The following is a 57,671-nucleotide window of genomic DNA, read 5'->3' on the forward strand; positions in this document are numbered from 1 at the left end:
AGTAAAAAATGCAGTAATTGTACCTTCAGGAGCAAAAGGTGGTTTTGTCTTAAAAAAACCATTGATGTTACTTGACCGCGAACAAATAAAACACGAAGTAATTTATTGTTATCAATCTTTTATTCGAGGTTTACTTGATCTTACCGACAATCTTATTGACGATCGTGTTGTCCCTCCCCCAAATACCGTCTGTTATGATGATGCAGATCCTTATCTTGTAGTTGCTGCAGATAAGGGAACTGCAACATTTTCTGACATTGCCAATGGAATTGCCAAAGAGTACGACTTCTGGCTTGGGGACGCTTTTGCCTCCGGAGGATCTGCAGGATATGATCATAAAAAAATAGGTATTACTGCTCGTGGTGCATGGGAATCAATCAAACGACATTTTCGTGAATTGGATATCAACATCCAACAACAAGATTTTACTGTGGTAGGTGTTGGGGATATGAGTGGCGATGTATTTGGTAATGGGCTAACGTATACCAATCATTGTCTTTTAATTGCGGCCTTTGATCATCGTCATATTTTTCTTGACCCTACTCCAAATGCACTTCAATCCTTTGAAGAGCGTTTGCGTTTGTTTCAATTACCGACTTCTTCATGGGAAGATTACAATCCAAAGCTTCTTTCAAAAGGTGGTGGTATTTACAAACGAACCGTCAAATCGATAGCGATTACTCCTGAAGTAAAAAAAGCTCTTGCAATTACAGATGATTCACTCACGCCTAATGAATTGATTCGAGCCATATTAAAAGCACCGGTTGATTTATTATTCAATGGCGGTATTGGTACTTATGTTAAAGCATCAAGCGAATCGCATGCTGATGTAGGAGATAAAACCAATGAATTTTGTCGCGTTAATGGAAATGAATTACGTTGCAAAATTGCAGGTGAAGGAGGAAACCTTGGTTTTACTCAACTAGGAAGAGTGGAGTTTGCTCTTAATGGCGGCTTAATTAATACTGATTCCATCGATAATTCAGCGGGAGTCAGCTGTTCTGACCATGAGGTCAATATTAAAATTCTACTCAATAAAGAGATGAATCAAGGGAAACTCACCGAAAAAAAACGCAATCAACTTCTTACTAAAATGACTGAAGAAGTCGCTCAGCTCGTTTTGCAGGACAATTATAATCAAGCACTGGTCTTAAGTTTTTCCGCAATAAATACCGTATCTTATAGTGGTTTATATCAAACATACCTTAAAGAACTAGAAGGAGTAGTGAATTTAGATAGAAATGTTGAGTTTCTTCCTGATGATAAACGACTGTTAGAACGTAAAGCATCTGGACAAGGATTAACACGCCCAGAACTATCTATTATTATGGCGTATACAAAAATTTATATTACAAGTGAATTATTAAAATCTAATTTACCTGATGATCCCTATTTTACGACTATCCTTGAAACTGGATTTCCTTCATTACTTAAAAAAAATTATGCAGAACCAATGGCAAAACACCGATTACGCCGCGAAATTATTGCAACACAACTAAGCAATCAAATTGTAAATACTGTAGGCATCACATTTATGTACCGTTTACACATCGAAACAGGTCAATCAATAGCAGATATTGCTCGTGCTTATACTATTGCCGCCAAAGCCTATCAAGTCGATCATTTACATCGCTTAGTGGATTCACTTAATTACAAGTTACCCGTACAAACCCAATATGAATTGCTTCACCATGTCAGACAGTTAATGAATTTAGCCACTCGCTGGTTCTTACATCATAGACGTCTTGAAGGTGAAATAGCTCGCAATATAGACCACTACAGTCAATCAATAAGTCAACTTGAACGATTAATCCCTGATCTAATGGCTGGAGTTACTCGAGAATATCTCGATAAAATGGTAACTCAATTTTTAGGTATCGGTTTACCAGAAGAAGCAGCGCGAAAAATTGCTACCACTCGTGCAATGTATACATTGCTCAACGTTACAGAGGTTGCGACACAAAATAAATTCAATTTAAGAAAAACTGCAGAAGTTTACTTTGAAATTGGCAGTAAATTTAGTTTAGTTTGGTTTCGTGATCAAATAGGAAATGACTCTCGTGAAGGTCATTGGAATAATCTTGCGCGTTTATCCTTGCGTGATGAATTAGATAACCTCCAACGTCGATTAACCATTGTCATTTTAATGCATGATCAAAAGAAACTTAATGCTGAAGAATTGATTTCCTACTGGTTTACCAAAAACAGTTTCATTCGACAACGCTGGGAACAATTATTGGAAATGCTATTAGACAGTCCTAGCATTGACTATACTATATTCTTCATAGCCTTGCGCGAATTAACTACATTAATTAGTGCAGAGAAATAAATAACTGTCTTTTTGAATCAAGTCATAAAACAAGCAATAGAGCATTGTTTTTTTTTTGGCGTATATGTTACTTTATTCTCTCGAATAAATAGTTAATGGCTCAAGGAGTTTATGATGGATGAAGAAAAGAGAAAAAGTGCCAAGCAAAAAATCGCCAATGCTAAAAATCTAGAACGATATTTTTCCCAAAAAGAAGCAATTGTCGAGTACCAAAATGGAATTAATTTATTTTTACAAATTTCCAATAAAAGCGTTGCAGATATTAAAGCCATTGTTAGTGCTTACCATGATCTAGCCACTATTTATTTTAATTCAAAAGATTATGCAAATGCGGGTGAGTGTTATGTAGCAGCAATCAACCAACTCGTACAAACTTCATTAGATGATGATTCTTATCGAAACTTAACTGAATTATATATTGATTTAGCTGATGCTTGTTATGAAATGATGAATCAAGTTGCTGGAGATGAGGCAATGACTAATGCAATAAAAGCATTTGGATTAATTCAGTATAAAACAGTTGAAGAACACAGAATTGGTGATCCGGTGACTCATTTCAAAGAGTTTCATGCTTATTATGAAAAAAAATTATCCACAAAATCATACTTAAAATCTGCTAAATTTATGAATCATGAACATTTGCTGGGTGAAAGACAAGTTGCAAGGCATGAAGAACAAACTCTTTTCAATCAATTTGAAAGCATATCTCTTAGTGAAATACAGCAATTTGATCGCAGTCTTGAAAATATGTTATCTCAATTGTCTTTGTCCGCAGAACAACCAACTTTTAGTCCGATTTCATTAAATGAAACTCCCAGTGATAGCGCTTATCGCGGAATGGCAATGCAGTTTTTAAATTTAGCCAAATCCCAGATTCAAAATAAACAAATTTCGAATGCGATTACCGCCTATCAACAGGCAATTAAAACTCTTAATGCAATCAAATTACCCAAAGAAAGCGACCTGCAAATTATTCAAAGCCTGGCGCAACAAATAGAATACTTACAAAATAAGCCTAGCTCTTCACACACTCATTCGTTCACATCCACATATCAAACCGAACAACCATCCGTATCGGCAACTACTCAAAGAATGGGATTTTTTGATCATAGCTTTAGAGAAAGCACTTATGAACCTATGTCACAGTTTGGTTTTTTTAATGAAACAAACGAGGAAGAAGAGAATGAGAATAGTATGTCTCTATAGAACCTAAGTCATACCCCGGTCTGGTAAGCCGGGGATTATAATAAACATTCATATTATTAAGACTCCCTCACTAATGATTTAATTTCAGGGATTCTACCTCAATGATCAATGTCTTTATTAATTCACTCGCACGGAGCTTTCTGCATAATGGTGCTGATTGCCCAGACCACATGGACATAAAATCAATGTTTTGTTCTTCCTTTGCTTTTTTTCGCATCGTTGTCGTTAGGGCATTTTGAATAGGATAGTTAAGAATATTCGTTTTCTTTTCATCCATGCGTTCAATAAATTTATTACGTATTCCTCGCGCTAATTTCCCCGAAAAAGCACGGGTTAATACTGTATTGTCTTGACACTGGTTTAATAGAGTATTTTTATATCCCTCAGGTATTCCGGCTTCAGAGCATGTAAGAAATGCCGTGCCCATTTGTACTCCTTCCGCACCTAAGTCTGTAGCAGCAATAATTCCCCTGCCATCCATAATGCCGCCCGCCGCAATAATAGGAATTTTTAGTTTATCCACTAATTGAGGCAATAAACTGAATAAACCAATTAATGAATCTTCTGCCTTACCTAAAAAAGTACCTCGATGTCCACCAGCTTCACTTCCTTGGGCAACAAGGGCGTCAATGCCACTTCGTTGAAGCTCATAAGCTTCTTTGACATTCGTAGCAGTACCCATTAAAAATGTATGGTTCTTTTTAAATTGTGAAATCCATCCTAAATCCAATAAACCGAAGGCATAACTAAAAACAGGAATCTTTTCTTCGATAAGCACTTTTATTTGTTCTGAAAAAGATGGGGCATAGGGCTCTGCAACTGATTTAATTTCCACATCGAGCTCGATACACGATTGTTGAATATCACGACATGCCCTCTGCATTTGATTGGAGGTGGTTTGGGTGTATTCCGGAATAAACAGATTCACTGCGAAAGGTTTATCCGTTAGTTCACGAATTTTTTTTATCGCTGATCTAATCTCCGTCGGCGACATATATCCTGCTCCCAACGAACCTAAACCACCGCCATTACTCACTTCGGCAACTAGCTCTGGGGTAGTCGCACCACCGGCCATGGGGGCTTGGATAATTGGAAATTTTATACCTATTTTCTCAGCTAATTTCATACGCCACATTGTTCTTCCTTAATTCGAGGCCTATAAAACATTTTACTCTATAAAGAAACAAGTGATAATCTTTAACTCTACTGGAATTTATTCAATGAATTTTTTAAAATGCTTCGATGTCTTGTACATTGAGTAAGGAGAACACTATGAAAGCACAAGCGATATCATCCTTTGGTGATTATTCCGTTTTTGAAACAATTGAACTTCCCAAACCGACAATTAAACCAGGATATGTTTTAATTCGTATTGAAGCAACTAGTGTTAATCCTGTTGATTGCAAGGTACGTTCTGGAAAATATAATCAAATCGCTCCACCATTTCCTGCGATTTTGCATAGTGATGTAGCTGGAATTATTGAAGAAGTTGGAGCTAACGTCACCGAATTTTCAGTAGGTGATGAAGTTTATGGATGCGCCGGAGGATTTAAAGAAGAAAGCGGTGCATTAGCTGAATACATGCTTGCAGATGCACGATTAATTGCGAAAAAGCCTAAGACACTGAGCATGGTAGAAGCCGCTGCATTACCCCTAGTGACTATTACCGCCTGGGAAGCATTGTTTGAAAAAATAAACATAAAACCAGGACAAAAAGTATTAATCCATGCTGGGATTGGTGGTGTGGGTCACATTGCAATTCAATTAGCAAAATGGGCTGGTGCTGAAGTATACACCACTGTATCCTCTCAAGATAAAGCAGAAATTGCGAAATCACTTGGAGCAAAAGAAGCAATTAATTACCGAGATGAATCAGTCCATGACTATGTAGCTCGATTAACGCATGGGGCAGGCTTTGATGTGGTATTTGATACTGTGGGGGGAGATAATCTTAACCAATCATTAGCTGCAGTTTCTCTATATGGCCATGTTATCAGCATTCAAGCTGCTGCCACCTATGATCTTTCACCCTTGCATGCAAAATCCGCCAGCCTCCATGCTGTTTTTATGTTATTACCTTTACTTTGTAATCTACAACGGGAACGTCATGGAATGATATTAAAACAAGCTGCCAGCCTTGTAGATGATGGTTATTTGAAACCACTTATCGATCCACATCTTTTTTATTTTGAAAATGTTGATAAAGCTCATGCTTTACTAGAGTCAGGAAAGGCAATGGGAAAAGTTGTTGTCCAAGCGTACTAAATGAGGTGAGTTCGATATAAAAAAACGCTAATTGTTTTATATCGAACTGCCCTAAGAACTGGAGCTTGTCTCAATGCTCCTAATTTTAAGAGATAAGGTCCGTGTTTCACAGTAAAGAATAGTACTTGCAATTACTGCAGCAGGCATGACTAGAATGTTAATGACGGGTATAAGACTAGCCAGATTAATAGAACTTCCTAGTCCTAATGAACGCATTTTATTAAGAGCAACCTCCTGCCGCATTTCTTTAAAACCCACTAAATTATTATCCATCGCAAAATCCTGGTATTGAATACTCAACATCCAAGCATTAAAAATAAACCATACCAATGGATAAATCGGCTGTAATAAAGGAATAAAAAATAAAATACCGACTCCCAAAAATCGAGGAAGAAAGTAGCGAAGAAATTCCATTTGGCGTTGTAAGCTGCGAAGAACCATTTTATAAAAGGGTATACTTGGAATAGAACTTTCATAAAGGAGTTTTTGTGTTTTCTCAGCCAATAAGCCGTTTAAAGGAGCTGCTATTACATTAAACCCCACCGTAAACAGAGATAGAAACATTAAGAAAAAACCAAGGATAAAAATTATAAAAAATAAAGTACTTAGAAAACTTAGCCAAGATGGCAATTGATTCAGATAATGATAGGAGTATGGAAGTAAATAATGAGAGATTAAATAAAATAATCCAGCAAACATTAAAAAATTTAATATTAAAGGTAATATAATAAAACGTTTTAATCCTTTGGTAAAAAGATGACGCATACCTCGTAACAAATAAAATGTGCCCTGCCAGAAACTCTTCATTTTTACCCTTATTCTTCCCATGTACATTTAAAATAACTTATTTCAATAAACCTGGACTTCAAACTTACTTTGTAACATCCTTGTTACAATTTAAAAGCACCTTGTTATAATTCTGTTACATTCATTATTTAGACTGGCCATCGGATAACAATCTAAGAGGTATAAGAAATGATTATAAAAAGAATATTGCTGCTGGGAATCATAAGCGCTGCGGCGTTTTTTTCCACTTCAGCGCTTGCTGATCATCATTTTCATCGCCATCATCCACGATTTAAATTTTTCTCTCATCATCACCGTCACCACTCAAACCCCAGGAGAAACGTTCACCGCTGGTCACCCCCTGGAAATTATATTGTAGTGCCAAACAGAACTCCATATTCACAATATCATCATCATTACTAATTAATGAGTGGTGTAGACAATTCATCCTCCTCGCCTACGTGCCGCGACTTTTTCGCGGCATCCAGGAAATGGATCATGCTAAAGTAGATCCAGATCTCCTTGAAAAACTCCCTAAAGCTCATTATACCCTTGCAGATAAAGGCTATGTGAGGAAATTCGAAAACAGATTGTATAAAAATCATGTACTTCCTCGCAAAAAGAACTCTAAAACAGGTAATACTCGTCATCTGGCTGAAAACGTATTTGTGCGTCTTAAACATTTTCGAGCTATTGCCATAAGATACGATAAGTATGCATCAATGCTTGCAAGGGCCTGTTCCTATATTTGGCCACCCATGTAATTAGTGCAATTTAGGTGATATCATGGTCTTGAGTCCAATGCTCTGCGCAAAACAAGGAAGAAAAATGAAGTCATTTTATGTCTATTATAGCAAGCAAGCGAAATGGTACACTATACACTAGTTCAACATCAGATTTAATTAAATGAGTCTGGGAGCATAAAAATAACCTATTTCGAGGATTTACAGCTAAGTACACTGTGAATACTATGTAGAAGCTGCCCGATATGAAAAACGTTTCAAAAACTGGTGCCGACAGTGGAAGTTAAATTTGATAAAGGGTCTAAATCCAGAATGGTATGAGCTATATGAAGAAATTTGCCCCTGATTAAGACCTTCTGAATGCCGCAAACAAGTCTCGGCACGTAGGCGGGGAGGATGAATTGTCTACACACCCTCGGATATGTTAGTTATTCTCAGTTGCTTGCTTCTTAGCCTGGATGTATAGGCCAATAGCTCCTATTATAATAAATTATTAGAGATCTTGATGAAAAATTTTATGCAAGTATGTATTTTTTTTCTTATTCTATCTGCGGGTATTTATTTTTCTCTAGCCTTATATATTATAAGAAACGCGGAAAAAGACGAAAAAAAGTATGCAGATGTCATTTTGGTTCTTGGTACAAAAACTTATCAAGGCGATAAATACAATCCTTGTCTTGTAGCTCGGGTGCAACATGCCGTTGATTTATATAAAACAAACTATGCTCCTAAACTTCTTTTTTCAGGAGGGGAAACCAAAAATGGAACGAATGAAGCACAAATAATGAAAGAAATTGCCCTTTATTTAGGCGTTTTAGAAGAAGACATTCTGCTTGAATCTGCATCGACGTCTACGTACGAAAACCTTTTATTTTCTAAAAAAATAATAACAGCAAAACAATTTAATACCGTTCTTTTGGTTACTGAACCTTTTCATTTACCTAGAGCAATTCTTGTAGCGCAAAAAATAGGGCTTCAGTTTTCTAGTTCTCCAGCGATACAAAGTATTTGTTGGCAAAAAAACGGGTATTTTTCCCGACACTTTCTTAGAGAACCACTCGCTATTATTTACTATAAAATGAAAAACCAACTATAAACAGATCAATTAACAAACAATAAAATAATTAAAAACTCAAAATGATTTTTTTATTGACCTTAAATTGGTGCATAGGTATAGTTCAAGAACACTTAGCCAGTCATATTGGTTATAAATGCCATCATTTTCTGCTCCTAAAAAAACCACCAAAAATTCGCATCAATGGACTTATCTTTATGCTCTGTATCTTGGCATAGATAATGGCAAACTTTCTATGAGTATGATCAAATACAGTTTTGACATAGTTCTAGCCAATAATGATTTAGCCACCAAGGCAATGCAAGAATGGATAAAGTCACCAATAGGCGCATCAACAGCTACTCTCATTATTTTTAGCGCAATTAGCGCCTCTTTAATCACACACTATGCCATTGCAGAAGATAAAAAGCCTTTTAGAATAGTCATTATACTTTGGCCTTACGTCCGCGACTCGCTGAAAAGCTTACGTAACGCGTTACGTGGAACAAGCAGTACTCTAAACTTAATTTATATTCTTGAGTTTCAAGACATAAGACACTTAATTATCCCAATTGGGCTTTTTATAGGTGGTTTATCTGTATTAAATCGTATTTGGATACGTTACAAATCGGATCAGTATCATGAGATGTTAGAAGTAAATGCACAATTGCTTGCAGATCTTAAAAAATTAAACACCTTATCGCCACAGCAAATTGATAGCCTGCGTAGAAAAATAGCAAAGCAATCTAATGCATTTAAAGCATGCTCTTTATTAGCGTCGATTTTATCGGGTCTGATTGATGGAATAAACCCTTATATAGGATCACTCGTTTTAGTGACATGCTCACCTTCCATGCTCCTATTAATTACAAGTTTTTGTGGTGTTTATTTTTTCGCAACCTTAGCAATGCGTATTGATGAAGAAATGAACTTACAACAAGATTTATTAATTACTCAAAAAAAAGTTGAATTAACTTTATTGGAAAAAGAAATCGTTCTTCTGACTCATTCAATCACTCAGTTAAGTGAATACTTGGTTCTTTATTCATGTCATAAAGAGTCATTTTTAGATGAATACACTACTCTCTCAATTTATCTTAACTCTAAGCTTGAAGAACAAGAAAAGGAAAGGACCGCATTATCACAAATAACTCGCAGAACACCAAAATGTTTACAAGGAGCTCAACTTGGATTAAATGCCTATAAGTATGTGATGCTTCTCTTTAGCACGTGCATTTTTTTGTCCCCGATTAAACTTCCTTCACTTCCTTCTGAACATCGTGCTCTATTGGGAATGAGCTCACTAAGCGCTGGAATTATTTACGTTTTTTCCTCATCTTTTTTACGACAATGGCTAGAAACCATGAAGTCTTATTTTAAACCAAATAATTCACAAAAGAATCACGATTTAGCGCTTAGCACTAAAATAACCTCATCATTTCAAAATTCAAATAGTTTTTTTTCATATTCAAAACAACAAGAACCCTCCTACTTAATTTCTAAAGTATGCAGAATAAACTACTAAAGCATTTATTATGAAGTTCCTACTTAGAAACAGAGCAAGAGCCCAAATTATGGACTCTTGATGAACCTCTTTGGGCTAAAAACATTACTTCTTAAGTTATTTATTTGCTCTTAGTACAGGTTTCGGAGCCGAGCTTGTTGTCTGATTGTAATGTCCAATTACCTTGCAATGAACCATCTGACTTTAACTCAAACACTTCGATTCCAATTGCATCAGGTTTTTTAGGATCCCAAAATGCGACTGAAATAGCGTTAGGTAAACTTCCTACCATAACTCCTGTACCATAAAGAATAGGATCCCCCTTACTATCATCCCATTCAAAAGTATATGTGTCATTTCCTTTCGTTACTGAGAGCGTAGAAGTGCTGGTGTTATTGGAAGGATCTGCTCGCTGACATTGATAATCCCCTTCAGCATTAGGAGCTGCGGTATTACTTGTATTTGTTGGAGAGCTACCACTATTGGTTGATGTATTAGTATTAGCCGGAGTGCTTGTTGTAGTATCTGCATAGGTTGTTAGGGTGGATAGCGATAATGCGGTAACTAAATAAACACTCTTCATTACAGTTTTCATAATAAATTCCTTTTTTCATATCTTATCTATATGAGCATCTTCATTACTTGGCTTTAGTGCACGTCTCGGTGCCCCCTTTATCTTTGTTACTTTCTGAAAAATAACCATCTAAAGTGCCATCAGGTTTAATATTAAAAATTTGAACTGTAGTAACAGTTGGGGATTTAGGTTGCCAGAATATATATCCAATAGCATTGTTTACATTTTTATTGATTACTCCCTTGCCAATATAATATGGAAATACGTTACCCGTGGGAATTCCTGAAATTTTGTATACATCTCCATTTTTTTTGAAAACTATAGTTTCTGTTCCATCATTAGGGGTAGAAAACGGATCATGATAGGTACATTGGTATGATCCTGAAATGTCAGGTGCATCAGAATATACACTCGTTGAGACTGCCAAGATCCCCACTAAACTTGCAAGCGAAATCTTACTAATAACTCTCATAAGAACTCCTTTTTCGTATCGTCATTCAAATCCATAAGGCTATAGTAAATATATGTTACGCTATAAAGAAAAGCAAATTTATCCCCCTCAATACTATTTAAAATCTGATGAACTCCTTAATCCCATCTTTTGTTCATCTAATGATTCAATGAGTTCTTTCAAGCGTCCTTGGTTTAAAGCCATCTTTTCAAAAAAACCTATACGCACAGGCATACCACGAATAGAGTTTTTCCATTTTTCTGCTGCCTGACATTTTGTCTTCCCAGAAAGGGACAAAAAAGAATGTTTGAAACGAGTATCCTCTTGCCGCTGCTTTATATATTTCTCTAAAGAAAATAGAGTAATCGCCGTATGAACCAGTTTTGCTTCTCTGCTGGTTAGACTACGCATCTGTTTTTGAGCTGCCGCGGTAAAGTCTAAAGCGGCTGTGTAAGATTTATCCTTTTGGGTATCAAAATCAAGCTCTAACAACCGAAGTGTCTCATCCACTAAAACATCATCACTCTTAATTGAATCTATTCTACTTTTCTGAATAAAAGGATAAATCCATCGGCACTCGTGAGTCATCTGCAAAAAATCCGCACGACGATTGGGAATTAAATGAGCAACCTGCGATAAAGCATCAACCATTTTTAAGGATCGAGTATCTACATAATCTTCTTGATCATGAAAAAAATTAAGACAATCTGTTATTTTTTCAGTGAGCGTTTTAAAAATTGCGAGCTCAGAACGTCGCTCCTCGTCAGTAGTGTACTGACGAAAATGAATCAGATAAGGAACTAAATGGAGTTGTGCCACGGTACAATATTTATAAAGCAAATAAAAACTGGCTTGCAGTAAAAAGAGTATGTCTTTTAATTTTTGAGTTTCTTGTGTCCGTTTTGCAGAAAAACTCTCATTCAAACGTAACAATGGATAATTATTATCAAGCTCATCCAGCCGTGCATAACCTGACATACGGCTCGCAGAAGTCAACAAAGCGAGAAGCTCAGTACTTTTTAATTCATTATCTGGCGCGCTGTCATAGCGATTTTTTAATTCTTGAAATAAAAGAGGATGATGACAATCTCTCTCTAACAAACCTGCTTTAACCAATTGCTTTTGAAACGCAAGCCAAGGAGTAACAAGAACATCATTCTGCCATTGCTCATGAGATAAATAATGAGCACTCCGACTCCAAAATTCATGAATAATTTTTTGCACAGAAACCATCATCTCAGATGAAACATCCTTTTCCTCATCATATATTTCAACGATTTCTTTGAGACGGGCGACAAATTTAATGAATTTATCCGCGTTTTTTTCCAGTAGAATTTTTTTTTCTAATTCATCAATTAGCCTTTTAAATTCACCGACCTTCATCCTTTTACTCCATGTCTGATAAGATAGTTAGCATCTAGTATTATTTGTTCAACAAAAAACCCAATTAATTAACATTCTATCCAAACATATAACAGAATATTTATTTTAAATCTAGAGCATGTCCCTATATCATGACACATTAAACCTAATAAAAGACAATTAGAGCTTTTTCACCACAATAAAATTTTACTTAAAAAGTATAACCACTCATTTTAGGGTGTCTAAGATGATTAAACGACGATATTGAGAAGTATATAAACAGGAAATCCCTCATCAATAACAAAAAAATGTAGGGAAAATCACTCTGGACGAAGCGTATTTCACCAACTATTATGGCAATATCACTCTCTTTTTATAAATGATTATTTATTCGTTTAGAAGGATATTTACGCCAATGTTTGATTTTACTGGAAGTTATACTGATCAATATCAACTCACTATGGCCCAAGTTTATTTTTTAAAAGGCCGTGAAAACTCTACTGCAATTTTTGATTATTTTTTCAGAAAACTTCCATTCGGCTCTGGATATGCCATTTTTGCCGGCCTTACTGACTTACTCAATATATTAGAAAATTATCATTTTAATGAGCAAGATATTCATTTTTTAAAAAGCACAGGGATACATCCTAAGTTTCTTGATTATTTAAAGAACTTTCGTTTTCGAGGAACTGTTTATGCTTCATATGAAGGCGATTTAGTTTTCCCTACTTGTCCTGTAGTTTCTATAGAAGCCAATATTATTGAAGCCCAACTCATTGAAACAATTTTATTAAATTTATTAAATTTTCAAACTCTTATCGCAACAAAAGCCAGCCGGATCCGACAAGTAGCAGGTCAATGTAAGTTAATTGATTTTGGTTTGCGCAGAGCCCAGGGCCCAGGAGGATATTATGCGAGTCGGGCAGCAATCATTGGTGGCTTTGATTCTACGAGCAATGTGTGTGTAGGACGTGACTATAATATTCCTATTTCAGGGACTATGGCACATTCATACATACAAAGTTATGACACTGAACTGTCTGCATTTCGTGATTTTGCAGAGATCTGGCCTGATAATTGCTCGTTACTTGTTGATACCTATAGCACGTTAGAAAGTGGTGTTCCCAATGCGATTCGTATAGGTAAAGAAATGGAGCAACGTGGACACCGTTTACAAGGAATACGATTAGATAGTGGTGACTTAGGAGACTTAGCTAAAAAATCACGCCAAATGCTTGATGAGGCAGGACTACATTATGTAAAAATTATCGCATCCAATCAGCTTGATGAAAAAAGAATAAAAGAGCTGCGTGACCAAAATGCACCTATCGATGCTTTTGGTGTTGGAACAAATTTGGTTATTGGGGCCCCCGATGCCGCCTTAGATGGAGTATACAAATTAGCTTTTATGGATGAAAAACCAAGAATTAAGCTGTCAGAGACCATAGGTAAAATTACTTTACCTTATAAAAAACAAGTGTATAGACTATTAAATGATGATACTTTCCTAGGAGGAGATGTTGTTGCGCTTAGGAATGAAACTGATTTTGGGAGCATTCATTCTCCCTTTGAACGCGGAAAGTTATTCGCTTTTAAACATTATAAACAAGAGCCTTTACTTCATAAAGTCATGGAAAAAGGTAAGTGCACCTTTTCCTTACAAACACTCCAACAAATCGCACAATACAGCAAAAAACGTTTACAAAAACTTCCTGAAGAATTTAAACGATTTGAGAAACCCAGTATCTATCAAGTAGGCTTAAGCAATCAACTCCACGAAAAACGAAATCAATTAATTAAAGAATATCAAAAATATTCCAATGAAAAAAATAAATAAGACCTTAATCATTATTGATGTACAAAATGATTTTATGCCTGGTGGCTCACTTGCAGTATCTCATGGGGATACCATTATTCCAATTATTAATCAGTTACTTCCTAAATTTGATTTAATTGTAGCTACTCAAGATTGGCATCCTCAAAACCACACCAGTTTTGCATCTAACTATCCAGGTAAAAAACCTCTCGATAAAATAATAGTACACGGAATAGAACAAATACTATGGCCTAATCACTGTATTCAAGGAACTTTTGGTGCAGAATTTCATCCCCTGCTTGAAATAAAACCTATAGAAGCTATTTTTCGCAAAGGTATGAATCCTGAAATAGATAGTTATAGTGGTTTTTACGATAACCAACACCAAATAAACACAGGATTAGCAGGTTATCTCCATGGAAAAGGTGCTAAGAAACTTTATTTTTGTGGTTTATGTGCTGATATTTGTGTGTATTTTTCAATAAAAGATGCACTTAATGAAGGGTTCAAATGTTATCTCATTGAAGATGCTACTATGCCCCTTCACCAAGAACGGTTTAAAAAAATCAAAGCAAAACTTATTCATAGTGATGTCACATTATTAAAGAGCAATGACATTTGATAACTGATTAGCGATGCATTGCTAACAATTAGTTTATCCTATAACCCTACCCACTAAGTTTTATACATCGTTGCAAGCTCGTTTGGCTCAATCATGTATTTGAACCTCACTTTACTTGTGCCTTATCTAGGCTTAGTAGATGAGACGCTATACCATTTTTGCATAGATCATATGATGGTTATAACCTAAATCAGCCAAGATAGGATTTCTGTCAACTAAAGTGATATAACCTTGTTTTTGCAAATAAGAATTAAGCTTTTCAACGCGATTTTCTATATTATGAACCTCAATGCTTATCTGGTTAATTATAGAAAACTGCTTCGGTTTAATACTCTTTATAACATCTATTTCAGCACCTTCAACATCTACCTTTAAAAAATCAATATGCCTGATTTGATGTTGTTCGATAAAGTGTCCTAATGAGGTCAACTTACATGTAATTTGAGTTATTCGTGTTTGCTTTTTATAATTTTTTTTAATGAAATAATTCCGAAAAAAGGGTAACCATTTTAATTGATAATAAAGAAATTTATTTTGCCAAGGGAGTAGCTTCAAGAGCGTATTATAATCTAATAAAGGTTGAAAATTTGAAATCAACTTATCTTGGGGCCTATAAGTTGCAGTACCTACACTTTCTCCAAATAGAGTAAATGCAGCCTCACAATCTTGGGCCACATCACTGATGCCCGTATTGTATAAATGCACCTTATTTTTAAAGCATTCTAAATTTTTTTGCAAGCAAGAAAAAGTCGTTGGAATCGGTTCAAAACCGTAGATCTCAGCATTATAATTACAATGTTGCAGAGCAAATAATGAAAAAATGCCAATATTTGCTCCTACATCAACAATGATCGCCCCAGGATTTAAACTAAGAAAATCGAGTAAATAAGTTTTTTGTGAAAAAATTTCATAGATTAATCCTTGAGTTTCAAGTTCATTTATAAAATAGAGCTCACCAATTGCAAATTTTTTTTGTGAGATCTCAGGAAACATAACTATCCTCCTTAGTATAAGGATATTTGGTCATTCCTGCTAAAATTAATCTGTCTCCAGTATGTGGTGTTTTTCCATGCAGGCAAGAATAATTATCGATAATCAAAAGATCCCCTGGTTGCCAGGAGATTAAAAATGTATTTTTTTGCACTGCTTCGCTGATCAATAAAGATTCTTGTTTTGAAAAAGACGTACCATCCCCATAAAAAGCCAAATAAGGATGCATGCTGTTTTGCAATAAAATAAAAGAAACAATAGGGTTTTTAACCATTGAATTAATATAATCACTAATACCATTGCAATGACGAGAAAGCTGATTACATTGATTGAACCATCCTAATTTACCCGTTATAGGATGTTTTCTGCTGGCAGGGAGAAAGACCTCCGTCACTAAATCATTTCCTCTCCATTTAAATTGTTGTTTGGTTTGATGAAGTATGTTTTCAACCTGTTTTTTTTCATAAGTATTAAATTCCTCCATCCAAGTCTTAAATACAGGGGCAATCCCCATTAATTGAATGATTTTATATTTTATTCCATAACTGTAATAATGTCGGCGATATAAAACACCTTTTAACTGTAATTTTTGTTGTAAGGACTCTGGAAGAGAGAGCCAAATTTGATGGCCATTAGCAAGCGAAGTACAGCCACCTTGTTCCGCGGCTTGAATACAGTTAAAAAAGATATGTGTTGGAAATTCAGAGCTGTAGGATTTTTCATTATGTAACGCAATAGGATAACTCGCAGGATAATTGGATGAAGTAAATACACCCTCTTGAATTTTTGTTCTTGGAACAGGGCAAAAATCATAATTATAATTTGCGCCTAAATCACTAGCTTGAATTACTTTTCTCAATTGATCAGGAGTGGTCACGTTAAATCCACGAAAGAGAATGGCATGATAATGGAGCAAATGCTCTTTAAATAAAGTATTTTCCTCTTTAAGAAACCGCACTAAATCGTTAATATCTGCGCATCTTGTTGCTGGAGGTTGTATCAGCAATGGTAATTGTTGCTTATTTAAAAAAGCATAATGGAGTTGCTTATGTATCATAAAATCTCCTAATTACTTCTTTATATTATGGAGCTAAAACTTTGCCTGCAACTAACCTAATTTCCGATTTTGATGTGACGGATACACGCTCGCCAGGCAATAGAATTCCAATTAAATTTAATGGATCCATCGATGAAATAATTCGAGGTATATTATCTATTTCTTCATTCCGTACCGCTCGCAAAGAATCAACTGCATAAGGAAGAGCAAATTGCTCACCTAAAAATCCATCGACGAACCGTCCTCCACGTACCTCGCCGCGTAATTCAAGACGTCGCAAAAAAATGAGTAAATCTCGCCAGCGGGGAATATTTTTTTCACGTACAAGCAAATCACGAAAGATTACTCCATAACGCTCTAAAAGCATCCAACATGCTGCTTCTACGCGTTTTTCATGATCTTCTTGTGCATGAACATGTAATAAAGACCAACGTCCCGTACTGAATGGAAACATAGGGTTACGTCTATGCCGTCTACTTTGTTTACGTTTCGTACTCATCAAAGTCCGCACATTATCAAAACTATCTGCGGTTACCATTCCTGCTGCAACTAATTCCCATAAGCCATTTTCTACTTCAATTTTCAAATTTCCTGTCCCACGTACAATATCTGCATAAAATGAAGCACCATATTTTTGCAAAAATCTATAAATATTGCGGGCTGGATAACTAAGACTCGTTACTTCGTCAACATTATCTATAGATACATGGGGTGGAATCCAATCCACCTCTTCTCGAACAAAAAAAGTAATCGGGGCATTTCGAGTTGGTAATAAGCGTCGAGATTTTTTTGTTTCTTCATCTGAAAGCACTACAGAAGGATGTGGTGATACCCTCCCCCATCCTACTATGCCACTCATACATAACTTATCGAGCATCAACGCGTCATAATCATGTACGCGCACAGGGAAGATATCGGTTTCCCATGCGCTTGCAGCCAGTTCAAAACCTTGTAATTGTCTGATTACTGCAAGCAGTCCTCTTTCACCCTTCATCTGATGGCCCTTTCCTATGTGATGCCATTTCAACAACCATGCCATAAATTGAGCTTGACTAACAGGTTTGATTTGTTGACGTAAAGATTCTGTTGTAGCGCGATGAATACGAGCAAGTAATCGACGTTCACACCATTCTCGTTCACCGGCATACGGTGCACGAAAATGTCCACGTAGCACATACCCACTTGCTTCTAATTTCAATAAAGCATGCGCTACATCTAATGGAGCAAGACGGAAACAATCGCTCAATTTTTCTTGGGTAATTGGGCCTGTATGCAATAACCAACCTTGTAACGTTTTGAGTAGAGCGTCTTCGTATGTGATTGGTTCTTCTTTGATATCTACTACCTTATGAGTAAATAAGGCATGCGGAAAAATACAATGAAAAGTCTTCTTTTTTTCAGTAGACACATAATAATTTTTACCCGCAACAACAGCCAATACAGCCCGTCCTTCCCGTTGTAACTCAATAAAATAGTGTTTCCACTGTGGCAAAGTGGATTGTAATTCGGTCATTTGAATGAGTTCTGGAAAAACAATAACTGTTTGCAGCACATCATGTAATTCATCTGCAGAACGAATGTCTGGCCACACCTGTTCCTGAACCCCAGACACAGCCTTAGGATCGAGTTGCCCCACTTCTTCTAACATTGATTCTGGTAATACACGACGCATTTCAACCGCGCGTGAACGCCTCTCTTCTAAAGGAGCATCATCTAAAAATGCATAAGGGTTAGCATTTAAAATTTCATGAGAAAATACTGAGGGAACTGGAGTATCTACAGCAAGGCAAGTAATATGCTGAGTTTCAATATCATGGATTACTTTTGTTACTCCATCAATATCCAAAGCATCCATTAAGATATCTTTCATAGTCTCCTCAATAAGCGGATGCTCAGGCAACGCTACATCTTGCCCCCCTAAATTATCCTGACAAGCAGCTGCATCTGGAAACACAGCAGCTAATAAATCATCAGCAAGCATTCGTTGAATATTAGGGGGAATTTTTTTACCACCCCGAAAACGTAATAATGATAATGAGCGCGAAGCTACCGCACGAAAGCGCATACCCAATAAGGGTGATTGTAATACTGCTTGGGTGACTACCTCTTTTAATGTGTTTGTATGCAAAAAATGAAACACATCCGATAAAGGGAAACTATGTTGTTCCGTTAAGGAAATATTTAAACCATTATCTGTAGCAGCAGCCTGTAATTCAAAATTAAAAGATCGGCAAAATTTCTTTCGTAAAGCTAATCCCCAAGCTTTGTTAATCCGTGCACCAAATGGCGCATGGACAATCAGTTGCATGCCACCACTTTCATCAAAAAATCGTTCAGCTATTATTGTTTTCTGAGTGGGGACTGCACCTAAAACTTGTCGACCTAAACGTACATACTCAAGTAACTGTTCTGAAGCAGAAGCATCAAGGCCACAATATTTCATTAACCATTGAATGGCTTTTTGTATCTGCGGGATATGCCTTGCATCAACAACTTGGGGTATTTTTTCGGGTAACAAAACATTAATTTTTTCCCGAAGTTGAGATACTTGTAATGATAACTCGATGCTGCGTGCAGGGGCTTCTCCTAACCAAAAAGGAACACTGGGTGGTGCACCATATGCATCTTCTACTAACACCCGACCATTTTCAATACGCAGCACCTTCCAAGAATTTGTCCCTAGCAAAAAAATGTCCCCACGATTGCTCTCTACAGCAAAATCTTCATCTAAAGTACCAACCATGGCATTATCTGGCGTCGCAATCACTGAAAACAAACCATTGTCGGGAATTGCACCACCACTGGTGATTGCTGCCAAACGACTCCCTCGTCGTCCTTTAAGGATATGATTCACTCGATCTCTATGGATATAAGCACCGTAACGCCCACGTGATCCGGCAATTCCTTCTGAGAGCATAGTCAGAATTTCATCGAATTTTTCTGCTGTCAAATTACGGTAAGGATAAGCATTTTTAAAATAACGAAAAAGTACATCCTCTTCCCAATCCTGAGTGGCACAGGCAGCCACAATTTGTTGAGCTAAAATATCTAAAGGTTCCTCTGGGATAATTAACTGATCTAAATCTCCTTGGCGGATGGCATAAACTAATGCCGCACACTCTAACAATTCATCCCGCGTAGTTGCAAAAATGCGTCCTGTAGAGATCGATGCATGCCAATGCCCTGCTCTACCAATACGTTGTAATGCGGTAGCAATAGCTCGTGGAGAACCGATTTGGCACACTAAGTCAATATGACCAATATCAATTCCTAATTCTAATGACGCTGTAGCAACCAGAACTTTCAGCGTGCCATTTTTAAGTTGAGCTTCTGCTTCAAGACGTAATTTACGGGATAAACTACCATGATGCGCTAATACCTTATTTTCACCTAAACGTTGTTCCAAATGATGAGCAACACGTTCCGCTAATTTTCGTGTATTAACAAATACTAATGTAGCCCGATTTTCTTGGGCTAAACCTGCGATCTTTTCATAAATCTCATCCCACATTTCATTAGAAGCAACGGCAGCTAATTCACTTTCTGGTATTACAACTTGCAAATCTAATTGCCGAGTGTGACCAATATTGACCAATTTCACTTGAGTCTTTTTAGAACCGACTAGAAAGTTTGCCACTTTTTCTAAAGGTTTTTGGGTCGCAGAAAGACCAATACGAATAAATGATTTTACAGTAAGTGCTTCTAAACGCTCTAAAGACAAGGCCAGGTGAGTTCCTCGCTTGTTATTCACTAAAGCATGAATTTCATCGATAATAACCGTATGAATACCTGACATATTCATTCGACTTTTTTCAGCAGTTAACAGAATGTAAAAAGACTCTGGTGTAGTAATCAAAATATGGGGCGGTTTCTTGAGCATTTTTTGGCGCTCGTTTGTTGTTGTATCCCCAGTTCGCACTGCAACGCGAATTTCAGGTAAATCAATACCTCGCTCTTTGGCTAACTCACTAATTTCTTGTAAGGGTAACAACAAATTCTTTTGTACGTCATTACTTAATGCCTTAAGTGGTGAAACATATAATACTTCAGTGATGTCTGGTAAATTTCCTGTTGCTGCTTTATGTACTAAACCATTTAAACAGGCTAAAAATGCAGCTAAAGTTTTACCCGATCCCGTAGGCGAAGAAATGAGTGTATCAAGGCCGGCCAAAATAAATGGCCATCCTTGCTCTTGTGGTTCGGTAGGTTTACCTATTTTTTGGACAAACCAATCTTGCACCAACTGATGGGCCCAAGAAATGCTTTGATAATTTGATGAGTTCATGAGATTAATGATAAATAAGCAAGTTACACTACATAGTATAGGCAACCTCGCTAAGGTGTCTGCCTCTATTATGCTTATTTTTAAATGTACTACTTATTGCTCAGTATCATTATATAAACTTATTTTTAAATTTTTATCCTGGATAATCAATGCTAATATTTATCTTATAAATAATAAAATCAAAAAAGGAATTGTTTTATGAGTCGCATGCTTCTCTTTACTTCAGGACTCATTGTAATATGGATTACTGGTTATTTCCTTATTGTGGGAAGTCATGTATTAATTCCTTTAGTTATCGCCATTTTTATTTGGCATCTTCTTAATACCATTAGTAATATTATTCAAGGAATACCAATGGTAGGTACCCGGCTACCTGGCTGGTTAAGGATGATTTTTGCTTTTGTCATTGTTGCTGTTTTCATTTTTATCTTCATAAACATTATTACGAATAACGTCAATAATGTCATAGCTGCATCAAATCGCTACCAAGAAAATTTATTAGCCATTTTTAGCAATATTGACAAAACACTACATATTGAAATTTTATCGAGTCTGAATCAAATGATAAAATCGCTCAATTTACAAACGATTTTAGTCAATGCCTATGGAGTATTCTCAACTCTTGCGAGTTCCACTGTACTCATTCTGCTGTACATTGCATTTTTATTTGCAGAACAATATTTTTTTCTCAATAAAATTGATGCTCTTTTTCCTACTTTAGAAAATCGTATTCTCGTAAATAATATTTTGAATCATATTGTAGTGAATACTCAAACGTATCTAGGCTTAAAATCCATTTTGAGTATTATTACTGCTATTTCCAGTTGGATTATTATGAAATGGGTAAAACTCGATTTTGCAGAGTTTTGGGCTCTTCTTATTTTTTTTCTCAACTTTATACCCAATATAGGTGCAATCATTGCGATTGCTTTTCCGGCTTCGTTAGCAATAGTACAATTTACCAGCTGGATTCCTTTCACAAAAATCATCTTTGGTTTAGGAACAGTACAATTTATTGTGGGAAATATAATTGAACCTCGTTACTTGAGTAATTCACTCAATTTAAGTCCGCTCGTGATCTTATTTGCCTTGGCAGTCTGGGGAGATATATGGGGACTACTTGGCATGTTTTTGGCTGTACCAATCACTGTAATGATGATGATTATCTTTGCTCATTTTGAAAAGACAAGACCAATCGCAATTCTTTTATCTCGAGATGGAAATGTTTTTAGAACCTATGAATTATTGCCTGTAGAAAACTCCCCTGATCAAAACTGGTCTCAATATTAGGCGTTACTTATTTATTTCATGTGAGTTCGATATAAAAATAAACGTCATTTTTATATCGAACTGATAAATGCGACGCATTTTATGGGATAATGTTCATTTAGCGACATAAGGCAGGGAAATGCCTTTACGTTGAACTCCCGTTATTTAGATTCCCAGAATGCAATAGGTGCACCACCGGGATCTTTGATGATTGCAAAAAGTCCCATGTCCCCTACATGAGTAACGCCTTTTAGTTCCTGAGCCCCATGCTGTTTTGCCTTTTCTAAGGTTTCTGCAACATTATTTACCAAAATATAAGCCATCCAATGAGGGGGAATGATGTTTTGTTGATCGGTAGGAATTTGCCATATACCCGCAATTTCTTGATCGCCTGATTGGATAATAGTATACGTCATTTCATCAGAATGAATTTCTTTATAGTGCCAACCTAACAATTTACTGTAGAATTCTTTAGATTTTTTTACATCAGCAGTAGCTAATTCATTCCAACAAAATTGACCTGTTGCTTGTTGCGACATAATTAATTTCCTTATCTTATTAAAACGTGAGTTTAGCACTTGGAATAATAGCTCATAATTTTAAAATTGGTTAAAAAAATTAATTATTATTAGCCACTCTATAAACTTAAAAATATCTTAGTGAAAAATCGAATTAAAATGATGAATAAGAAATTGTAAAATAATAAGAACAATAATCACTATAGGAATCATTAAAGGAAACGTACCCTTGTTAATAGGTTTGCTTCCACTGTTGACATTTACATTCATACTATTGAAATTTGTTGAATCATAAAATGTATCTTTATCAACAATTATTGCTTGAGGTGGTAATTGTTCTGATTCAGTTTTTATACGATTGTTTTTCTTTACGGCCGTGCCTATAGCTAAAAACTCGATTAAGCCATTACCTAATTGATAAACATACGTTTTAACCCCTACTACATCGTCAGCACCTAAGGCTTGAGCTTCATCATTGATTATGGCCAAGGCATTTTCCCGAGCATGATAAATCATTCGGGTTAGTTCATTAATTTCTCCACGTACAAATGCTTTAATTGTTGAAGTAATTCCACCGATTAATCCCAAAGAATAAACCGAAGTTCCTAACAATAACTTCATGGGAGTATACCCCATACGCGCCATATTCCACATTTCAATATTAGTCATATCACTTGTTACTATCTCGTTCCCCACATCTCCCATTAATTGAGGGTTATAAGAAGCTGTTCCTATCATAAGCATTTCATTAACGCCACCAAAAGGTAAAACCGTTGTTTTAATACCAAGAACAGCATTGGCTTTATACTGTCTGGCATGTGCAGTGATACGAGTTAAAGCTAGGTGTCTGGTTTTATTAAAAATGTCAGAGTATTCCTTAATTTCGCCACGTCCTAAGGTTTTCAAACTTCCAATAATACCTCGCCCCAACCCCATAGAATAAGCAACATTACCAAAAGAAAAACAAATCGGTTGGTAGCCTGCATCAAGTTGTGCATACAATTCCTGACCATCAGCCGAGGTCGAAAACTTCTCCTTATTCGCTCCTTCTTCTCCATAAATCACTGATCCTATAGATAAAAACTCAACGTTTGCTCCATGAAGAATCAGCTGGCTGGTTACCCCAGTAATTCCAGTCGCATTCTTGCTGACCGCCTCTTCTAACATACGTTTATAGGCCGTTTCTCTACCCTCTTCTATAAGCGAAGTAATTTGCGTTAATTCGCCACCTAGTATCACTTTAAAACTTGAACCTACGCTTCCAAGAATACCTAAAGAACGGACACTATTTCCAACCACTATAGGACCTGGTGAGTAATTTTTAAGTTGTAGACAAAATAGTTCATTACCTGATAATCCTGTAGTAACTGCCATTATCTATTTTCCTTAAAAATATTCTTATATACATAGTGTAGTTGTTATTTGTAATATAAAGAGGAGAAAAATTCTTAAGAACGTGCGGGATAACAATCGCCCCATTTGGAATCAAAATATGCAGCGAAAATTACTCAAATATTTCATGTGTATTTTTTACGCTCATACTCTTTATGCAGACTCTAATAATCCTTGTAACAATCTATTGAATGTCATAAACAGTCCAAGTAATCTCACCAGCACATGTTCAGTACCCTTTAAAAAAATCTTAATTGAATTAAACTATATTGCGCAACCCATCAATGGTCATCAAGGTCTTCAACAAAATTTTCCCAATGCAGAAATTCGTTTTGGTCTGCCATCGAACAATGAATTCTATATCGATATGCCTAACTACATTCAGCAAAAAAGTTTTCCTGGATCAGGAAATACCACCACTTTTTTAAACTTTAAACACTCTATTTATTACAATCAACAATGGATGTTTGCACTTGAAGAAGTTGTTAATACACCAGGAGGAAATGCTGCCTATGGAAGTCATGGATGGGGATCTACGTTTAATAGTGTTGCCAATTATACGATAAATGACTACTGGAGTCTCTCTGGAATGCTGGGTATAAGCAGACTTAGCGATCCTGCACTGACTGGAGGGCATTACTTTAATAGTATTAACCCTGATATCCTTTTAAGTTATTCAAGAGACAAGCTCCTTATTTATGGCGAAGTATACGGACAAAGTAAAATTAGTGCATCTGAAGGAGCGGGCTATAACTTTGATGGTGGAATTTTATTTCATATTTATCCCAATACTGTATTAAGTTTCAGTGGGGGACAACAACTTTATAATTATTTAGGTGGCATTACTCATTATATTAATTTTGGAATGTATGTGATGCTGTAACCTCCTCCATATCTGGCGAATTTAAGAGCCTATAAACATCATGATGAGTCTCCTCTTTACTTATGCGTTGTTTTTGATAAGCATCATTGACGCAATAAATCATATAGGCAAGTGTTAGTCCGAGGGCAATTGGCCAAGAAGCCGCTGCTGCAGTGATAATAAAGGCAATTCCACCAACATTAAATCCTAAGGCTTTCCAGAACTGTTGATAACTTTGAACATGTTCTTCATTAAGGATCTGGAGTAGCTGTTGATGATGTTCATCGTTTAGGATCGCTCCATTCAATAATTCACGTTGTACTGTTAGTTTTGCTTTTTGATATTTCTTATAATGCTCCGAAGTATTGTACAATGCATTGCCAAGCATACCAAAAAACGCGAGACCCGCTAAAGCGAGTGGCCCAGTACATAACATGCTGATTGCAAAACTGACAGCGATTATATTTGCAGCGAAAATATTGATCGCGAAATAGGAGCATTGAGACTCCCATTCATCATTTAATACATCAATCTGACGTTGAATTACAGCATACTCAAAAAATGTTGCCTCTTTTTGCTGTGCTTGTAGTTCTTGCAAGCGTTCATTATGTTGATTTGCTTCAAAAATCCACTGTGCCAAAAGTAACAGACTATCGAAAATCAGAAAAGTAACAACGATTGGTGAAATAAGTGCTTGCGCAATGTGAAAAAAATGATTGTAAGTAGTCAACAAACTCACCGTAGCCCATACCATGTCACTAGCCATGACAAATCCGCGCTTCTCCATTTCTTGCTGAAGAACTTTATTAGCTGATAACTTATCTCTCATTACTGACTGGATTAAATGTTTGATCATCAGGATCAGATTTAGAAGAAAACGAAACGTAAAAAGTGCAATACCCAAGTTGGTTATTGCCTTGCTCGATTTATTTAAAAAGTCCATCCCCTCAGTAAAACTATATGGATTGTCAATTATTTTATTTATTTCTTGGATGAATTCGGCGATAGAGCTCTTTTGCAAGTAAGTAATGAAATATTTGGCTAAACTACGGCTATAAGTAAATCGAGATCGCTTGGCATTTAGATCACCAACACATTTGCGTATCTCAGAAACGCTCATAAAAATAGACAAAGAATGCTGAAAATTTATTCTTAATTCGTTTAATATAAAATCAGGGAATTTATGAATTACTTTTGGTTTCTTAACAAGATCGTTGTGAAAAATTGTTTCTATTTCTTTGCGCAATTGCTTTAATTTTTGCAGATCAGAATTTACGTAATCAGATTGGTAATATAAAATCAACACATCACATAAGTACAATAAATAAAATACAGCTTCATTATCGTTTAACCAATAAGATTTATTCGATAAAACAACTTGATGTAATAAAGAAAATTCCTTACGTAATTGATCTAAATTAAATTCATCTTCTTTAAAAGAAAAATCGTGTTTTTCATAAGAATTATTAAAAAAAGCATGCTTTATGAGGCTTATTTGGGATTTTCTCATAAAATAGCCCGAAGAAAGAGTAGCGAAATTGTACTATGACTTGATGAAAAATGATTAAACAATAGTGTTAATTTTTTGCAAAAAAACAGTTAAAAGCTGACAAAATTGGATTAATAAAAATAGATAAATGATAAAAGCCAACAAGAACCCTCTTTTTTTTATAAAAACTAATTGGTACACTCATGGCAAAATACCCCCCTAATAGTTAGAGATATAAGTTGATTCTTGATGCAGATAAGCCTTTTAATTCTAATGAAAAAAATCAATCAGAAGAGAAGGTTGTTATTATCATTCCAACATACAATGAAGCGTCAGTCATTCAAGCAACAATAGAACAAGTATTTGCATCAGTATTAGTAGAGAACTATGATATTCATATTTTAATTTTTGATAGTGCCTCTACAGATAACACCCAACAAATTGTTACTTTCCTCCAAAAAGAGTACCCTAAATTGCATTTAAAACACGAGCCGACAAAATCAGGCCTTGGTTCTGCTTATTTGCAAGCGATGAATTATGCATTAACCTCTCTAAATGCGGATATTGTTTTTGAATTTGACGCTGATCTTTCGCATCAGCCTAAATATATTATTCCTATGCTGGACATGCTTAAAACTCATGATTGTGTCATAGGAAGCCGTTACGTCAAGGGAGGGAGCATTCCTAAGAACTGGGAATTGCATCGCAAACTATTTTCTGTATTAGGTAATTATGTTGCAAGAGCCCTTCTTACGTCTAAATACAAAGATTTCACTAGTGGATTTCGAGCTACACGTCGTCAGCAATTAATGAAAGTGCTTCCTAATCAATTTCTTACAAATCATTATGCATATAAAATTCAGTTATTGTGGCTGTTGCATAAAAATAACGCGAAGATTTGTGAATATCCAATTAACTTTATTGATCGGAACATGGGTTATAGTAAATTACCCAAAAACAGCATTGTTGACTCCCTGCGAGTTGTTTTTATTTTGCGCTATTATGAAATTAAGCGCTATATAGCCATGTGTCTCGTTGGTTCTTTGGGGGTCATCGTACAGTTTACTACATACAATATTTTGCGCAGCCATTTTTCTTTTCCACCCTTTGAAGCATCAAGAATCGCCATTGCAGCAGCCATTATCAATAACTTTATTTTGAATAATAAATTCACATTTAGAATGAAAAGCAAAATACCTCCATCAATGAAAATAAAGCGCTTAATTATTTTTGTTCTTTATTCTATATTTATAATCTACGTACAAAGTTATTGGTTACACTTTGGTGTTCTTTGCTTTGGTAGAGGACCTATTCGAGAAAATATCATCATGGGTTTGGGCATAGGTTTAATATCGCTTTTAAATTATTACATTTATTCTCGCCACGTATGGCCAGATAAACACGTTCCACTGGAAAATACTGATGATACGTACACCACGTAGCATTTATTTATGCCTTTTTCTTTATTTTGCTCTGATGTTAGGGATAGCCCCCATTAATATTTTATCTCTTGATACTTATTATTATTGGGATTGGAGCCGCCATCTTGCTTTATCCTACTATGATGGTTCTCCCATGATCGCCTATTTTATTAAATGCGCAACCTTATTATTCGGCAATAATCTTTTTGCTTTAAATTTTGTAGGCATTATGGTAGCAGCGATTTGCTGTAGAATTATCTACAAAACTGCGCGATTTTTTTTATCTCAAGAAGCAAGCTGGATTGCCGCACTAGCGTGGCTATTCTCCCCACTTGTGACGCTGGATATTCTGAAACAGACTACTTACGACACTCCTCTTACTTTATTTTGGGCATTAACCCTTTATTACACGGTAAAATTGATACAAACAAACAAAACTAAAGAGTTATATTATATTGGCATCAGTGCGGGTTTGATGATGCTGTCAAAATATACAGGCATTGTCTTAATTCTATCTTTACTCATTTTTGTAATCTGTAGTACTTACCGATCTCTTTTTAAAACAAAGCATTTTTATTTTGCCACAATTGTTGCGATCCTTATTTTTAGCCCAGTAATCCTATGGAATTACCAAAATCATTGGCAATCTTTTATCTATCAATTAACCACTCATCAACTAAATCACACGGTTAATCCCTTTTATAATGCAGTCAAAACTTTTTTTACATCTTTTATCCCTGCACTTAATATTATGCTTCTGCCTCCTTTTTTGGTAAGTAGCAAAAATTTGGATGAAAAAAATGCTTTAACGGTACGACTATGTCGTATCATCTGTTTTACTTTTTTATGTTTTTACATCTATGCAGCAAGTAAAGCCGAGATTAGGGTATTTTGGCTTACCCCGTACCTAATCAGTAGCGCAATTTTATTTGGATATAGCTATACTATTTTACCTTATCGTAAATTAGCTGTTTCATTAATTGTCATTTATAGCTTAATTAGCCTCTTTATCCTGATTGATAATACCTCTAAATTTAATCTCATTAACTCTAAAAAACTTGCCTTTTATCACTTGATACAACAATTCAACACCACCTATCCCCAACTACCTAATACAATTCTTACCTCTGGTTGGTTTCAAGCGCGTATGATGTTTTTTCTTAAAAATAAACCAACTGTTTATACTTTAGGTTGTGGTACTGCCCAAAATCAATATGCATTGTGGAGTACAGAAATTAATAAAAAAATTAGTGATAAAACATTAAAAGAAGTACTCTACATTGATAGATATGATAGGCAAAACTGCTTGAAAAGATATTTTGATCACTGTGAGAAAATACCTACGCAGAAATATCCTTTTAGGCATAAAGAATATGCATTGAACGTTTATCGATGCCAAAATTTATAAATACAATATAATAATAGCATGCAAAGTTGCTTTTTTAAATTTAAATGAGCATCATAAGAGTTTACAGTTTCCGATTCTTCTTTTAATGTATTGTCTTAAAGGACTACAATCGATTTAGTTTATAGTGATTTGATTAATCTTATGGATGCAGGCAAATAGGTAGAAATAGATCATCTAAAAATCAAACCACCATAAAACTACTAAAAATTAATAAGGACCATTGATGCTTAAAATATTCTTTCTTTTTACTGCATTATTTTCTTCAATATGCTTTGCTGAGGAACGAGAAATCGCCATTACGATGGATGATTTACCTCTTGTGGCCTCTAGAATGAATACTCCAGGAAATAAACAACGCTCCACAGAGCGCTTTACTCAAATTGTACAAGCATTTCAAAAATATAAAGTTCCTGTCATAGGTTTTGTCATCGCAGGGGCAATAGAAAAAGGGCAGTGGTCGTTTCTAGAACAATTTCGTCAAGCAGGATTCATGTTAGGCAATCACACTTACTCTCATTATAACTTAAATCAGATGAGTGCTGAAAAATACATCGCCGATCTTGATCGTGCTGATAAAATTCTTGAACCAATCATGACTCATCCTAAATATTTTCGTTACCCCTACCTTGCAGAAGGTAATAATGGAAAAAAACAAAAAGTGCATGATTATCTTAAAGAACACAATTACACTATTGCTCCTGTAACTATTGATAGTAAAGATTTTGAATTTAATGAAATGCTTTATAAAGTTCCCTATCGTTCAAGAGTCAATTATATTCAGAAGCTCAAACCACGCTATCTCGCTTATATATGGAAACAAACATTAAATGCGGAAAAAAGATCAGGCAAAAATAGTAAACAAATATTATTAATTCACGCCAATCTTCTTAATAGTTATGTATTAGGTGATATTCTGGAAATGTACCAAAAAAATGGCTATAAATTTATCAGTATCACTGAAGCACTGAAAAATCCTGCTCCCCTTCTTAATTTGTCATCGCCCCAAAAAGGCATGAGTAAAACATTAGAAGAGGAACTGCTAGGTATCTCTTTGGATGCACCCAAACAAAATTATGTGACACCCAGTAAAATTGAATGATAGCGCAATTATAACCCAGTTTTGCGAAAATCTCTGGAGCTCTCTGCTCCAATGCAGAATATAGCTTTAGTTTTTCACAAGCTATAATGTTATATAGGTCATTGACTAAAACAGGAGGTTCTATGTTAATACTCGCTATTGTTTTATTTATTGCTGCTGCTGTCTGCGGTTTGATCCTGTTAACTGCAATATTACAGGATAAACCTGTGAATAAAGCCGCAAAAAGTCTGCATGGAATTTTTGCCGCAGCAGGAATCATCCTCGTTTTAGTGTACGTATTCGTCTTTATGCCGAGCTGGTCTTCCCTTCTGGTGACAAGTTCAATTCTGCTTGTTGTTGCGGCATTAGGGGGGTTAACTTTATTTATACTTGACGTGAAAAAGAAAGAGGTACCTAAATTAGCGGCAGTAATACATCCACTCATTGCCTTTGCAGGTTTGCTTGCATTGATTATCTATGTTTTACCCTAATCAACGTGATTCGACCTCAAAGCATTTCCATGTCTTGAGGTCGCTAAACGAACGTTATCCCATAAAATGCGTCGCATTTACATATAGGATCCAGTTTTAAAATCAGTTCGATATAAAAAATGATGTTTATTAGTATACGTTCAACATATGCGACATAAAAGACATTTCCATGCCCGTTTATGTCACTTAATAAATGCTGGCCATACTTGGCTTGTAATAGGTCACGTGGGGTTAGCAAAAACCAGAGATTTTTGTCCCGAGAAGTAGTCAGTCAAAATCTGGTAGCAGACATCAAAAGCACTTTTCGCTTGTAATCTGCAGGAAGTAATAAGAGACATGGTTCTGGCTACGAAGTCAGAACCATAATCCGATCGTGTACCAAAATAATTTTTCCGCCAAATCACCGCAGGCCTTAAGCATTGCTCGGCATGATTATTTGTTGGCGCTACATTTTCATTAAAAATAAAAGTCCATAAGGCATCAAAATGCGTCAATAGGTTTGAGCAAAACCGCACGATTCTTAATTTGGGGTCTGTATAAGTCCCTTGCTCCAGAAGTTCCCCTACCTTATGCCGGATGAACTTAGTTTTTCGTATGAGCTCCCAACGAGAGAAACCTCCTTGTTTGTATTGGTGCCACAGTTCAAATAAATCAGCTTGGCAACTTAATAACTCACTTCCTATACGAGCAATTGGTTTATCTTGTTTCTCAGAAAGTTTCGTGAAGTCGCGTTTTAAATGAGCCCAACAGATTTGACGCTTATCACTGGGAAAATAGTTATATCCGGCATAGCGATCGGAAACAAGAATGCCATCAAACGCCCCCATTAAGGAATCAATCACTTTCTTCCCTCGAGAAGGCTCAACAGAGAAAAAAGCAGCTGATTCGGACATCATTCCCCAAAGCCATTGATTGAGCCCGTCCCGGCGATGCCCTGTTTCATCCATATGCGCACAGGGGCTTTCTTTCACTTGATTGAATAAATCGGCTACAGGTTCTTTTAGCGCATCGCTAACGAGGCGTTGTTTTTTATAAATACACCCCATGCTTAGAGTAAATGAGAACTGCTCGCTTAAAAAAGATTGAAGTCCTCGACGAGACAACTTGTATTTTGAGAGCATGTGGGACATCAAGCTCGTTAATCGGGGACCTGTTATACCCCTCGTAATGCCGTTAGGTAAAGTGGCCAGTCGCTTCTTGCCGCAACAAACACACGTTCCTTTTTCTAACTGATATTCAGTGATGTTGAGCTTTATTAGGGGTAGTTCATAGACTTGGTGTCTTAACACCTCTTGGTTTTTTATGTTCTTTTCACCGCAAATACAGCGCTTTGGCAATTTACAGGATACAACCTCATCCACTTCTTCTACTGACAACAACTCTCGAAAATGCCCTTGATGTCCTTTAACTCCTCCACCCTTATTCGGGTTGGGCTTCTTTTTAGTCTTTTTCTTTTTAAAGTCCTGTGAGGGCGGTTTCGATGAGTTCGATGAATTATTATCCAAGCGCTCTTTAAGTGCTTTATTTTCTTGTTCTAACTGTTCAACCCGTAAAACTAATGCATCAGTGATCTCAACAAGTCGTTTTATCAACTCATGACAGTCCGCTATTGTCTCAGGTAAGTGTACGTTCATTAAAAAATATTTAAGTGCATGAATGATCGGTTATTTTATTTGTTTTAACACAAAAATCCATAAGATATTTCTCTATCTTGGGGGATCTTTTGACCCTCTGCGCTTTGAAATATATTGAAGATGAGCTCCCCTAATAAACTTCTTTGAAGTTTATTAGGGGTGACCTATTACCTTGGCTTAAAATAATGCGCGATAAAAAATTATCTTATATTAAATCCACAATTAATTTATTTTATTCCGGCTCAAACCGGTCTTTCAAACGCTGACGAACCAATTGAACCATATCTTGAGGCGCTTTATCCGGTGATCCTGTATTAAAGGGAGGTTCTGGATCATACTCCAAACCAAGCTGTAAGCATTGAGCAATAATCTCATTAGTCAGTTTTGAAGCCAAATAGAAAGCCATATCGATACCAGCAGAAACCCCTGCAGCAGTAATAATCTTACCATCGACGACAAATCGGTTTGAGGTAGGTAAAGCGCCCCAATGCTCCAAGCGGTTCATTACTGCCCAGTGTGTGGTTGCTTTAATACCTGACAATAAACCCGCTGCTCCTAAAATTAAACTTCCAGTACATACTGAAGTTGTCCACAATGTGTGTTCGTGAACTTTTCTAATCCACTCTAGAATTTCAGGATATTCACGTAATGCAGTCGCAGTGCCACCGCCAGGAATTAATAAAACATCTGTTTTTGAGATGTCGGCTAACGCATGCTCCGCCATTAAAGTAAGTCCTGAACCCGCATGTACTGGTCCAGAGTTTAAACTAGCCCTTTGCACTGTAACACCAGGAAGTCGACTTAGTACTTCATAAGGTCCAATAGCATCCAGAGCAGTCATCCCCTCATAAAATAAAAATGTAATTTGCATGAATACTTTTCTCCTGTGTTAGCATTTCTTAATCAATTGAACTTTTTTATGACATCAATTTCTTCAATTTAATAATCAATAAAATATCATCATTTATTATCAAATACGACAGCGTTACTCTCCTCGTCGGCCCTAACGATTCGTGATAAAACCACGTACTATTATAAAAAACTCACGTTAACTCACTGTTTTTTAAACATTATTAGCAAAAATTATATGACAAATGAAAATATTTTATTTGTCATATAAAATCATTTTGATTAAATTTAAATCACTTTTCTAAGTAACAATTTTCAACATTCTTTTACCATAATAAGGAGATATTATGCTTTTTAATTCTTTATCAGGGCTTTTAGATAACTGTACTGATAGTATGCCTAATCCTGATGTCCTATTTTTTTCTATTGGTGGCAAAAGAGGGTTAAACGAACAACGATTTCCTCCTTATCTAGACAATTATAAAGGAAAAGTTTTAAGCATTTTAGTAGATGCTGGTTATCAGAGTATACAAAGAATACGACAGTTATTGGAGTCAGTATGAAGCGATTTATAAAAAAAGTCGTCTCGACTTTAATTTAAATCAAGATTTTGATTATTATCCAAAACTTTGTATCGAATATGGATTCGTTTCCAAGCAGAAAAAATGGACCCTAGAGCCGGCTATTTCTTCTACAAACGTAACTTTATTTAATAGAACTACGGAGGGATTTGTCCCCTTACAATTTGACAAGGCACAAGAGTCGATTAATCTGAAAGCGTCCAGATAAGTAATTGCGTGAGCGATGCTAAGGTGTATTGACAATTTATAATATTCAACACCTATGTCCCACGACTTGCTCCTGAGGGATCCTCACAAATTAAACTACCTACGTACTGCATAAAGCGCGATACATAGATGTAGATATTTTGTTATATTTCAATTAAAAACAGTAAGTTAACATCAATTATGGATAAGAGATCGGGTTATTACTTCGAGCCGTTTGGGCTGAGGAGGCGCACCAGCGCCGTCTCGAAGCCTTGGGAGGTACTTTCGAATCCGATACCAAGCTTCGAGACGGCGCTGGTGCGCCTCCTCAGCTCGAACGGCTCGTGATAGAGACTCGTTATGGGTGTGACCTCCGATTGATGTACGATCCCCTTATAAATTTAGCCTATTTCTGCTAAACCAATAAATCCCATTTGATTAATTCTATTCCAAAAGTGGTCCCATCTACCTTTGGTTGATATTAATGCTCTTAAACGAAGAACCATCGTAATGCCTTTATTTTTCCATTTCATACCTGATTGGCAAAGTCTCTGTTTAATAAGTGTCTTACAAGCCGCTTCGGTGACACCTGAACCAATCGGCAAATTTTTTATTTGGTAGTAATGATAATCCATACGGTGTTTTTGGTTTTTAAAGTAAGTTGTAGCACTTTTTAGTTTTTCAATAAGCGCCTGTTTGTTTCTACTAGACAAGCAATCGTTCATTTCATCAAGTAGTAATGTTGCCGCATTTGGCTCATGTTTTAAGCGATGACAAGCTAAATCAAGCCAAAGATTTCGCGCCGATGTATCTATTGGATGCATGGCAAAAGATGCGTCAGCAAGGTATTGGGTTGCATGAAAAAAATCTAAAATCTGATACTGGGTATGACGTTCCAAGAAATCCCAGTTGACCCTTGCACCATCCGCTATACCGACATAAGTAGCTTCTGGATACTGCAATTTAATGTGATAAGCCTCTCGCTCAAGTCGCTCTAAAAAGGAGGCTTTGCCATACTCAGGTGCAGCCCCCAAATAAATCGTATGCAAGCGTTCTCCTGCTTTATTATAAAGTGCAATCGTACCGGTCATGGCTTCTCGCCATCCTTCTTGACACATGAATACACAAGTTCCATCAGGCTCACAGATACAGTAGTCACTACATCACTCAGTTTGGGCGTCTCATACATCCAGTCTTCTTCAGTCGTTTGAGCCATTGAGCCAACGATATCAACAACATGCTGAAGAAAAGAACGAACAACTGGGCGCCCATGATTACTTTTTAAATCATCCATAACTTCTTGGGCACTTAATCGCGCATATTTGCTGGATATTTGTTTAGCAAATCGTGGTGTTGAGCTGGTTATAATCGAGCATGCTCATCAAGAGGACAATACGTTTTTCCCCCTGTTGACGTTTGATAGACATAACGCTCTATATCAATTGCACCATAAGGTGTTTCATAACGTTTTTTGACCACTCCCTTGCTTGTCATTCGAACATTGTCAATACGAATGGGAGCTCCTGTTGTATCAAAACGTTTGAATGCCTCACTGGTTGCAAGGCAACCAACATCATTCACGGCTGATTGAATCGATTCCTCCCTGTCAAGCATGGAACCATTTAATTTGATTCGTACTTGTATAACGACCTCCTCATCCTTCACTGCAATCACTTCAGCCATAGCATTTACTATAAATCCGTTTTAAAATGGCAATCATATATCATCAGTATTCGTATTTAAACGACACTATAGCTACATATTGACATTTAATTGCAAGCAAAGAACAAGGTTTAATCAGATGCGCGCGTTGATCAAGGATAGCAATAAAGAATGAAACGCTGGGATTTGAATACCATGCTGAATATAGGGCATAAATTGTTTGCCAAAATTCATAAACAACGCAAGTTGGCACTACATTGACTTGCTGTTATGGTTTTTGAAGGTTTGTTGGGACAGGCGAGCGGCAGGGTATGCCGCCGAACTGTTACAGCAATATACCCAGCGCTTAACGAATATCAGTTCTTATACTGGTGTTCAGACAAGTAACATGGTTTGAGATCATTTTCTAGCGCAAGAAAATCTTTTGTTCTGACTTCATACAACGCCGTTACGGCATTTAAATCGCCCGCGCGCCAGCTCCCCCGCCCGCCCGATCCCGCATGCGCGCCCGCCTGGCCCTTACATATAGCAAAATCAATACCTAACTTAGACTCCCCGCAAAACCAAGATTCTTTCTCGCCATTATTCAACCAATTATAAAATTCTGTTGACGACTTGGGTTGTTCTTTAAAATCAGGTACCGGATAAAAGGGCGTGTCACTACAGTATTCATAAACAACATGAATAGGTAATAATTTTTGAGCACTGCCAACACCAGTTCGCCATTGATTATCATCATCCTTATCAACATATTCCTGAAGTTCCTTAATAATAGTGCCTTCAAAATCAAAATGCTTTTCTGGCGTTTGCGTGATGACACCATGAAGTTCATAGGTTACACCGACTTCTTTTATCCTTTGATATTGTGTCCTTAATTTAGCTTTGATGTGTTCACCTTCTTTTGTTTCAGGTAAACAATCAAGCATCTGCGTCCACATATGCTTGTCTAAAGCCCACATAGCGTATTCAAAACCACTAATATGGGTAAATTTGCGGCCTGATAAATCAGTCACTTGTCCCCTGATATGCATTAAAGCCGGATTCTTTTTCAGCATCTCTACTACAGCTTCATGATTTCCACGAACAACATGATGGAGAAATTTTCTAGCCTCCTGTAGCGGTGCTAAGTATTGATTTGTTCTGAACAAATTATGATTGCTTTTTGAGGTCATAGAAAGGTTTATGAACTCTTTGGTGGGTAAAAACTTAGTGATTTCACCTTTTATAACATTGAGCAACTGATTAAAATGTTCAAATTTATCGTGCATGGCTTTTCCTGTAAATTAATTTTTGTATTGTATTTGATCATTTAGTGTTTGTAAACACCATTAATGATTTGCTTCAGCACATCTTAATTGTAAATCTGTTCATTTAAACCACTTGATCATTCATAAAATTTTATGGAAGACAAAATAAGAATACTTTGGGTGATGCGTAAAATGACTATTTGGTGAATTGTGTCATTGTTTGCTTACATTAATCTGAGGTCACACCCCTCGTTATAATTATATATCTTTATCCATAACTGACGTTAAGTTATATTCAAACTTCGTATGGGACCCTCAGAAACGAGTCGCAGGATGTCGGAATCTGAATTGTCAACAAATCTTAGTCTGTTAACCATTGGGTTTTACTACATATCGTGCCTTATGCTTTGCGAGAATATAAATATTGGTTCAAAATAAAACATTGGGATCTACTAAAGAGTTCTTTACTAAAAGTACTTTGTGCCTGGATTTATCACCACGCTTTAAAACAACTTGGCTTAGTGGTACCTTAAGTATTTGCGCAACATATTTTAATAATTCTTTATTAGCACGACCTTCAATTGGCGGGGTGTTTAAGCGAATTTTAAGCTCTCCTTCATGTATTCCCACAATTTCTGTTTTTTTGGCCCCAGGCTGAACGTATAAATGCAAAATTAAATGTTCGGCTTCTCGTTTATACCACACAACTCAATGCCCCTTGACGTTTTTAATCCATTAAATAATGTATCATAAAGTTACAAATCATGGACAGAACAATTAATGACGAAAATTTTTAGGCAGGTAATCCATGACACAATAACTCAAACATTTTGTATTGATAATTTCAAGATTACGGAAATAAGTAATTTCCTTTAAATAAAAATCGAAACGTTCTTGCATCGCTTCAAAATATCCCTTGATAACCACCGAGTAGCGCATTTTGGCTGCATGATGTATTTCCAGGAATTTAGAATATAACACGATTATTTCTTGAGCAAACTCTGTATGCGCCATTTGAGCTCTATCAAAACAATTCACCTCTAGAAGTTTATATTTAAGTTTGTTGATGCGGACTATCATATTTAAAATATAATAAGGAATTCTTTCTGTTTTATTTTTATAATCTAAACCTAATAGATTAGGAATAGAATAAATCGTATCGCGCATGTCATTTAAATCAGCAATATAATTTCCCAGTACTTTATTTTTATTCATGTCTATAAATTTTGCCTGCAACTCCACTAAACACAAAACGATCCTTTTATAGGATTGCAAGTCTTTTTGAGCATGATCAGCAATAGCAAAATTATTGTTGGCTTTTAATTGCTCTATGTGTCCCATCACCATAAAGCACGCATTCTTGATGTCTTCAAAAGTTAGGAATTCAAGCTCATTAGTCTCGATTTTTTCACCAATTTGATCAATTACTTTTATCACATCATGAGATAACATTGCAGTCCAAAATTTGATATCTCTTAATGTTGATTATAGTTTAATATTTTGAACAATCTATGGCCCTAAAAATCTGAGAGCACTGGAGAAAAGTCAGGTTTGTTTTGTGGCGTTTTTAAAGGCCACGATATGTGGCCTTATCTTATGTCTTTATGCCAAATAGGTGAGATTAAATAAAACGCCATTGGTGTAAAAATGATTAAGAGATAGGCCTGAGTTTAAAGTTTGACCTTCAGCACGACCTAACCTGCTTTTACCCCAATCAGCAAATTCATAACCAACCCCTACCTGCCAATGGTCATTCAGCGCTTTTTGCAAGCCAGCACCAACTGTATATGTAAAGCTGGTCTCCGTGTGTGATGCAAAATTAGGGGTAGGCAACGCTTCAAAAATGATAGGGGTATTATTAAATCCATGAGCATCATTAAAACCTACTCCAATGCTACCACTCACCCAAGGCATAGCCACCAGCCCCAATTCTGCCAATAGTTTAGCCTTTGCAGCCACATGAGTATGTTGCAACTTATAACTATAGATAAAATTGTTAAACTCTGGATCAGCATCGTCCCAAATACTTCCATGCAATGAAGTATTATTAGTGAAACCTACAGCAACACCAAGTTGGCCTTGTAGTGTTTGAGAGAGTGTTTTTTGGATGCCTAAGAAAACCTCACCATCAAAAATAGCATCATTAGATTCTTCCATTGTATATGTCTTAACAATATCCGGGGCTAGCTCAATGGTCTGCGTCTCGGCACTCGCTCCCCATACAGGACCAGCACTAAACGTACCTACCCAAGTCCAATCGGGTCTCGTTGGTCCCATTGTTCCCGCCTGGACGCTACCCATTAAAAAGCTCATTGATAAAGACAACAAGCCCATCATTTTTTTCATGAAAAAACTCCTTTTTAATATCATTATCATCTCATCTTAACAGACTCTATTCATAAAAAAAACCTTAATAATTAGGAGCGGATTTAAAAATTTTGCGAGCATAGATAAACCTATTTTATGTTTTTTGTTTTCACTCGTCTCTGTAGCAATGAAAAAACTTCTAAATCATCAAATAACCTATGCTCAAAAAACATCTAATACAGCATTTAAAAGTTGCCGTGTATACGCTTCTTTAGGTTGTTGCAAAATAGTTTCACAAGTACCAAACTCGATTCCTACCCCATTTTTCATAACCAAGACTTCATCGGCAATATAAGAAACGACACCCATGTTATGGGTAATGAACAAATAGGAGATTCCTGTTTCTTGCTGTAATTCTTTTAATAAATTAAGGATTTGAGCCTGAACAGAAACATCTAAAGCGCTAGTGGGCTCATCGCAGATTAAGATGTCGGGCTCGGTAGCCAAAGCTCTAGCAATACAAATTCTTTGTCTTTGTCCACCTGAAAATTGATGGGGATACCGCTGTAAACTGGTGCTTGGCAAGTTAACATGATTTAATAATTCCTTTTGTTTTTTGTGAATAAATGAATGTGTCATGCCTTGCGCATGCATTCCTTCAGCAAGAATATCCCCAACTGTCATCCGTGGATTCATCGAAGAAAAAGGATCTTGAAAAATAATTTGAACTTTTTTTCTGTATTCTCTTAACGCTCGTCCCTTTAACTTCAATACATTCTGATCTTTGTAATGTATTTCTCCACCAAGAACAGGGAGTAAACGCAATAAAGCGCGGCTGGTTGTTGTTTTACCACACCCTGACTCCCCCACTAAAGCTAAAGTTTTTCCTTGTTGCAATCGAAATGAAAGGCCATCAACAGCTTTCACTAAAGCTTTATGGCGACTAAATATCCCTTTTTGCTGAACAAAAGCAATAGATAAATCAGTTACATACAAAATACTATTTATTTCCTTATTGGTAGGATTCCACCCTATTTTATTTTTCTCTAAAGAAGGTAGTTCACTCAGATCGGGATATAAATGACAACGGACAAGTTGCCCCTCCAAATCTTGTAATTGCGGCTCCTCCAGTTGACATCTTGGAAAAGCATAAATACAACGAGGGTGAAATCGGCAACCCGAAGGCATTTCATCCAAAGCAGGAACACATCCATAAATGACAGACAAGCGCTCTTGGCGTTTTGCAAAAGAAGGCACGGAATCTAACAACTGCTGAACATAAGGATGTTGCTTTTGTCGTGAAAAAAATGCGTCTACAGGTGATTGAGCTACTATTTGCCCTGCATACATCACACTAACATGAGTAGCCATTGCTTTTACTACACCTAAATCATGGGTTATCAGCAGCATGCTCATCTTGCGCGTATTTTGTATTTTTTTTAACAAGCCAAGTATTTGTGCTTGCACCGTTACGTCTAAAGCCGTTGTTGGTTCATCTGCAATTAAAATATCAGGCTTACATGCTAATGCCATTGCAATAACTACACGTTGCTTCTGTCCTCCAGATAATTGATGTGGATATTGGTGAATTTTGACTTGAGGCTGTGGCATTTCTACCTCATCAAGCAGAGCTAATAACAATTTTTCTAATTCTTGGGTGCTAAGTGAATGATATTTCACTAAAACTTCTGCCAACTGCGCTCCTATAGTCATTACCGGATTTAAGGCCGTCATTGGCTCTTGAAAAATCATTGCAATTTTGCGGCCTCTTAATTGCCTCATCATATGTTCCGATAAATCAAGAATATCTTGCCCATCTACATGAATTTGGCTATCAACACCATAAGCACCTGATTTAGGGAGCAAACGCATTAATGCTAATGAAGTCAAAGACTTACCGCAACCTGACTCCCCCAATAACACTAAGGTTTCACCTGGATGTAAATTAAAATTGAGTTGATCTAAGGCAGGGACTATCTTACGATGATCTTGAAATACTACCGATAATTGATGAACTTCAACACTTTTTTTTTGCATATGTTTTCTGATGCTGCCTCTTTTTCTACTTGCCAAAAAAAGCTTCTTTAATATAGATTTACAAAGGAATATTCAACTACTGTATCATAATGTATGGTAAAATAAACCTTAGCCATTCACCTCAATTTTAATTATATTTTCATTAAAATTGTGCTGAATTGTTACAATAGACTTAACTTATATTTGAGATATGCCCATGTCAGAAAACTACACTGCCCAAGCAATTGAAGTCTTAAGTGGACTTGAGCCCGTTCAACGACGTCCCGGCATGTATACCGATACGACTCGTCCAAATCATTTGGCTCAGGAAGTTATTGATAACAGTGTGGATGAGGTGTTAGCCGGTTTTGCCAGCCACATTCGCGTCACCCTTCATGAAGATGGCTCTATTGAAGTCGAAGATGATGGTCGCGGTATGCCTGTTGATTTACATCCACAATTAGGATTAAGTGGGGTCGAAGTAATTATGACTCGCCTTCATGCTGGAGGTAAGTTTTCCGATAAAAACTATAGCTTTTCTGGTGGATTGCATGGGGTCGGGGTCTCTGTTGTTAATGCGCTTTCCGAGCGCCTCGATGTCACCATCAAACGCAGTGGACTTATTTATCAAATGTCGTTTGCTAATGGCGATAAATTATGTGAACTAAATGAGACAGGCCTAACTAAAAAAAGAGATACAGGAACTACTATTCGTTTTTGGCCTAATTCTAAGTATTTTGATACGACCCGTATTTCAGTCAAACATTTAATGCATGTACTCAGAGCAAAAGCAGTACTTTGTACTGGCTTATCCATGACTTTTATCAATAAAGTAAACAACGAAGAAATGCATTGGTGCTATGAACAGGGACTTATTGATTATTTAAATCAATCGTTACCAGATGGGGATTACTTACCTGAAGAACCCTTTATTGGTGCGTTTAAAAGTGATGAGGCAACTGTTGACTGGGCCTTAGTTTGGTCAAATACCGCAAACACGGGCTTTAATGAAAGTTATGTGAATTTAATTCCAACTGTCCAGGGCGGTACTCATGTCAATGGTTTACGTTCGGGTTTGTTTGATGCTATGGCTGAGTTTTGTGAATTAAGAAATTTGCTTCCTCGTGGCGTAAAACTCACTGCTGATGATCTGTGGGAACCTTGCCAATATGTGTTATCTGTTAAAATGAAAGAGCCACAATTTGCGGGTCAAACTAAAGAACGTTTGAGTTCTCGTCAAATTTCAGCTTTTGTCAGTAATGTCGTTAAAGACGCCTTTGCACTGTGGTTAAATCAACATCGTAACCAAGGTGAGGCAATTGCTGCATTAACAATAGAGAGGGCACAAAAACGGTTAAAACAAGCAAAACAAGTAGCTCGAAAACGAGTAAGCCAAGGACCAGCTCTACCTGGTAAATTGGCTGATTGTTTGCAAACTGATCTTAGCCAAGCGGAGCTGTTTCTAGTCGAAGGAGACTCAGCCGGTGGTTCAGCGAAACAAGCACGTAATAAGGACTTCCAAGCGATTTTACCTTTGCGAGGGAAAATTCTTAATACTTGGGAAGTAGATTCCTCTCAAGTTTTAGCCTCCCAAGAAATTCATGATATTTCCGTAGCTATAGGAGTAGATCCTGGTTCTGCTGATCTCAGTGGGCTTCGTTATGGTAAATTATGTATCCTTGCCGATGCCGACTCAGATGGAGCCCATATCGCAACCTTAATTTGTGCTTTATTTTTACGTCATTTTAAACCCCTTGTGCAAGCAGGACATGTATTTGTTGCAATGCCTCCCCTTTATCGAATTGATGCAGGAAAAGAGGTTTATTACGCGCTAGATGATGAAGAAAAAAATCGTATTCTTAATCACCTAACACAAACAACTCGTGCTAAAGCTAATGTTCAACGTTTTAAAGGGTTAGGTGAGATGAATCCGATTCAATTACGTGAAACAACCATGGATCCGAACACGCGACGACTAGTCCAGCTCACGCTAGATGATGAAGGGGATGCAGAAGCAATTATGGACATGATGTTAAATAAAAAAAGAGCGGGTGATCGAAAAGTCTGGTTGGAGACCAAAGGTAATTTGGCGGAGGTTTAGTACTAGATCCGCAGAGCCATTGACTTTAGGTTTTTTGTCCTTTTTACGAAAGAAGAACTCCATGTCTCTAGGAACATTGTGACTTCATCAACATGGGTTTCCATTGGTGCAAGCGGAGAGCCTTATTTTATTTATCCTGCAATGAAATTCTTTTTGTTCACTTTTATGGTTTAACTTTTTGTATTATCTTATCCAATTAGGCTCTGTAGGCAATTGGTTTTTCGTTGTCTGCGTGTCATGCTTTATTAGGCACGAAATTCAGAGCAAAATGACTTGAAAACAAGTCCTAAGTTCCTTTCTAAAAAGTTTTTATCTAACTTATTTGAGATCAATCTATGACCATAAAATGGATACCGGATAACCAAATTGGTGAAGTGCAAAAAGATGGCACTTTTACTCGCGCAGCTTCCTATGGAGTAAGCATGATCAATGCTTATTTCTTTGATGAGTTATCAAAACTTGACGCTACCAGCCAAGAGAAAAATCTATTGGAAATTATCGAAGTTGAGTCCAAACTTATCCCTTCCTTGAAAGCCTTAGACATCATTGGTTTCTTTTCTCCGGAAGAGTGGTTGCAAAGCGATCATCAGGGACGAATAATGATTATTTTGCTTTATCTTAAGCAACAACCAGAGGCGGTTACTCCAAAAATTGTGACCCAATTAAAAGAAAAATATGCTACTTTGATACCAAGCTTACAGAAAATGGTTGATAAAATTTTAAATAGGTCTGCAACATGAAAAATCCGACTATTGCACTTGATCCAGACACGTTAATTCCTGACAACAAACAAGGAATGATTACTGAAAATGGAACATTTTATCGAAAAGGAACATCATTAGCGACATTTGATAATGCAAAAAAATATCAATCATTAATTGATAGCGGCGTGAATGATATTGCACATCCTGAAATTCAGACTACTATAAATGATCAACGATTTATTACTAATATGATGGCGGTAGGATTATATTTTTCTTTTTTTCCAGCAGCAGATTGGTTAGCTGATGAGCAACAAGAGGGTAGGATGATGCCTGCTTTGTTGATGTTACAGCAGTATCCTAATAAGCTATCTCATGAATTACAACAACGCTTACTCTACTTAAAAAATAAGCTTAATCCCATTACCCAAGCTTTAATTGAAGAAACATTGGATTATCATAAAAAATATAGGGCACAACTCGCAGAAACAAAAAAATATTTATCTCATTTATTGATACAATACATACACAGCTTGGAAAACCAAAATATTAGTGATATTGATGCACTCTGGCTAGATAAACCAGAAAGTTGTTTCATTAATCCTTACTGTGATAAGCCTATCAAAGGTAAGAGTCCTATTATAAATTTCATTAAAAGTCATGGTGCTCAATTCATGTATCAAATTTCCAATGTGGATATTGAGATAGATTTAATTAAAGGCATCGCGCATTCATATGTCCTAAAAACTCTAAAAACGAAATCAAAAGAAAATCATCTACCCAAAGGAAAATCAGCCCCGCCTAAAGCAATAGTAAATGTAGAATTTGTTCGTTTAGATGTTCCTTCCTGCCAACCCATTTTAAAAGGATTTAAAAATTGGCGATTAGGCAATTGGAAAATTTACAATTGGACCGAAGTTTTTCCTAATTCTGAATTTTAAGGATTTTATTCATGCTGAAAAATTCTTATAAAATACTTGGTATTATTTTACTCATATCGACTAGTTCTTCCTTTGCCGCTTTATATCTAGAGACACCCATTCAAAAAGATTTATTGACTGATAGTAAGATGCATCTTTATCTCTGCGGCACGGGCGATCCAGAAGTGACGATGCAAGATATTCGTAAACCGGCCTGTCTTGCGATGATTGCCGATAAACAATTTATTTTGTTTGATGCAGGCGAAGGGGCATCACAAACTTTAGCGGCTATGGGTTTACCTTACACTGCAATTCATAATGTGTTTATCACTCATTGGCATTCAGATCATTTCAGTGGCTTAGGGCAAGTGATTAATGCGTCTTGGAATAATGGCCGTAATCAACCTATCAATGTTTATGGGCCCTATGGAGTGAAGCAAGTTGTAAAAGGATTAGCAAAAGCCTATCAACTCGATGTAATTTTCCGTGCATCTAATAGTCAAGGAAGATTAGATCCACAGTTGGGGTTTGGGATCCCCAAATTAGTGGACGCAGTTAAGCATGATCAAACCGTTTATGATGCTCCAAACATTAAAATTACTGCGTTTCCTGTTTCTCATGAGCCTGTCTATCCGGCACTAGGATATGTGATACACTATAAAGGATGCAAAATAGTCATCAGCGGTGATACTAAAGTTAATTCTACACTCGCAGCTCATGCTAAAAACGCTGATCTTTTAATTAATGAAGTGCTTAGTAATCCGTTAAATCAAGAAACGTATCAACAATCAGTGGCAAAAGGCAATAAATTAGATGCTGAATTTTCGTTGGAAACTAAAAATTACCATTCTGATTCATTAGAACTTGCGAAAATGGCGCAACAAGCCAGAGTAAAACATTTGGTCTTGACTCATTTTGTACCAGCTATTCCAACGACATTGGATGCACAACAAGCTTTTGTCAAAGGAATGAATAAGTATTACACAGGACAAATGGCAATTAGCACAGATAAAGATGAAATCATCATTGAATCAACAGGAGTTGGCAATTGTCAAATTCAATATAAATCGGCGCAACAACCCGTGATTCCGGTGTATAAAATTAATTAACTTTTTAATGTAAACATCGGGGGTTATAATCAAATAAGAGATACAATAAAAACTGGTGATTTTTTATTTGCTTTAGGAAATTCGTTAATGTCTTCGATGATTAAAGTGACCATGGTTTTTACTACTCATGCCTGGAGGACTCCCCGATTTTCTTGTAATCTTGTTCACCAAAAATAGCAGAAGCAAATTCATAATATTTAAACTCCAGCAAATTATTGCTAGGGTCTTTCAAGAAAAAAGAGTGATGCTCTATTCGAGTGTCTTTGAACCGTATTTTAGGTGGAATTTCAAAAGAAATGTGCTGCATTTTAATTTTTGTTGTAAAAGCATCAAAATCATCACGCTCAAGAAAAATTAAGCCAAAATGCCTTGGATAAATTCCTTCTTGAGAAGAAGGAATTAGATCAACTTTATGAGCCACAATTTGATGACTACCAAATTTTAAAATCAATGCATTCTCCGATTCTCTCCCTAAAGAAAACCCCAATTTATGATGATAAAATTCTTTAGCTAATGCTAAATCATGCACTGGAAATGCCAGATGAAATAATGTTTTCATGAGTTTGGTTTCTTAGTTACTTTTTTAACTTTAGCATTTTTTTCCATTTCCTTGGGTAGACGATTCCTCTTAATGTACATATTTCCTGGATTTCCTGAGTCACTTTGTCTATGTTTAGGATTAACGGAACTATGAGATGAATGGTTCTTTTGTGTCATTTCATGCTCCCTATAGTGGATATTCTATAAGGATAGCAAAAGAAGAGCAAATTCGTGTAAAAATTTATGTTTTAAATTAACAAATAAGTGTGTAAGAATACTTATTAAATTATTATTTTAACTTTATATAAAATGCATTTAAATATTTTGGACTATATAATTCACATTGATGTTTATCTAAACACTATTGTTTCAAATTATGGATTTTGGACATATCTAGCTTTATTCGCTGTTATTTTCTGCGAAACAGGTTTAGTAGTAACCCCTTTTTTACCCGGTGACTCCTTACTTTTTGCGGCTGGAAGTATTGCTGCACAACCTGGAAATCCATTAAATGCTTTTATTTTGTTTTTATTACTTTTCTGTGCCTCAGTATTCGGGAACCAGATCAATTTTTTAGTGGGGCGTTTGCTAGGACCTCGCATTTTTTCAGCTGAAAAATCTTGGCTACTCAATAAAAAACATCTACAAGAAACACATGCATTTTATGAAAAACATGGTGGAAAAACGATTATTTTCGCGCGTTTTCTGCCTATTATACGTACCTTTGCGCCTTTTGTAGCAGGCGTTGGAACAATGAGTATAGTTCGTTTTACGCTATATAATTTAATAAGCGCATTTATATGGATTGCTAGTCTCTTAAGTCTTGGTTATTTTTTGGGATCGATTCCATTAATTAAAGAAAACTTTGCGCTGGTTATTTATGGAATTATTTTTATTTCGATATTGCCCCCTATTGTTACATTACTGAGTCGCAAACAAATGTAACAAGGGGAAAATAAAACTATTCTGCGAGCAATAATCGCGATATCATACCTTTTTGAATCCAGCCTTTTAAATAGGAAGCAGCTCGCATTCCTACATCCTCAGGGTTTATCCACTGGCATAAACCTTCACATAAAGCACCAAAAGAGATACCTTGTAATAAATTATCTAAAGCCCAAGCCTCTTCACAAGACAAACTATAAAACTGAATCAGGTATCCAGGTTTACGCCACAAAATCCATGCAGTAGATTCCGAACTTTGTTGTAGCTCAGGCAATTTTTGATCATGCGTCAACGCTTGCCAAAGGGGAATTGTATTACAAACATAATTGATTCGTTGCAAAGAAGGATGAAGAATAAATTGTAATCCTGCCCATGCTGCTGGAGAAACTGAAGCCATATCATCAACCTGCACCACAAGGGCATCCGCAGCATCAAAAGCTAAACCCATTTTCCATTCAAAATCAGCGAGTTCTGCTAAATGGAGGTATTGAGGATATTGGTGTTTCATGAAATCAGGAAGCAAATCTCCATACCAACGAATAGAACGATAAGATGAAGGATGTGCATTAATATAAAGAGTAGCAAATTCATTGAATTGCTCTGTACCTAAATAAGTAGATAACGCCGGAAAATTAGATGACAAACATTCGATCAATCGAAGTTTATAAGCATCACGATAAATACCTAAGCGAGTATCTGCTGAAACTAATTCAGTTTGAATAATTGAATCAAAAATTTCTGATTGCCCTGATAATAAAAACTCTTGAAACCGCTCTTGTAAATGCAGAAGCTCTGTCATAGAAATACCTCTTCAATTGTTACAGATTCAGCAATTTCCTGGGCATGCTTTATTTCCGCAAGCAAATCAACTAGGGGTGGCATATTGTCATCTCGTTCTATCATGGTTGAGACAGGGCCCAATCGTTGTAACGTTGCGGCATAAAGATCCCACACAGGCTGGATTACAGGTGCATCATGTGTATCGATGATGTAATGACCATGATTGGAATGGCCAGCCAAATGAATTTGAGCCACGCGCTCAGCAGGCATAGCAAAGATATAATCCATAGGATTAAACTGATGATTTATAGAACTCACATACACATTATTGACATCGAGCAAAATATAACAATCTGCTTTCTTAACAATTTCTAGAATAAATTCCCATTCTGTCATTTCAGATTGCTTATAAGTAAGGTAACTGGACACATTTTCAATTAAAATAGGACGCCCTAAAAACTCCTGAATCTGATGAATGCGAGAAACAATATGATCTACTGCTTGATATGTATAAGGAATAGGCAATAAATCATGAGCATTAACACCATTAACACCAGTCCAACATAAATGGTCAGAAATCCAAACTGGTTCCACTCGAGAAGCTAAATTTTTTAATTGCTGTAGATAATCGCGATCCACAGGATCTGAGCTACCTAATGAAAGAGAAACACCATGCATCACTATAGGATAATGGGTGCGAATTTGGTCAAGATAATAAAGTGGTTTTCCACCAGGAACCAGATAATTTTCAGTTAATACCTCAAACCAATCTATATTGGGTTTTTGTGTCAAAATTTCTTCATAATAATTAGGTCGTAATCCCAGACCAAAACCAAGAAAAGGCATGCGTGGAACAATTTTATTTTGTGGGGTATTCATGATTAATACCTGATAAAAACCCAGGCATGCAATGTACATGCCTGGATCATGCTAGAAGTTATCTGTAATTATTGAACAACCGTACCGCCGGCTTTTTGACAGTCATCTTTACTCATTTCAGATATGCCTTTTCCTTTACAAGAATTTTGGCCTTTACATGCATTATCAGCAGTCTTGCAAGAACTTTGTCCTTTGCATGCATTACCACCTTGGCATTTAACCATGCCAGAGCTAGAAGATGCGTCATCAGCAAAAGCAGGAGCTAAAGCAAACATAGAGGCAGCACCAATAGCAAGAGCAACGCCTGTTAATTTTATCTTGTTCATTATAATTAATTCCTTTTAGAGTTAGTTTATAAGCATAAAGGCAAAATATGATTTACCCGTTAGCATTTTAGGAAGTAATATTTAATTTTGTCAAGTTTGCCCCATTGAAAAATAAAGAATAAACATTAATTGATATGATTGTTTTTAAATCATTAATAGTGTTGCTAACATAACCTATAGACTCCATAAAACATTTATAAAGTTTTTGATTTATTTGGAAACGAGCTCTTTATGAATCAGTGAATTTATCATCACTCTTCCCATAAAATATGTCACTTAACTCAACGAATTAGGCTTGTATCTAAGTTTTCTTCTACATAACTCATAATTGGAGTAGACAGTATTTAAACCATTGTTAAATAACACTCAGCTCCTGTTTCAGCTAATCGAGCATAAAAGTCCCCGAGCAAAGTGAGGGTCTCCCGGATGTAGTATTGTGATAAACCAAGGAGATCCCTCGCTTTGCTCAGGATGACGTCTTAGCTTAATGGAAGTTTCGCACAAGCAAACATAGATTTACTGCGAACCGTTCGGGCTGAGGAAGCGCGTAGCGTCTCGAAGCCTGTGTACGAATTTTCAAGCTCTATGCTAAGACTTCGATATAGAGACTGGATCTAAAAGATTCTTTATCCGAAACTTACATTAAGTTAACCATTAAAAGTACACCCACTTCAAAAACAAAGACTATAATAAGATAATAATTGAGATAAGTAATAACTATAAAAATGAATCTTTCCCTATTCACAGAAAAAGAAATTTATGATTTCATAAAAATGTACGAGCCTTTTTGTGCTCTAAGTGACGCTTGCCTTAGAAAGCTCTCCCATATACTAGAAATTGAATCCCATGCTGGCGATGCTCTACTTATTAAAAAAGGAGATCAAACAAATGATCTCTACATTCTAATCAAAGGTAGACTTTTTTACCAAGTCACAGATGTAGAAGATAATGTGACTTATCAAGGGGAAATGAATGAAGGTTCAATTATAGGTGAAATGTCCCTTTTATCTGATTTGCCTCGCTCTGCTAATGTATATACATTGCGAGATAGTATTATCTTAAAATTATCAAAAAATAATTTCTTGAAATTAAGTAAAACATATCCTGAATTACTGAATAAAATCACTCAATTTACGATCAAACGGCTAACTAATTCCCTGCAAGGAGTTCCCCCTTCCGCTTCTCGCAATAAATCAATTGCCATAATTCCCATTAAACCAATACCTGATTTTGAATTTCAATTACAAGAAATCATTTTTCGCCACTCCTATGGAGAGAAAATTCTTTTATTAACCAGTCACTGCGTGGAAATACAAAAAAATTTCTTAGATGCAAATGGCAACATGAGCAATGAGGGAATTTTATGGATTAACCAACAAGAAAAGGAATTCTCTTTTATATTTTATCTGGCAGATGAAACGCTAACAAGTTGGACTAAATTTTGTATTCGCCAAGCTGATTCACTTGCCTTTTTAGCGATTGCAGAAGAGCATGATCCTGATTTATCTGAAGTCGAGAATTATATTATAGAGAGCCAGCACCATTTTGCAAAACGAAATATATTAATACTTTTACATAATACCGCAACTCGCCCAAGCAACACTCAAAATTGGCTTCAGAAACGGTCAGTAAACGCGCATTATCATATTCGCAAAAATACCACAGCAGGTATTTCACGTATGATGCGTATTTTCACGGACAATACAATTTCATTGGTTTTAAGCGGTGGGGGAGCACGAGGGCTAGCTCATATTGGTGTCTATCGCCTATTAGAGGAGCGAGGAATTCCTGTAGATTATATTGCTGGAACAAGTATGGGAGCGATGCTCGCCGCTACTTTTGCTATGGGATATACTTCTAATGAAATATTCGATTTAGTTGAGGAATATTTAATTAAAGGAGCAAAAATCGATTTTACCTTTCCTTATATTGCCATTGCTGCAGGCAAGAGAGCTGCTGATAATCTTATGCGACTTTACGGTGAAAAAAATCAAATTGAAGATTTATGGCTTAACTATTTTTGCGTATCTACCGATTTAATTAGTCAAAATTCATATGTACATGATAGAGGATTATTATGGGAATCGATTCGATCAAGTATTTCATTACCTTTTATTTACCCCCCTGTAGCTTTTAATGACAAACTCCTTATCGATGGTGGGGTACTCAATAATATACCTATCGACGTGATGAGACGCTATTCAAATAGCAGTAAAATTATTGCATCCAACATTAGTAGTAAACACTCATTCCAACCAACACGATTGCCCTATTCGCTCTCTGGTTGGAAATTGCTTTATAATAAGTTTCTAGGGAAAAAAACGTTACCTATAAGCTTAGGTGAATTAGTATTACAACTATTAACCATTAGTTCCCAACAAAATACTGAACGAGTAATGTCCATGGCAGATTATGGCATTTCTTTAAAAGTAGAACAGTTTGGAATATTGGACTTTAAAAAATATAAAGAAATTACCGATGCCGGCTACCAGCAAGCGAAAGCTCAGTTTACCGTCCAAAACATAGCAGAGTTATTAAAAAAATAATTCCTATTTTTTCATTTTTTTCGCCATGATCTGATCAAAAAGAGCTCTTTTTTCGGGTGACAAAGAAACACGCCGTAAAGCCATCATTTCTTCTACGGAACCTTGTACACAATCAGGTGTTAAACGATCAAGAATTAAAAAGCCATTTAAATGATCTACTTCATGCTGCAAAACCCGGGCATAAAATCCTTCTTCTGTTTGCTGATGAAATTGACCCAATTCATCATAATAACTCACATTAATTTGTTCATAACGTGGTACTTTTCCAGACTTACTGGAAACAGAATAACAACCTTCAAAGTCATGTTGTATTGCAGAGCCCTCAACAGGGATATAACTTGGATTTATCATGATATGCATGGGATAAAAACTTTTAACATTATCGCGTAATAGAGTCGCTTCTTCTGGAATGTAAATAGCAATGATCCGTCTCGGAAAATTAACTTGGGGCGCAGCAAGACCGACCCCACCAAGTTTTTGTAATTTGCTTTTCATTGCCGCAATTAAGTCTTTATCCGCCTGACTCAACGGAAACTGCACCTCTTGAGCCTGATGCTTGAGAACCTGATGATATTCAGGTTGCTCTATAGTTATTATATCCACATCCATAGCCATCCCCATACTTCCTATGATGAAAAAAATTAATCCAACAATAACTTTCATGTTAACTCATTCGTTTTCAGTGAATTATGGTTTACCCCCATTGTGCAGCAGGAGTTACCAAATTTTGGCCAACAGTTGCCTATAACCTTTAACCACTCGTTCTGCAGTAAAAAAATGCTGCCTCTCATAAGTAGTCATGAGGCCAATAACTTGCATTCCGGCGGCTTTTGCTGCATTAACTCCATAAGGCGTATCTTCTATTACCAAACAACGAGACGGCAAAACATCTAATCGCTTAGCTGTTAATAAGTACCCCTCCGGAGAAGGTTTCCCGATTTGAACATCTTCAGCGGTGACAATAGTATCAAAATAAGCGCGTAATTTTCCTTGTCTCACCTTAGAAAGAACAGCCATTATTTCACTATGACTTGAACCACTACAAATAGCAATTTTTTTCACTTTAGATGCTATTTTAAAAATAAACTGCTCAAAATCAGCAACTAAAGGTAGCGAATCACTCGAGTTGATAATATTGATGTATGCTGTACTTTTTTGGTGAATGAAACAATGAATTTCTGTATTTGAAAAACTAAATCCTTTATTTTTTAGTAAGCTAGGAAACATATCTTTGTCCGCTAAACCTAGATATTTATCCATGTACTCTTGATAACTTATTGTTATTCCCAAAGGTTTAAGTACTTCACAGCACGCTTCATAATGAATAGGTTCACTATCAAGAATGACTCCATCAAAATCAAAAATAATTGCATCAAACATATATTTAATATCCATTTAGGGCTATTTAAACCACTCATCCATGAAATGTTATCATCTATCTAATCAGTGGGTAAATCTAATCTTCTTCAAGAAAGATCTATATATATAGTGCCCTAATCATATTATCGAAATTTAATTGTAGTTTTATCTATTAAAGATCTTTCCTAATTCATTGGTTTCAAGATCATGTTCTTCCAAAAGAGCCAGAGACTCTTCGCTAGTCAGTTTTCTATTATTTTCTAATTCCATTTGTTGTATATTTTCAGGAACGGACCTACCTAGTTGGGCCATTACCTGCGGTACATCAGGTATTTCAGAATCATGATTTTCTTGTGTTGCTTGCTCCATATCAGGCATACTCAAAATCGCAGTATATTTCCCTTCAATTTTTCCTGTTTCTTGATTAATAAGCATTACATATGGAGGATGATATAGCGAAGACACTTCACCATTGATTTTTATTTTATAAACGCTGCGTGTTTCACCATAATCAAAATCGGAGTCAATCCCTAAAACATTTTGGAAAAATGTTTTGAAGTTCTTTCCATGCCCAAATAACCAACAATCTTGTTGCTCCACGCGTTCAATAAACGCTTTAGTATCTTTTATTTTGTCACCGGAATAATCCAAGTTTTGGCAAACGTCCGGTTTACCATCCACTCTAGATTCGAGAATTACGGGTTTACTATGAATTTGTATTTTCTCTGCTGCCTCCATTCTTTTTTTATAAAGTTGTTTGAAATCTTCATCACTGTATATCCACATCGATATTTTTAAAAGAATTTTTTGGATAGGTGATTTCCAAAATGAAAGCCGATCATACAATTTCTGCATATCTTCTTTGGATCGAACATCATATCCAGAAGGAGAAACAGTATTTTCTACTAAAAAAGGAAGAATAGAAATTTGTGCATTATTGATTTCCGCAGGAATCACCAATCCAGCTGTTTGCATCGCCCTATTCATCGGTGAGATCGCAATTTGAGGGTGTTGAGTTGTAGGATAAAATAATAAACTGCCACTAAATTGATTGGTTGTCTCCATGTTTTTTGCGGCTTTTTCTGAAATAGCAGCATTTGGACTTAGCCCTAAGCGTTTTTGCCCCCAGCTACTGCATTCTCCATGGCGACTAAATAAAATATGAGCGGTAATTTCAATTCCTTTTGCTTGCAGATAGAGTCTATCTGTTTCTTTGATTTGCTTTAATATTTTTCTACGTTGATCATCCTGGCTCTTATTTAACTGTTCTATCAGTTTATTAATTTCCTTTAAATAACTGTCCTGAATTGTTCTAAAAATTTCATTGCGTTGCTTAGGTTCTTTGATTACATCTAACTTTAATTTTTCAGCTTCTAGTAATTCTTTAAAAGACATGTACCATCTCATAAAACAAAATGTATATTTATTTTACAGCAAAAACGTTCAATTGATAAGATAACCTCATAAAATAGTTACTATGCTCTGATCTGCATCTAAAAGAACTTCTTTTCCTAGAGGTAAAACACATCTTCTCGAGAAATGTCCATAAGGAAAATTTTTAATGCAAGGAGTATTAATTCGTAATGACCATTCTTCAATCACATCGTCAATAGTTCCATCACGTTCAGGGAAATACTTTGCAATACAACGAGCAAATTGACCGAAGATCACTCCATTTACTTCATCAAAAAAACCAGCCATATCGAGCTGAGAAAGTCGGCTATCTACCTGATAAGGTTCAGCGCCCACATCCTCTAATATTAAGATACAATTTTTTACTTCAGGTTGATATGGTGTCCCCATTAATGAAACCCATGACTCCAAATTTCCCCCCACTAATCTCCCTTGAACAATGCCAGGTTTCACAGTTTGGCCTTCATGAATTTGAAAAGATTCTCCTCTAAGACATGCCCAAAGTGTCGATTCAATTAAAGGATCAAGTTGTTCCCTGTCTATATCGCCAAAAACAAAACCAGTACAGGAGATAATTCCCGCTTTCTTGAATAAACCTGCTTGTAACGCTGTAGTGTCACTAAATCCGCATAAATATTTAGGATGAGCGCGTATAATCTCATAATCAAGAAAAGGTAATATTCGTTGCGAGCCATAACCCCCGCCAATAGCCATAATCGTTTTAACCTCATTATCTATAAAACAATCCATGAGATCATTTGTTCGATATTCATCTTCCCCTGCTAAAAAACGATCTTTAGCAGACACATGCCGCCCTACTTTCACTTTAAATCCTTTTTGCTGCAAATAAGAAGTACCCTTTTCAAGTAATCCAGGAAGCATCGGACTTGAGAGAGTAATCAGCCCAATAATATCCCCAAATTTCAATGGCTCAGGGTAAAGATAACTCATCTTATTTCTCCGAAATTAAGGTAATATTCAACTCATAAGAGAGCTTTTTTGGTGTTTTTTATCGAGCAAATACAAAAATGCAATAAGACTAGTAAAAATATAAAGCAGCATATTTATATGGGAATGCCCAGCTTGATATTGAATGAATATTTCATCAGCAACTAAAAAACATCCAAACAACGCCGTATTTAAGATAAATGCCTGCAGCGTTCGATATACATAATAGTTCCCACAAGTATAATAAGAAATGAAAGCGCGCCAATAGAGCACTGCAATGATCATCACCCATAAGTTGATTATTGAAAAAAGAATGAGACACAACAAATCGTTATCAAGACGATACAATTTAAAAAACCTGTGAATCCAATCAAGATTATGTGACGAAGCAGGAAAATTAGCGGGCAATAGGCCAAACCCAACCATTAGATTACAAAAATCAGTCAGAAAGACGATAGAAATCCATAATGCCCACATGAGTATAATGCCCTGAGCAAAAATACGAAATAATCGCTCCGTGGCTACCTTGATATACATTTCTTCTTCCAAGTAGTAAAATCCTTAAACTAAATTCACATTAACTTATTGTGAGTTGCGTATAAGCGAACATGGAGTTACTTCATCCCCTTTGGGCTAAGCAAGCGCGTAGTGTTACCTCAAAGCCTAGCACAAATTTCCAAGTGCTGTGTCGTATAAGCGAACGTGGATTTACTTCCTCTCGTTCGGGCTGAGGAAGCGCGTAGCGCTGTCTCGAAGCCTAGGACAAATGTTCAACTTCCGTGCTAAGGCTTCGAGACGGCATAAATGCCTCCTCAGCCTGAACGGTTGAGACAGAGGCTGGATCTCAATAGATTTTTTATCCGCAACTCATGTTCACTTAATGAGGATCGTATAAGCGAACATGGAGTTACTTCATCCCATTTGGGCTAAGCAAGCGTGTAGTGTTGCCTCAAAACCTAGCACAAATTTCCAAGTGCTGTGTCGTATAAGCGAACGTGGATTTACTTCCTCTCGTTCGGGCTGAGGAAGCGCGTAGCGCTGTCTCGAAGCCTAGGACAAATGTTCAACTTCCGTGCTAAGGCTTCGAGACGGCATAAATGCCTCCTCAGCCTGAACGGTTGAGACAGAGGCTGGATCTCAATAGATTTTTTATCCGCAACTCATGTTCACTTAATGAGGATCGTATAAGCGAACATGGAGTTACTTCATCCCATTTGGGCTAAGCAAGCGTGTAGTGTTGCCTCAAAACCTAGCACAAATTTCCAAGTGCTGTGTCGTATAAGCGAACGTGGATTTACTTCCTCTCGTTCGGGCTGAGGAAGCGCATAGCGCTGTCTCGAAGCCTAGTACAAATGTTCAACTTCCGTGCTAAGGCTTCGAGACGGCATAAATGCCTCCTCAGCCTGAACGGTTGAGACAGAGGCTGGATCTCAATAGATTCTTTATCCGAAACTCACGTTCACTTATTGTGACACACATATAGTTTAATGGATTTGCAAGGATGTTCAATAATACAATTGTTCTTATCTGATAAAGCGTTATGTTCCTATTTACCATGATTCAGTAAGAACGATCTTAGAAGATAACCTCTTGTTTGCCTGACATCATAAACTTCCAAAACTCTAGGCCGATCTACAATTTACTACCTTG

48 protein-coding genes and 2 pseudogenes (1 of these 50 running past the window's edge) are annotated in these 57,671 nt (G+C 36.4%); 21 read left to right on the forward strand and 29 right to left on the reverse strand.

Annotation, left to right across the window (positions count from 1 at the left end; genetic code table 11):
* Nucleotides 1-2,329 carry the 3' portion of an NAD-glutamate dehydrogenase gene (locus tag DYH34_RS13620; RefSeq protein WP_058464519.1) on the forward strand. 1,034 nt of this gene lie to the left of the window's left edge, so 2,329 of the gene's 3,363 nt are visible here — the last part of the coding sequence; its start codon lies off the left edge, out of view; the stop codon is at nt 2,327-2,329.
* Between the two features lie 114 nt (nt 2,330-2,443).
* Entirely contained in the window at nt 2,444-3,535 is a 1,092-nt protein-coding gene (locus DYH34_RS13625; protein ID WP_058464518.1) for a hypothetical protein, read from the forward strand.
* A 70-nt stretch (nt 3,536-3,605) separates the two neighbouring features.
* On the opposite strand, the gene DYH34_RS13630 is transcribed toward DYH34_RS13625, so the two are convergent.
* The gene (locus DYH34_RS13630) at nt 3,606-4,670 is read right to left on the reverse strand and encodes an NAD(P)H-dependent flavin oxidoreductase (protein WP_058464517.1); all 1,065 of its coding nucleotides are present in this window, start codon (nt 4,668-4,670) and stop codon (nt 3,606-3,608) included.
* 137 nt (nt 4,671-4,807) lie between these two features.
* Between DYH34_RS13630 and DYH34_RS13635 the strand changes: the two genes are divergently transcribed.
* Nucleotides 4,808-5,800 (forward strand): zinc-dependent alcohol dehydrogenase family protein, encoded by a 993-nt coding sequence (locus DYH34_RS13635; RefSeq protein WP_058464516.1) that lies wholly within the window; start codon nt 4,808-4,810, stop codon nt 5,798-5,800.
* A gap of 51 nt (nt 5,801-5,851) precedes the next feature.
* On the opposite strand, the gene cysZ is transcribed toward DYH34_RS13635, so the two are convergent.
* Nucleotides 5,852-6,607, reverse strand: coding sequence for a sulfate transporter CysZ (gene cysZ / locus DYH34_RS13640; RefSeq protein ID WP_058464515.1), 756 nt, complete (start codon nt 6,605-6,607; stop codon nt 5,852-5,854).
* Between the two features lie 479 nt (nt 6,608-7,086).
* On the opposite strand from cysZ, the pseudogene DYH34_RS18760 reads away from it, so the two are divergent.
* The 3 genes and pseudogenes from DYH34_RS18760 to DYH34_RS13665 form a co-directional block, all read left to right on the forward strand.
* Nucleotides 7,087-7,350: pseudogene (locus tag DYH34_RS18760) on the forward strand (IS5/IS1182 family transposase); the annotation flags it as partial.
* Nucleotides 7,351-7,834: 484 nt separating this feature from the next.
* Nucleotides 7,835-8,425, forward strand: coding sequence for a YdcF family protein (locus DYH34_RS13660; protein ID WP_058464513.1), 591 nt, complete (start codon nt 7,835-7,837; stop codon nt 8,423-8,425).
* A 115-nt stretch (nt 8,426-8,540) separates the two neighbouring features.
* Nucleotides 8,541-9,908 (forward strand): hypothetical protein, encoded by a 1,368-nt coding sequence (locus DYH34_RS13665; RefSeq protein WP_238589474.1) that lies wholly within the window; start codon nt 8,541-8,543, stop codon nt 9,906-9,908.
* A 100-nt stretch (nt 9,909-10,008) separates the two neighbouring features.
* On the opposite strand, the gene DYH34_RS13670 is transcribed toward DYH34_RS13665, so the two are convergent.
* The 3 genes from DYH34_RS13670 to DYH34_RS13680 form a co-directional block, all read right to left on the reverse strand.
* Nucleotides 10,009-10,482, reverse strand: a complete 474-nt coding sequence (locus DYH34_RS13670; RefSeq protein WP_058464512.1) for a hypothetical protein — start codon at nt 10,480-10,482, stop codon at nt 10,009-10,011.
* 43 nt (nt 10,483-10,525) lie between these two features.
* Nucleotides 10,526-10,933, reverse strand: a complete 408-nt coding sequence (locus tag DYH34_RS13675; protein WP_058464511.1) for a hypothetical protein — start codon at nt 10,931-10,933, stop codon at nt 10,526-10,528.
* A 93-nt stretch (nt 10,934-11,026) separates the two neighbouring features.
* Nucleotides 11,027-12,295, reverse strand: coding sequence for a hypothetical protein (locus DYH34_RS13680; protein WP_058464510.1), 1,269 nt, complete (start codon nt 12,293-12,295; stop codon nt 11,027-11,029).
* Between the two features lie 394 nt (nt 12,296-12,689).
* Between DYH34_RS13680 and DYH34_RS13685 the strand changes: the two genes are divergently transcribed.
* Nucleotides 12,690-14,111, forward strand: a complete 1,422-nt coding sequence (locus tag DYH34_RS13685; protein ID WP_058464509.1) for a nicotinate phosphoribosyltransferase — start codon at nt 12,690-12,692, stop codon at nt 14,109-14,111.
* Entirely contained in the window at nt 14,095-14,712 is a 618-nt protein-coding gene (gene pncA, locus DYH34_RS13690) for a bifunctional nicotinamidase/pyrazinamidase (RefSeq protein ID WP_058464508.1), read from the forward strand. The genes DYH34_RS13685 and pncA overlap by 17 nt, the downstream gene beginning before the upstream one ends.
* A gap of 147 nt (nt 14,713-14,859) precedes the next feature.
* Here pncA and DYH34_RS13695 read toward each other — a convergent pair whose 3' ends face one another.
* From DYH34_RS13695 to DYH34_RS13705, 3 genes are read right to left on the reverse strand one after another with little or no spacing between them, the layout of a single operon-like run.
* A complete protein-coding gene (locus DYH34_RS13695) occupies nt 14,860-15,705 on the reverse strand; it encodes an FkbM family methyltransferase (protein WP_058464507.1) in 846 nt (281 codons plus the stop codon).
* Entirely contained in the window at nt 15,695-16,759 is a 1,065-nt protein-coding gene (locus tag DYH34_RS13700; protein ID WP_058464506.1) for a TauD/TfdA family dioxygenase, read from the reverse strand. The genes DYH34_RS13695 and DYH34_RS13700 overlap by 11 nt, the downstream gene beginning before the upstream one ends.
* A gap of 25 nt (nt 16,760-16,784) precedes the next feature.
* Nucleotides 16,785-21,044, reverse strand: a complete 4,260-nt coding sequence (locus tag DYH34_RS13705; protein ID WP_058464505.1) for a DEAD/DEAH box helicase — start codon at nt 21,042-21,044, stop codon at nt 16,785-16,787.
* A 198-nt stretch (nt 21,045-21,242) separates the two neighbouring features.
* Between DYH34_RS13705 and DYH34_RS13715 the strand changes: the two genes are divergently transcribed.
* A complete protein-coding gene (locus DYH34_RS13715; protein ID WP_058464503.1) occupies nt 21,243-22,334 on the forward strand; it encodes an AI-2E family transporter in 1,092 nt (363 codons plus the stop codon).
* 140 nt (nt 22,335-22,474) lie between these two features.
* Here DYH34_RS13715 and DYH34_RS13720 read toward each other — a convergent pair whose 3' ends face one another.
* A complete protein-coding gene (locus DYH34_RS13720; protein ID WP_058464502.1) occupies nt 22,475-22,852 on the reverse strand; it encodes a VOC family protein in 378 nt (125 codons plus the stop codon).
* 117 nt (nt 22,853-22,969) lie between these two features.
* Nucleotides 22,970-24,205, reverse strand: a complete 1,236-nt coding sequence (locus DYH34_RS13725) for a heavy metal-binding domain-containing protein (RefSeq protein ID WP_058464501.1) — start codon at nt 24,203-24,205, stop codon at nt 22,970-22,972.
* A 118-nt stretch (nt 24,206-24,323) separates the two neighbouring features.
* Here DYH34_RS13725 and DYH34_RS13730 point away from each other — a divergent pair, with 118 nt between their 5' ends.
* Complete coding sequence (locus DYH34_RS13730; RefSeq protein ID WP_058464500.1) at nt 24,324-25,106, forward strand: transporter family protein; 783 nt, start codon at nt 24,324-24,326, stop codon at nt 25,104-25,106.
* On the opposite strand, the gene DYH34_RS13735 is transcribed toward DYH34_RS13730, so the two are convergent.
* Nucleotides 25,078-26,595, reverse strand: coding sequence for a hypothetical protein (locus tag DYH34_RS13735; RefSeq protein ID WP_058464499.1), 1,518 nt, complete (start codon nt 26,593-26,595; stop codon nt 25,078-25,080). The two genes, DYH34_RS13730 and DYH34_RS13735, sit on opposite strands and share 29 nt — an antisense overlap.
* Nucleotides 26,596-26,813: 218 nt before the next feature.
* On the opposite strand from DYH34_RS13735, the gene DYH34_RS13740 reads away from it, so the two are divergent.
* The 4 genes from DYH34_RS13740 to DYH34_RS13755 all read left to right on the forward strand — a co-directional run bounded on the left by DYH34_RS13740 (nt 26,814) and on the right by DYH34_RS13755 (nt 30,972).
* Nucleotides 26,814-28,016 (forward strand): glycosyltransferase family 2 protein, encoded by a 1,203-nt coding sequence (locus tag DYH34_RS13740; RefSeq protein WP_058464498.1) that lies wholly within the window; start codon nt 26,814-26,816, stop codon nt 28,014-28,016.
* Nucleotides 27,997-29,403 (forward strand): glycosyltransferase family 39 protein, encoded by a 1,407-nt coding sequence (locus DYH34_RS13745; protein ID WP_058464497.1) that lies wholly within the window; start codon nt 27,997-27,999, stop codon nt 29,401-29,403. Before DYH34_RS13740 ends, DYH34_RS13745 begins: the two co-directional genes overlap by 20 nt.
* Before the next feature lie 223 nt (nt 29,404-29,626).
* Nucleotides 29,627-30,502: a polysaccharide deacetylase family protein gene (locus DYH34_RS13750; protein WP_058464496.1), complete on the forward strand. Its 876-nt coding sequence runs from the start codon at nt 29,627-29,629 to the stop codon at nt 30,500-30,502.
* 122 nt (nt 30,503-30,624) lie between these two features.
* Complete coding sequence (locus tag DYH34_RS13755; RefSeq protein ID WP_058464495.1) at nt 30,625-30,972, forward strand: hypothetical protein; 348 nt, start codon at nt 30,625-30,627, stop codon at nt 30,970-30,972.
* Nucleotides 30,973-31,193: 221 nt separating this feature from the next.
* Here DYH34_RS13755 and tnpC read toward each other — a convergent pair whose 3' ends face one another.
* Both tnpC and DYH34_RS13765 read right to left on the reverse strand, forming a co-directional pair.
* Nucleotides 31,194-32,606, reverse strand: a complete 1,413-nt coding sequence (gene tnpC, locus DYH34_RS13760; RefSeq protein WP_058463826.1) for an IS66 family transposase — start codon at nt 32,604-32,606, stop codon at nt 31,194-31,196.
* Between the two features lie 232 nt (nt 32,607-32,838).
* The gene (locus tag DYH34_RS13765) at nt 32,839-33,477 is read right to left on the reverse strand and encodes a DJ-1/PfpI family protein (protein ID WP_058463825.1); all 639 of its coding nucleotides are present in this window, start codon (nt 33,475-33,477) and stop codon (nt 32,839-32,841) included.
* 325 nt (nt 33,478-33,802) lie between these two features.
* On the opposite strand from DYH34_RS13765, the gene DYH34_RS13770 reads away from it, so the two are divergent.
* The gene (locus tag DYH34_RS13770) at nt 33,803-34,018 is read left to right on the forward strand and encodes a hypothetical protein (protein WP_058463824.1); all 216 of its coding nucleotides are present in this window, start codon (nt 33,803-33,805) and stop codon (nt 34,016-34,018) included.
* 605 nt (nt 34,019-34,623) lie between these two features.
* Here DYH34_RS13770 and DYH34_RS13775 read toward each other — a convergent pair.
* From DYH34_RS13775 to DYH34_RS13800, 6 genes and pseudogenes are all read right to left on the reverse strand, one after another.
* Nucleotides 34,624-35,905: pseudogene (locus DYH34_RS13775) on the reverse strand (ISKra4 family transposase).
* A 335-nt stretch (nt 35,906-36,240) separates the two neighbouring features.
* Nucleotides 36,241-37,152: an F-box protein gene (locus DYH34_RS13780; RefSeq protein ID WP_115342621.1), complete on the reverse strand. Its 912-nt coding sequence runs from the start codon at nt 37,150-37,152 to the stop codon at nt 36,241-36,243.
* 408 nt (nt 37,153-37,560) lie between these two features.
* The gene (locus DYH34_RS13785; RefSeq protein WP_058466038.1) at nt 37,561-37,836 is read right to left on the reverse strand and encodes a DUF167 domain-containing protein; all 276 of its coding nucleotides are present in this window, start codon (nt 37,834-37,836) and stop codon (nt 37,561-37,563) included.
* A 72-nt stretch (nt 37,837-37,908) separates the two neighbouring features.
* Nucleotides 37,909-38,583 carry a hypothetical protein gene (locus tag DYH34_RS13790; protein ID WP_058466037.1) on the reverse strand — a complete coding sequence of 225 codons (675 nt, stop codon included), beginning with the start codon at nt 38,581-38,583 and terminating at the stop codon, nt 37,909-37,911.
* A 150-nt stretch (nt 38,584-38,733) separates the two neighbouring features.
* On the reverse strand, nt 38,734-39,477 hold the full coding sequence (locus DYH34_RS13795) for an outer membrane protein (RefSeq protein WP_058466036.1): 744 nt from the start codon (nt 39,475-39,477) through the stop codon (nt 38,734-38,736).
* Between the two features lie 183 nt (nt 39,478-39,660).
* Nucleotides 39,661-41,475, reverse strand: a complete 1,815-nt coding sequence (locus DYH34_RS13800) for an ABC transporter ATP-binding protein (RefSeq protein WP_058466035.1) — start codon at nt 41,473-41,475, stop codon at nt 39,661-39,663.
* A gap of 196 nt (nt 41,476-41,671) precedes the next feature.
* Between DYH34_RS13800 and parE the strand changes: the two genes are divergently transcribed.
* The 4 genes from parE to DYH34_RS13820 all read left to right on the forward strand — a co-directional run bounded on the left by parE (nt 41,672) and on the right by DYH34_RS13820 (nt 46,285).
* A complete protein-coding gene (parE, locus tag DYH34_RS13805) occupies nt 41,672-43,555 on the forward strand; it encodes a DNA topoisomerase IV subunit B (protein ID WP_058466034.1) in 1,884 nt (627 codons plus the stop codon).
* Between the two features lie 335 nt (nt 43,556-43,890).
* Nucleotides 43,891-44,295: a hypothetical protein gene (locus DYH34_RS13810; protein WP_058466033.1), complete on the forward strand. Its 405-nt coding sequence runs from the start codon at nt 43,891-43,893 to the stop codon at nt 44,293-44,295.
* Nucleotides 44,292-45,197 (forward strand): hypothetical protein, encoded by a 906-nt coding sequence (locus DYH34_RS13815; RefSeq protein WP_058466032.1) that lies wholly within the window; start codon nt 44,292-44,294, stop codon nt 45,195-45,197. Before DYH34_RS13810 ends, DYH34_RS13815 begins: the two co-directional genes overlap by 4 nt.
* A gap of 11 nt (nt 45,198-45,208) precedes the next feature.
* Complete coding sequence (locus DYH34_RS13820; RefSeq protein WP_058466031.1) at nt 45,209-46,285, forward strand: MBL fold metallo-hydrolase; 1,077 nt, start codon at nt 45,209-45,211, stop codon at nt 46,283-46,285.
* Nucleotides 46,286-46,406: 121 nt separating this feature from the next.
* Here the strand turns inward: DYH34_RS13820 and DYH34_RS13825 are convergent, their stop codons facing one another.
* Both DYH34_RS13825 and DYH34_RS18105 read right to left on the reverse strand, forming a co-directional pair.
* Nucleotides 46,407-46,844, reverse strand: a complete 438-nt coding sequence (locus tag DYH34_RS13825) for a VOC family protein (RefSeq protein WP_058466030.1) — start codon at nt 46,842-46,844, stop codon at nt 46,407-46,409.
* On the reverse strand, nt 46,841-47,002 hold the full coding sequence (locus tag DYH34_RS18105; protein WP_157061467.1) for a hypothetical protein: 162 nt from the start codon (nt 47,000-47,002) through the stop codon (nt 46,841-46,843). Before DYH34_RS18105 ends, DYH34_RS13825 begins: the two co-directional genes overlap by 4 nt.
* 132 nt (nt 47,003-47,134) lie before the next feature.
* On the opposite strand from DYH34_RS18105, the gene DYH34_RS13830 reads away from it, so the two are divergent.
* Nucleotides 47,135-47,770: a DedA family protein gene (locus DYH34_RS13830; RefSeq protein WP_058466029.1), complete on the forward strand. Its 636-nt coding sequence runs from the start codon at nt 47,135-47,137 to the stop codon at nt 47,768-47,770.
* 16 nt (nt 47,771-47,786) lie between these two features.
* On the opposite strand, the gene DYH34_RS13835 is transcribed toward DYH34_RS13830, so the two are convergent.
* The 3 genes from DYH34_RS13835 to bufA2 all read right to left on the reverse strand — a co-directional run bounded on the left by DYH34_RS13835 (nt 47,787) and on the right by bufA2 (nt 49,755).
* A complete protein-coding gene (locus tag DYH34_RS13835) occupies nt 47,787-48,569 on the reverse strand; it encodes an HvfC/BufC N-terminal domain-containing protein (protein ID WP_058466028.1) in 783 nt (260 codons plus the stop codon).
* Entirely contained in the window at nt 48,566-49,429 is an 864-nt protein-coding gene (bufB, locus tag DYH34_RS13840) for an MNIO family bufferin maturase (protein ID WP_058466027.1), read from the reverse strand. Before bufB ends, DYH34_RS13835 begins: the two co-directional genes overlap by 4 nt.
* A 68-nt stretch (nt 49,430-49,497) precedes the next feature.
* A complete protein-coding gene (gene bufA2 / locus DYH34_RS13845) occupies nt 49,498-49,755 on the reverse strand; it encodes a BufA2 family periplasmic bufferin-type metallophore (protein ID WP_058466026.1) in 258 nt (85 codons plus the stop codon).
* Between the two features lie 725 nt (nt 49,756-50,480).
* Between bufA2 and DYH34_RS13850 the strand changes: the two genes are divergently transcribed.
* Nucleotides 50,481-52,301 carry a cyclic nucleotide-binding and patatin-like phospholipase domain-containing protein gene (locus DYH34_RS13850; RefSeq protein ID WP_058466025.1) on the forward strand — a complete coding sequence of 607 codons (1,821 nt, stop codon included), beginning with the start codon at nt 50,481-50,483 and terminating at the stop codon, nt 52,299-52,301.
* Between the two features lie 3 nt (nt 52,302-52,304).
* On the opposite strand, the gene def is transcribed toward DYH34_RS13850, so the two are convergent.
* The 5 genes from def to DYH34_RS13875 all read right to left on the reverse strand — a co-directional run bounded on the left by def (nt 52,305) and on the right by DYH34_RS13875 (nt 56,558).
* The gene (def, locus tag DYH34_RS13855; RefSeq protein WP_058466288.1) at nt 52,305-52,910 is read right to left on the reverse strand and encodes a peptide deformylase; all 606 of its coding nucleotides are present in this window, start codon (nt 52,908-52,910) and stop codon (nt 52,305-52,307) included.
* Between the two features lie 108 nt (nt 52,911-53,018).
* A complete protein-coding gene (locus DYH34_RS13860; protein WP_058466024.1) occupies nt 53,019-53,681 on the reverse strand; it encodes an HAD family hydrolase in 663 nt (220 codons plus the stop codon).
* 144 nt (nt 53,682-53,825) lie between these two features.
* Nucleotides 53,826-55,055, reverse strand: coding sequence for a phosphoglycerate mutase family protein (locus tag DYH34_RS13865; RefSeq protein WP_058466023.1), 1,230 nt, complete (start codon nt 55,053-55,055; stop codon nt 53,826-53,828).
* 66 nt (nt 55,056-55,121) lie between these two features.
* On the reverse strand, nt 55,122-56,024 hold the full coding sequence (locus DYH34_RS13870) for a S66 peptidase family protein (RefSeq protein ID WP_058466022.1): 903 nt from the start codon (nt 56,022-56,024) through the stop codon (nt 55,122-55,124).
* A 27-nt stretch (nt 56,025-56,051) separates the two neighbouring features.
* Nucleotides 56,052-56,558 (reverse strand): hypothetical protein, encoded by a 507-nt coding sequence (locus DYH34_RS13875; protein WP_058466021.1) that lies wholly within the window; start codon nt 56,556-56,558, stop codon nt 56,052-56,054.
* Nucleotides 56,559-57,671: the final 1,113 nt, after the last annotated feature.

Source organism: Legionella cincinnatiensis (assembly GCF_900452415.1).
GTDB classification, from domain to species: Bacteria; Pseudomonadota; Gammaproteobacteria; order Legionellales; family Legionellaceae; genus Legionella; species Legionella cincinnatiensis.

Coding starts and splice junctions, on each gene's coding strand:
- DYH34_RS13625 (WP_058464518.1), top strand. CDS start 2,444: ATGGATGAAGAAAAGAGAAAAAGTGCCAAGCAAAAAATCGCCAATGCT.
- DYH34_RS13630 (WP_058464517.1), bottom strand. CDS start 4,670: ATGTGGCGTATGAAATTAGCTGAGAAAATAGGTATAAAATTTCCAATT.
- DYH34_RS13635 (WP_058464516.1), top strand. CDS start 4,808: ATGAAAGCACAAGCGATATCATCCTTTGGTGATTATTCCGTTTTTGAA.
- cysZ (WP_058464515.1), bottom strand. CDS start 6,607: ATGAAGAGTTTCTGGCAGGGCACATTTTATTTGTTACGAGGTATGCGT.
- DYH34_RS13660 (WP_058464513.1), top strand. CDS start 7,835: ATGAAAAATTTTATGCAAGTATGTATTTTTTTTCTTATTCTATCTGCG.
- DYH34_RS13665 (WP_238589474.1), top strand. CDS start 8,541: ATGCCATCATTTTCTGCTCCTAAAAAAACCACCAAAAATTCGCATCAA.
- DYH34_RS13670 (WP_058464512.1), bottom strand. CDS start 10,482: ATGAAAACTGTAATGAAGAGTGTTTATTTAGTTACCGCATTATCGCTA.
- DYH34_RS13675 (WP_058464511.1), bottom strand. CDS start 10,933: ATGAGAGTTATTAGTAAGATTTCGCTTGCAAGTTTAGTGGGGATCTTG.
- DYH34_RS13680 (WP_058464510.1), bottom strand. CDS start 12,295: ATGAAGGTCGGTGAATTTAAAAGGCTAATTGATGAATTAGAAAAAAAA.
- DYH34_RS13685 (WP_058464509.1), top strand. CDS start 12,690: ATGTTTGATTTTACTGGAAGTTATACTGATCAATATCAACTCACTATG.
- pncA (WP_058464508.1), top strand. CDS start 14,095: ATGAAAAAAATAAATAAGACCTTAATCATTATTGATGTACAAAATGAT.
- DYH34_RS13695 (WP_058464507.1), bottom strand. CDS start 15,705: ATGTTTCCTGAGATCTCACAAAAAAAATTTGCAATTGGTGAGCTCTAT.
- DYH34_RS13700 (WP_058464506.1), bottom strand. CDS start 16,759: ATGATACATAAGCAACTCCATTATGCTTTTTTAAATAAGCAACAATTA.
- DYH34_RS13705 (WP_058464505.1), bottom strand. CDS start 21,044: ATGAACTCATCAAATTATCAAAGCATTTCTTGGGCCCATCAGTTGGTG.
- DYH34_RS13715 (WP_058464503.1), top strand. CDS start 21,243: ATGAGTCGCATGCTTCTCTTTACTTCAGGACTCATTGTAATATGGATT.
- DYH34_RS13720 (WP_058464502.1), bottom strand. CDS start 22,852: ATGTCGCAACAAGCAACAGGTCAATTTTGTTGGAATGAATTAGCTACT.
- DYH34_RS13725 (WP_058464501.1), bottom strand. CDS start 24,205: ATGGCAGTTACTACAGGATTATCAGGTAATGAACTATTTTGTCTACAA.
- DYH34_RS13730 (WP_058464500.1), top strand. CDS start 24,324: ATGCAGCGAAAATTACTCAAATATTTCATGTGTATTTTTTACGCTCAT.
- DYH34_RS13735 (WP_058464499.1), bottom strand. CDS start 26,595: ATGAGAAAATCCCAAATAAGCCTCATAAAGCATGCTTTTTTTAATAAT.
- DYH34_RS13745 (WP_058464497.1), top strand. CDS start 27,997: ATGATACGTACACCACGTAGCATTTATTTATGCCTTTTTCTTTATTTT.
- DYH34_RS13750 (WP_058464496.1), top strand. CDS start 29,627: ATGCTTAAAATATTCTTTCTTTTTACTGCATTATTTTCTTCAATATGC.
- DYH34_RS13755 (WP_058464495.1), top strand. CDS start 30,625: ATGTTAATACTCGCTATTGTTTTATTTATTGCTGCTGCTGTCTGCGGT.
- tnpC (WP_058463826.1), bottom strand. CDS start 32,606: ATGAACGTACACTTACCTGAGACAATAGCGGACTGTCATGAGTTGATA.
- DYH34_RS13765 (WP_058463825.1), bottom strand. CDS start 33,477: ATGCAAATTACATTTTTATTTTATGAGGGGATGACTGCTCTGGATGCT.
- DYH34_RS13770 (WP_058463824.1), top strand. CDS start 33,803: ATGCTTTTTAATTCTTTATCAGGGCTTTTAGATAACTGTACTGATAGT.
- DYH34_RS13780 (WP_115342621.1), bottom strand. CDS start 37,152: ATGCACGATAAATTTGAACATTTTAATCAGTTGCTCAATGTTATAAAA.
- DYH34_RS13790 (WP_058466037.1), bottom strand. CDS start 38,583: ATGTTATCTCATGATGTGATAAAAGTAATTGATCAAATTGGTGAAAAA.
- DYH34_RS13795 (WP_058466036.1), bottom strand. CDS start 39,477: ATGAAAAAAATGATGGGCTTGTTGTCTTTATCAATGAGCTTTTTAATG.
- DYH34_RS13800 (WP_058466035.1), bottom strand. CDS start 41,475: ATGCAAAAAAAAAGTGTTGAAGTTCATCAATTATCGGTAGTATTTCAA.
- parE (WP_058466034.1), top strand. CDS start 41,672: ATGTCAGAAAACTACACTGCCCAAGCAATTGAAGTCTTAAGTGGACTT.
- DYH34_RS13810 (WP_058466033.1), top strand. CDS start 43,891: ATGACCATAAAATGGATACCGGATAACCAAATTGGTGAAGTGCAAAAA.
- DYH34_RS13815 (WP_058466032.1), top strand. CDS start 44,292: ATGAAAAATCCGACTATTGCACTTGATCCAGACACGTTAATTCCTGAC.
- DYH34_RS13820 (WP_058466031.1), top strand. CDS start 45,209: ATGCTGAAAAATTCTTATAAAATACTTGGTATTATTTTACTCATATCG.
- DYH34_RS13825 (WP_058466030.1), bottom strand. CDS start 46,844: ATGAAAACATTATTTCATCTGGCATTTCCAGTGCATGATTTAGCATTA.
- DYH34_RS18105 (WP_157061467.1), bottom strand. CDS start 47,002: ATGACACAAAAGAACCATTCATCTCATAGTTCCGTTAATCCTAAACAT.
- DYH34_RS13830 (WP_058466029.1), top strand. CDS start 47,135: ATGCATTTAAATATTTTGGACTATATAATTCACATTGATGTTTATCTA.
- DYH34_RS13835 (WP_058466028.1), bottom strand. CDS start 48,569: ATGACAGAGCTTCTGCATTTACAAGAGCGGTTTCAAGAGTTTTTATTA.
- bufB (WP_058466027.1), bottom strand. CDS start 49,429: ATGAATACCCCACAAAATAAAATTGTTCCACGCATGCCTTTTCTTGGT.
- bufA2 (WP_058466026.1), bottom strand. CDS start 49,755: ATGAACAAGATAAAATTAACAGGCGTTGCTCTTGCTATTGGTGCTGCC.
- DYH34_RS13850 (WP_058466025.1), top strand. CDS start 50,481: ATGAATCTTTCCCTATTCACAGAAAAAGAAATTTATGATTTCATAAAA.
- def (WP_058466288.1), bottom strand. CDS start 52,910: ATGGATGTGGATATAATAACTATAGAGCAACCTGAATATCATCAGGTT.
- DYH34_RS13860 (WP_058466024.1), bottom strand. CDS start 53,681: ATGTTTGATGCAATTATTTTTGATTTTGATGGAGTCATTCTTGATAGT.
- DYH34_RS13865 (WP_058466023.1), bottom strand. CDS start 55,055: ATGTCTTTTAAAGAATTACTAGAAGCTGAAAAATTAAAGTTAGATGTA.
- DYH34_RS13870 (WP_058466022.1), bottom strand. CDS start 56,024: ATGAGTTATCTTTACCCTGAGCCATTGAAATTTGGGGATATTATTGGG.
- DYH34_RS13875 (WP_058466021.1), bottom strand. CDS start 56,558: ATGTATATCAAGGTAGCCACGGAGCGATTATTTCGTATTTTTGCTCAG.